The organism is Sphingomonas sp. PAMC 26605, from assembly GCF_000241485.1.
Taxonomy (GTDB): Bacteria; Pseudomonadota; Alphaproteobacteria; order Sphingomonadales; family Sphingomonadaceae; genus Sphingomonas.
In genome coordinates, this window is sequence record NZ_JH584241.1 from 2,093,502 (window position 1) to 2,151,172 (window position 57,671).

Annotated in this window: 48 protein-coding genes, 1 tRNA gene and 1 riboswitch (1 of these 50 only partly in view); of the genes, 28 read left to right on the plus strand and 21 right to left on the minus strand. The window is 67.0% G+C overall.

Going from position 1 to position 57,671, the window contains the following annotated elements:
• Nucleotides 1-5 precede the first annotated feature (5 nt).
• Nucleotides 6-1,625, minus strand: coding sequence for an alkaline phosphatase family protein (locus RH90_RS09770; RefSeq protein ID WP_010185406.1), 1,620 nt, complete (start codon nt 1,623-1,625; stop codon nt 6-8).
• Nucleotides 1,626-1,727: 102 nt separating this feature from the next.
• Between RH90_RS09770 and RH90_RS09775 the strand changes: the two genes are divergently transcribed.
• The 5 genes from RH90_RS09775 (at nt 1,728) to RH90_RS09795 (ending at nt 7,979) form a co-directional block, all read left to right on the plus strand.
• Nucleotides 1,728-3,758, plus strand: a complete 2,031-nt coding sequence (locus tag RH90_RS09775) for a protein-disulfide reductase DsbD family protein (protein ID WP_010185407.1) — start codon at nt 1,728-1,730, stop codon at nt 3,756-3,758.
• Complete coding sequence (gene bla, locus RH90_RS09780) at nt 3,755-4,606, plus strand: subclass B3 metallo-beta-lactamase (RefSeq protein ID WP_010185408.1); 852 nt, start codon at nt 3,755-3,757, stop codon at nt 4,604-4,606. Before RH90_RS09775 ends, bla begins: the two co-directional genes overlap by 4 nt.
• A 90-nt stretch (nt 4,607-4,696) precedes the next feature.
• Nucleotides 4,697-6,190, plus strand: a complete 1,494-nt coding sequence (locus RH90_RS09785; RefSeq protein WP_029625204.1) for a circularly permuted type 2 ATP-grasp protein — start codon at nt 4,697-4,699, stop codon at nt 6,188-6,190.
• Between the two features lie 41 nt (nt 6,191-6,231).
• The gene (locus RH90_RS09790; RefSeq protein ID WP_010185410.1) at nt 6,232-7,167 is read left to right on the plus strand and encodes an alpha-E domain-containing protein; all 936 of its coding nucleotides are present in this window, start codon (nt 6,232-6,234) and stop codon (nt 7,165-7,167) included.
• Nucleotides 7,167-7,979 carry a transglutaminase family protein gene (locus RH90_RS09795; RefSeq protein ID WP_010185413.1) on the plus strand — a complete coding sequence of 271 codons (813 nt, stop codon included), beginning with the start codon at nt 7,167-7,169 and terminating at the stop codon, nt 7,977-7,979. The genes RH90_RS09790 and RH90_RS09795 overlap by 1 nt, the downstream gene beginning before the upstream one ends.
• 12 nt (nt 7,980-7,991) lie before the next feature.
• On the opposite strand, the gene RH90_RS09800 is transcribed toward RH90_RS09795, so the two are convergent.
• Nucleotides 7,992-8,795: an arginyltransferase gene (locus RH90_RS09800; RefSeq protein WP_029625205.1), complete on the minus strand. Its 804-nt coding sequence runs from the start codon at nt 8,793-8,795 to the stop codon at nt 7,992-7,994.
• Nucleotides 8,796-9,016: 221 nt separating this feature from the next.
• Nucleotides 9,017-10,255, minus strand: coding sequence for a threonine ammonia-lyase (locus tag RH90_RS09805; RefSeq protein ID WP_029625206.1), 1,239 nt, complete (start codon nt 10,253-10,255; stop codon nt 9,017-9,019).
• Nucleotides 10,256-10,309: 54 nt separating this feature from the next.
• Here RH90_RS09805 and RH90_RS09810 point away from each other — a divergent pair, with 54 nt between their 5' ends.
• Nucleotides 10,310-11,971 carry an amidohydrolase gene (locus RH90_RS09810; RefSeq protein ID WP_010185416.1) on the plus strand — a complete coding sequence of 554 codons (1,662 nt, stop codon included), beginning with the start codon at nt 10,310-10,312 and terminating at the stop codon, nt 11,969-11,971.
• Nucleotides 11,972-12,044: 73 nt separating this feature from the next.
• On the opposite strand, the gene ctrA is transcribed toward RH90_RS09810, so the two are convergent.
• The 3 genes from ctrA to RH90_RS09825 all read right to left on the minus strand — a co-directional run bounded on the left by ctrA (nt 12,045) and on the right by RH90_RS09825 (nt 14,827).
• Entirely contained in the window at nt 12,045-12,752 is a 708-nt protein-coding gene (ctrA, locus tag RH90_RS09815) for a response regulator transcription factor CtrA (protein ID WP_010185417.1), read from the minus strand.
• A 108-nt stretch (nt 12,753-12,860) separates the two neighbouring features.
• Nucleotides 12,861-13,925 carry an AI-2E family transporter gene (locus tag RH90_RS09820; protein WP_010185418.1) on the minus strand — a complete coding sequence of 355 codons (1,065 nt, stop codon included), beginning with the start codon at nt 13,923-13,925 and terminating at the stop codon, nt 12,861-12,863.
• Complete coding sequence (locus tag RH90_RS09825; RefSeq protein ID WP_010185419.1) at nt 13,922-14,827, minus strand: LysR family transcriptional regulator; 906 nt, start codon at nt 14,825-14,827, stop codon at nt 13,922-13,924. The genes RH90_RS09820 and RH90_RS09825 overlap by 4 nt, the downstream gene beginning before the upstream one ends.
• Nucleotides 14,828-14,950: 123 nt before the next feature.
• Between RH90_RS09825 and RH90_RS09830 the strand changes: the two genes are divergently transcribed.
• A complete protein-coding gene (locus tag RH90_RS09830) occupies nt 14,951-15,649 on the plus strand; it encodes a pirin family protein (protein ID WP_010185420.1) in 699 nt (232 codons plus the stop codon).
• A gap of 135 nt (nt 15,650-15,784) precedes the next feature.
• The gene (gene wrbA, locus RH90_RS09835) at nt 15,785-16,387 is read left to right on the plus strand and encodes an NAD(P)H:quinone oxidoreductase (RefSeq protein ID WP_010185422.1); all 603 of its coding nucleotides are present in this window, start codon (nt 15,785-15,787) and stop codon (nt 16,385-16,387) included.
• Here the strand turns inward: wrbA and RH90_RS09840 are convergent.
• Nucleotides 16,377-17,204, minus strand: a complete 828-nt coding sequence (locus tag RH90_RS09840) for a M15 family metallopeptidase (RefSeq protein ID WP_010185423.1) — start codon at nt 17,202-17,204, stop codon at nt 16,377-16,379. The genes wrbA and RH90_RS09840 overlap by 11 nt on opposite strands.
• Before the next feature lie 46 nt (nt 17,205-17,250).
• Between RH90_RS09840 and RH90_RS09845 the strand changes: the two genes are divergently transcribed.
• From RH90_RS09845 to RH90_RS09880, 9 genes are all read left to right on the plus strand, one after another.
• Nucleotides 17,251-17,943: an RluA family pseudouridine synthase gene (locus RH90_RS09845; RefSeq protein ID WP_010185424.1), complete on the plus strand. Its 693-nt coding sequence runs from the start codon at nt 17,251-17,253 to the stop codon at nt 17,941-17,943.
• A 32-nt stretch (nt 17,944-17,975) separates the two neighbouring features.
• Nucleotides 17,976-18,085, plus strand: a riboswitch (TPP riboswitch).
• Between the two features lie 34 nt (nt 18,086-18,119).
• Entirely contained in the window at nt 18,120-20,444 is a 2,325-nt protein-coding gene (locus tag RH90_RS09850; RefSeq protein ID WP_010185425.1) for a TonB-dependent receptor, read from the plus strand.
• A gap of 4 nt (nt 20,445-20,448) precedes the next feature.
• Entirely contained in the window at nt 20,449-21,591 is a 1,143-nt protein-coding gene (locus RH90_RS09855; RefSeq protein ID WP_010185426.1) for a phosphotransferase enzyme family protein, read from the plus strand.
• Nucleotides 21,591-22,148, plus strand: a complete 558-nt coding sequence (gene pnuC, locus RH90_RS09860; protein WP_010185427.1) for a nicotinamide riboside transporter PnuC — start codon at nt 21,591-21,593, stop codon at nt 22,146-22,148. The genes RH90_RS09855 and pnuC overlap by 1 nt, the downstream gene beginning before the upstream one ends.
• A 182-nt stretch (nt 22,149-22,330) precedes the next feature.
• Nucleotides 22,331-22,696 (plus strand): CsbD family protein, encoded by a 366-nt coding sequence (locus RH90_RS24245; protein WP_010185428.1) that lies wholly within the window; start codon nt 22,331-22,333, stop codon nt 22,694-22,696.
• A 4-nt stretch (nt 22,697-22,700) separates the two neighbouring features.
• A complete protein-coding gene (locus tag RH90_RS09870) occupies nt 22,701-24,215 on the plus strand; it encodes a PAS domain S-box protein (protein ID WP_010185429.1) in 1,515 nt (504 codons plus the stop codon).
• The gene (locus tag RH90_RS23405) at nt 24,212-24,385 is read left to right on the plus strand and encodes a CsbD family protein (protein WP_010185430.1); all 174 of its coding nucleotides are present in this window, start codon (nt 24,212-24,214) and stop codon (nt 24,383-24,385) included. Before RH90_RS09870 ends, RH90_RS23405 begins: the two co-directional genes overlap by 4 nt.
• Before the next feature lie 37 nt (nt 24,386-24,422).
• Nucleotides 24,423-25,301, plus strand: a complete 879-nt coding sequence (locus RH90_RS09875) for a hypothetical protein (protein ID WP_010185431.1) — start codon at nt 24,423-24,425, stop codon at nt 25,299-25,301.
• A gap of 161 nt (nt 25,302-25,462) precedes the next feature.
• Complete coding sequence (locus tag RH90_RS09880) at nt 25,463-27,724, plus strand: glycoside hydrolase family 3 C-terminal domain-containing protein (RefSeq protein ID WP_010185432.1); 2,262 nt, start codon at nt 25,463-25,465, stop codon at nt 27,722-27,724.
• A 100-nt stretch (nt 27,725-27,824) separates the two neighbouring features.
• On the opposite strand, the gene RH90_RS09885 is transcribed toward RH90_RS09880, so the two are convergent.
• On the minus strand, nt 27,825-28,604 hold the full coding sequence (locus RH90_RS09885; protein ID WP_010185433.1) for an IclR family transcriptional regulator: 780 nt from the start codon (nt 28,602-28,604) through the stop codon (nt 27,825-27,827).
• Between the two features lie 84 nt (nt 28,605-28,688).
• Nucleotides 28,689-31,031, minus strand: coding sequence for a glycoside hydrolase family 31 protein (locus RH90_RS09890; RefSeq protein WP_010185434.1), 2,343 nt, complete (start codon nt 31,029-31,031; stop codon nt 28,689-28,691).
• 500 nt (nt 31,032-31,531) lie between these two features.
• Here RH90_RS09890 and RH90_RS09895 point away from each other — a divergent pair, with 500 nt between their 5' ends.
• The 4 genes from RH90_RS09895 (at nt 31,532) to RH90_RS09910 (ending at nt 37,512) form a co-directional block, all read left to right on the plus strand.
• Nucleotides 31,532-34,363 carry a TonB-dependent receptor gene (locus RH90_RS09895; RefSeq protein WP_010185436.1) on the plus strand — a complete coding sequence of 944 codons (2,832 nt, stop codon included), beginning with the start codon at nt 31,532-31,534 and terminating at the stop codon, nt 34,361-34,363.
• Between the two features lie 71 nt (nt 34,364-34,434).
• Complete coding sequence (locus tag RH90_RS09900) at nt 34,435-34,881, plus strand: GFA family protein (RefSeq protein WP_010185438.1); 447 nt, start codon at nt 34,435-34,437, stop codon at nt 34,879-34,881.
• Entirely contained in the window at nt 34,862-35,623 is a 762-nt protein-coding gene (locus RH90_RS09905; protein ID WP_029625208.1) for an alpha/beta fold hydrolase, read from the plus strand. The genes RH90_RS09900 and RH90_RS09905 overlap by 20 nt, the downstream gene beginning before the upstream one ends.
• A 50-nt stretch (nt 35,624-35,673) precedes the next feature.
• Nucleotides 35,674-37,512 (plus strand): M2 family metallopeptidase, encoded by a 1,839-nt coding sequence (locus RH90_RS09910; RefSeq protein WP_010185440.1) that lies wholly within the window; start codon nt 35,674-35,676, stop codon nt 37,510-37,512.
• Nucleotides 37,513-37,707: 195 nt separating this feature from the next.
• Here the strand turns inward: RH90_RS09910 and RH90_RS09915 are convergent, their stop codons facing one another.
• From RH90_RS09915 to RH90_RS09930, 4 genes are all read right to left on the minus strand, one after another.
• Nucleotides 37,708-38,217, minus strand: coding sequence for a hypothetical protein (locus tag RH90_RS09915; protein WP_010185441.1), 510 nt, complete (start codon nt 38,215-38,217; stop codon nt 37,708-37,710).
• 70 nt (nt 38,218-38,287) lie between these two features.
• Nucleotides 38,288-39,742 carry an AMP nucleosidase gene (locus RH90_RS09920; protein WP_010185442.1) on the minus strand — a complete coding sequence of 485 codons (1,455 nt, stop codon included), beginning with the start codon at nt 39,740-39,742 and terminating at the stop codon, nt 38,288-38,290.
• 75 nt (nt 39,743-39,817) lie between these two features.
• Nucleotides 39,818-40,078, minus strand: coding sequence for a hypothetical protein (locus tag RH90_RS09925; RefSeq protein WP_010185443.1), 261 nt, complete (start codon nt 40,076-40,078; stop codon nt 39,818-39,820).
• 113 nt (nt 40,079-40,191) lie between these two features.
• Nucleotides 40,192-40,671: a peroxiredoxin gene (locus RH90_RS09930; protein ID WP_010185444.1), complete on the minus strand. Its 480-nt coding sequence runs from the start codon at nt 40,669-40,671 to the stop codon at nt 40,192-40,194.
• Nucleotides 40,672-40,788: 117 nt separating this feature from the next.
• Here RH90_RS09930 and RH90_RS09935 point away from each other — a divergent pair, with 117 nt between their 5' ends.
• From RH90_RS09935 to RH90_RS09945, 3 genes are all read left to right on the plus strand, one after another.
• Nucleotides 40,789-41,361: a YqgE/AlgH family protein gene (locus RH90_RS09935; RefSeq protein WP_010185445.1), complete on the plus strand. Its 573-nt coding sequence runs from the start codon at nt 40,789-40,791 to the stop codon at nt 41,359-41,361.
• A 95-nt stretch (nt 41,362-41,456) separates the two neighbouring features.
• Nucleotides 41,457-42,887 carry an adenosylhomocysteinase gene (ahcY, locus tag RH90_RS09940; protein WP_010185446.1) on the plus strand — a complete coding sequence of 477 codons (1,431 nt, stop codon included), beginning with the start codon at nt 41,457-41,459 and terminating at the stop codon, nt 42,885-42,887.
• Between the two features lie 200 nt (nt 42,888-43,087).
• Nucleotides 43,088-46,285 carry a TonB-dependent receptor domain-containing protein gene (locus tag RH90_RS09945; RefSeq protein ID WP_029625210.1) on the plus strand — a complete coding sequence of 1,066 codons (3,198 nt, stop codon included), beginning with the start codon at nt 43,088-43,090 and terminating at the stop codon, nt 46,283-46,285.
• A gap of 122 nt (nt 46,286-46,407) precedes the next feature.
• On the opposite strand, the gene RH90_RS09950 is transcribed toward RH90_RS09945, so the two are convergent.
• On the minus strand, nt 46,408-47,022 hold the full coding sequence (locus tag RH90_RS09950) for a CC0125/CC1285 family lipoprotein (RefSeq protein WP_010185449.1): 615 nt from the start codon (nt 47,020-47,022) through the stop codon (nt 46,408-46,410).
• A gap of 324 nt (nt 47,023-47,346) precedes the next feature.
• On the opposite strand from RH90_RS09950, the gene RH90_RS09955 reads away from it, so the two are divergent.
• From RH90_RS09955 to RH90_RS09965, 3 genes are all read left to right on the plus strand, one after another.
• The gene (locus tag RH90_RS09955; RefSeq protein WP_010185451.1) at nt 47,347-47,907 is read left to right on the plus strand and encodes a hypothetical protein; all 561 of its coding nucleotides are present in this window, start codon (nt 47,347-47,349) and stop codon (nt 47,905-47,907) included.
• A 32-nt stretch (nt 47,908-47,939) separates the two neighbouring features.
• Nucleotides 47,940-48,470 (plus strand): DUF2141 domain-containing protein, encoded by a 531-nt coding sequence (locus RH90_RS09960; RefSeq protein ID WP_029625212.1) that lies wholly within the window; start codon nt 47,940-47,942, stop codon nt 48,468-48,470.
• 62 nt (nt 48,471-48,532) lie between these two features.
• Nucleotides 48,533-48,607, plus strand: a tRNA-Asn gene (locus RH90_RS09965).
• 50 nt (nt 48,608-48,657) lie between these two features.
• Here RH90_RS09965 and RH90_RS09970 read toward each other — a convergent pair.
• A complete protein-coding gene (locus RH90_RS09970) occupies nt 48,658-49,452 on the minus strand; it encodes an NAD kinase (protein WP_010185453.1) in 795 nt (264 codons plus the stop codon).
• A gap of 193 nt (nt 49,453-49,645) precedes the next feature.
• Between RH90_RS09970 and RH90_RS09975 the strand changes: the two genes are divergently transcribed.
• Nucleotides 49,646-51,634 (plus strand): putative bifunctional diguanylate cyclase/phosphodiesterase, encoded by a 1,989-nt coding sequence (locus tag RH90_RS09975; RefSeq protein ID WP_010185454.1) that lies wholly within the window; start codon nt 49,646-49,648, stop codon nt 51,632-51,634.
• 54 nt (nt 51,635-51,688) lie between these two features.
• On the opposite strand, the gene RH90_RS23940 is transcribed toward RH90_RS09975, so the two are convergent.
• From RH90_RS23940 to RH90_RS10010, 6 genes are all read right to left on the minus strand, one after another.
• Complete coding sequence (locus RH90_RS23940) at nt 51,689-52,345, minus strand: hypothetical protein (RefSeq protein ID WP_010185455.1); 657 nt, start codon at nt 52,343-52,345, stop codon at nt 51,689-51,691.
• 78 nt (nt 52,346-52,423) lie between these two features.
• Nucleotides 52,424-53,422: a type II secretion system F family protein gene (locus RH90_RS09990; RefSeq protein WP_010185456.1), complete on the minus strand. Its 999-nt coding sequence runs from the start codon at nt 53,420-53,422 to the stop codon at nt 52,424-52,426.
• A gap of 4 nt (nt 53,423-53,426) precedes the next feature.
• Nucleotides 53,427-54,401, minus strand: coding sequence for a type II secretion system F family protein (locus tag RH90_RS09995; RefSeq protein ID WP_010185457.1), 975 nt, complete (start codon nt 54,399-54,401; stop codon nt 53,427-53,429).
• A 74-nt stretch (nt 54,402-54,475) separates the two neighbouring features.
• Nucleotides 54,476-55,762, minus strand: a complete 1,287-nt coding sequence (locus tag RH90_RS10000) for a pilus assembly protein CpaE (protein ID WP_010185458.1) — start codon at nt 55,760-55,762, stop codon at nt 54,476-54,478.
• Nucleotides 55,762-56,403 carry a CpaD family pilus assembly protein gene (locus tag RH90_RS10005; protein WP_010185459.1) on the minus strand — a complete coding sequence of 214 codons (642 nt, stop codon included), beginning with the start codon at nt 56,401-56,403 and terminating at the stop codon, nt 55,762-55,764. The genes RH90_RS10000 and RH90_RS10005 overlap by 1 nt, the downstream gene beginning before the upstream one ends.
• 20 nt (nt 56,404-56,423) lie before the next feature.
• Nucleotides 56,424-57,671 carry the 3' portion of a type II and III secretion system protein family protein gene (locus tag RH90_RS10010; RefSeq protein WP_010185460.1) on the minus strand. The gene runs 450 nt beyond the window's last position, so 1,248 of the gene's 1,698 nt are visible here — the last part of the coding sequence; the start codon falls outside the window, past its right edge; its stop codon occupies nt 56,424-56,426.

The window sequence follows — 57,671 nt, forward strand, 5'->3', positions numbered from 1 at the left end:
TTGTTTCAGCGGCAAGGCGCTCCGCTCGCATTCAGGTCCAGGCACCGCCCATCCATCTTTGGCGCAGTCAGCGGCAGCGCGATCTGGTGCGCGAGCGTGGGCGCGATATCGACCGTCTCGACGCTGCCGGTGTGTTCGAAGCCGGTCATCCCCTTGCGCCAGAACAGGATCGGCACGCGGCGGTCGTAATCGTACGGGCTGCCATGCGTCGCGACGAAGCCTTTGGTCGGATCGGGGATCGGCGTGACGCGCGGCTTGAGGAACACGATTAGCTCGCCCGAACGCCCGGTCTTGTACGACGCGCGCGCGCGCTCGATCAGGCTCCATTTTTCGGGCGGGCCCTTGGGGCTCGGCGTGGCGAGGATCTGTGCCTGGGTGAACACTTCGGCCACCTGTGGAGCGGCCTTGTAATAGGCGATCGCCGCGGCCTCGACCGCCTTGTGCTGCGCGGGCGTCAGATCCCTGGCGATATAGACGTCGCCATTCGGGATGTCGCCGAACAGCACGGGCTTGGCGATGCCGAGCTTGGCGGCGATGTCCTTGCCCGCGATCATCGGGGCGAGCATCACCTTCGCGCGCTGCGCGGCGGGCAGCCCCGCGTCGATCTCGCGCTCGGGGATGTCGTTGCCGCCATGATCGGCGGTCAGCACGACTTCGTAATCGACCCCGGTCGAATCGAGTACCTTGAAGAACGAGCCGAGCGTCGCGTCGAGCTGCTGGAGCTGGATGCACATCTCGGCGCCTTCGGTGCCATAGGTGTGGCCGATATAGTCTGTCGCCGAGGCGCCGACGTCGATGATGTCGGTGGTCGCGCCTTGGCCGAGCTTCATGTCCTGGACGAGCCCCGCGGCCAGCGCGACGATCGCACCGTCGAACGCGGGCGAGGCGCGGAAGCCCGAGGCGCTGCCCGCGGCGCGTTCGAAATGGCCGGCGCCGACGGTCTTGCCGGCACCGAGCGGCACCGCGCGGTCGTGCGCCTTGCACACCTCGGGTACATCGAGCGCGGCTTGCGGCGCGGCGACATTCGCGGCGGTCGCGGCATTGGCGCGGACGACGACCGCGGGTGTAACGCGGCCGGCATAGCTGACGAATGCCTTACCGTTCCACCACCAGAGTTCATCGACGGTATGGCCACCCATCATCACCGCGGCGCGATCCTTGCCCGCGACCGACACGACGCGGATCGCGGGATTGGCCGCCTTCATCCGCTCGCCGAGCGTGGGGACGAGCAGATGCTTGTCCGACACGGTATAATCGGCATCGTGGCGCGAGCCGGGGACGGTTTCGTCCTCGGCGCAATACACGACCTTGTCGTCGCGCGCGACGCTGAGGTCGGTCCAGCTGTTGGCGATGATGCCGGTATGTTCGGGACGGAAGCCGGTCAGGATCGTCGAATGGCCGGGGCAGGTCTCGGTCGCGGCATGGCTCTGATAGCCGCTCGGGAAGACGCCGCCCTGCTGCAGCCGGGCGAAGCCGCCGGTGAAGGTCTTGCGGTATTCGTCGAACAGATCAGCGGAGAATTGATCGACCGAGATGACGACGATCAGCTTCGGCGCGCTCGCGGGCGGGGTGAACGGCGCGGCCTGCTTGGCGAAGAGCGGTGCGCCGAGCAGCGCGAGCGCCATCGCGAAAAGGGAAGCCTGTCGTTTCATCTCGTGTCTCCGCCACTGCTACTTGACCGCTCGCGCGCTATGGCCTTGGTGCGCGGCAGCTACAAGGATGTGCGAATGCGCTGGTTTCGTTTCTGCGTGATGACGGTCTTGGCGGCGCTGGCGGGAAGCGCCGCGCATGCCGAAGCCGGACCGCTGGCCGGCGGGGCGCATCATCTGGCGATCACGCTGGTCGCGGAAAGCGCCCAGCCCAAGGCGGGATCGGACGTCACGCTCGCGCTTGCAACGGTGCCCGAGCCGGGCTGGCACGGCTATTGGGAGAATCCCGGCGATGCGGGCTTCCCGGCCAAGCTCGACTGGACGCTGCCCAAGGGCGTGACCGCGAGCGCGCCGGTCTATCCCGTGCCGGGGCGGCTCGTCGTCGCCGATCTGATGAACTATGTGTTCGAAAAGCCCTATGCGCCGCTGGTGACGCTCAAGGTTCCGGCCGGTCTCGCCGCCGGGACTGCGCTGCCGATCAAGCTGCACACCACCTATCTCGTCTGCTCGGCGACGGTGTGCGTCCCGGAAGCCGCCGATCTTTCGCTTTCGCTGAGCGTCGGCGATGGCGCGCTCGCACCCGACACGCAGGCGCGCTTCGATGCCTGGCGCCGCGCCGTGCCCAAGCCGCTCGATGCCAAAGGCATCTTCCAGACAAGCGACGGCCGCATCCGCATCGCAATTCCTTATCCGGCGGGTGCAGCGCCCAAGGACGCCTATTTCTATCCGGTCACGACCGGGCTGCTCGATTACAACGCGCCGCAGATGGTCTCGCAGGACGGCGAGCGGCTCGTGATCGAGACCAAGGCCGGGGCGGGTGCCGGGGCGGGGCCGCTCGTCGGCGTGCTGCAGATCGGCGCGCAGCAGGGGCTGCGCGTCACGTCCGATCGCGGAACGGTGCCCGCTGCCATATCGACCGGCGCCGCCGGGGGCGTCGCGATGGCGACGCTGATCGCGTTTGCCGGCGCGATGCTCGGCGGGTTGATCCTCAACATCATGCCGTGCGTCTTCCCGATCCTCAGCCTCAAGGCGCTGAGCTTGGCCCGCGGGCACCTCGACGAGGGCGCGGCGCGGCGTGAGGCGCTGGCTTATACCGGCGGCGTCGTGGCGGTGTGCGTCGCGCTCGGCGGCGCGATCCTCGCGCTGCGGGCAGGCGGCAGCGCGGTCGGCTGGGCGTTCCAGCTGCAGGATCCGCGCGCGATCGTCGTGCTGCTGCTGTTGACCGTCGCGCTGTCACTCAACCTCGGCGGGCTGTTCGAGATCCCGACGCCGCAATTCGTCAACCGCTCGGGCGGAGCGGGCGGCGCGTTCGCAACGGGCGCGCTCGCGGCGTTCATCGCAACGCCGTGCACCGGCCCGTTCATGGGCGCGGCACTGGGCGCGGCTTTGGTGTTGCCATGGCCCGCCGCGCTCGCCGTTTTCGCTGGGCTCGGGCTCGGCCTTGCCATTCCGTTCCTGCTGCTCGGCTTCGTTCCTACGTTGCGCAAACGCTTGCCCAAGCCCGGTGCGTGGATGGAAACCTTCCGCCACATCCTGTCGGTACCGATGTGGCTGACCGCGCTCGCGCTCGCCTGGGTGCTCGGGCGGCAGGCCGGGGTCAACGGGCTGACGCTCGGGCTCGGCGCGGCGCTGTTCGCCGGCTTCGCGCTGTGGATCGGCGGTCGCCGCCAGGCGCGCGGGCTGGCGTTCGGCTGGGGGGCGCTGATCGCGCTGCTGATCGTGACCGTCGGCGGCGCGGCGCTCGTGTCGCGCGCGCCGGCGCAGGCCGCGGTCGCCGAGGCGGGCAGCGAGCCGTTCACCGAGGCGCGGCTCGACGCGCTGCGCAAGGCGAACCGGCCGGTATTCGTCTATTTCACCGCCGATTGGTGCCTGACGTGCAAGGTCAACGAAAAGGCCGCGATCGAGACCGATGCGACGCGCAAAAGCTTTGCCGATCACAAGGTCGCGGTGCTGCTCGGCGACTGGACCAACGGCGATGCCGCGATGGGGCGCTTCATCGAGGCGCATAACCGCGCTGGCGTGCCGCTCTACCTCTATTACGCGCCCGGCGCGGCCGAGCCGCGGGTCTTGCCCCAGGTACTGACGCCGGGGATATTGGCGGCGCTATGATCGCCCGTATCCTTGCCTGCTTCGCCGTCCTGATCCTCGGGATCGGCCCGGCGAGCGCGCAATCCTCGCCCGCATGGTCGCGACCGACCGCGCCGTTCCATATCGCCGGGCCGATCTGGTATGTCGGGACCGAAGGTCTCGGTGTTTATGCAGTGGTGACGCGCGAGGGCACGATCCTCGTCAGCGGGCCGCTGGCGGAGAGCGCCGGGCTGGTCGAGCGCAATCTGGCGACGATCGGGGTACGGCCGCACCAGATCAAATGGATCCTCAATTCGCATGCGCATTTCGACCATGCGGCGGCGTTTGCCGAACTGCGCCGCTGGAGCGGCGCCGAGCTCGTCGCCTCGGCGGGCGATGCGCCGGCACTGCGCCGCGGTCGGCACGAGGCCGACAATGAGAACGGCCACACCCGCTTCGCCCCGGTCCCCGTCGACCGGATCGTGCGCGATGGCGAGCAGGTGCGCGTCGGCGACGTCGCGCTGACCGCGGTGCTGACCCCAGGGCATACGCCGGGCTGCACGACCTGGACGACGGCGATCGTCGATCACGGGCGGCGATTGAACGTGGTGTTCCCGTGCAGCGTGACGGTGGCGGGCAACCGCCTGATCGGCAACCGCGCCTATCCCGGCATCGTTGCCGACTATCGCCGCAGCTTCGATCGCCTGGCGACACTGCCCGCCGATATCGTGCTGCCGATGCACCCCGACTTGGTCGACCTGCTTGGGCGCGCAAAGCGCCGCGATGCGGGGGCGACCGATGCTTTCGTCGATCGAACCGTGTTGCCGCGCCTCGTCACCGATGCCCGGCGCGACTTTGCGAGCGCGCTGGCGCGCGAACCCGGGCGTTAGAGGTAGGAAATCTTTTTCACACCGCTTGTGCGGCGCAACAATCCATCGCAGCATGGAACCCGGCACGTATCTGGGGGCTTTACCATCTCGATGGGGACACGACCGGCGTTTGACGAAATCATGGGGCGGGCGGGGTCGACGACCCCGCGGGACGCGCTCGTCGCGCTCGGCGCCTGGATCGAGACGACCCCCGATGCCGAACTGCGCCGCCGCCAGCAATCGGCCGAGGCGACCTTCCGCCAATTGGGCATCACCTTCGCGGTTTACGGCGAAAGCGATGCGAGCGAGCGGATCATCCCGTTCGACATCGTTCCACGGATCTTCCTTGCTGATGAATGGGAACGGCTGTCGGTCGGCCTCGTCCAGCGCGTCGAGGCGATCAACGCCTTTCTGCACGACATCTATGGCGAGCGCCGAATCCTCGCCGAAGGCGTGCTGCCGCCCGACCTGATCTTCGGCAATCCGCAATTCCGCCCCGAGATCGCCGGCATTCGCCCGCCGCACGACATCTGGGCGCATATTTGCGGGATCGATCTGGTGCGCACCGGGCCCGACGATTTCTACGTGCTCGAAGACAATGCGCGCACGCCGTCGGGGGTGAGCTACATGCTCGAGAATCGCGAGGCGATGCTGCGGCTGTGCCCCGAGCTGTTCCGCGAATTCCGCGTCGCGGCGGTCGATTCCTATCCCGATCGATTGCTCGAGACGATGAAGTCGGTCGCGCCGCTCGGCGTCGCCGCTCCGGTGTGCGTCGTCCTGACACCGGGGCATTACAACTCGGCCTATTACGAGCACAGCTTTCTTGCCGATTCGATGGGGATCGAACTGGTCGAGGCCGCCGATCTCGTCGTCGACGACGATGTCGTGTGGATGCGCACGATCGCCGGCCGCGTGAAGGTCGACGTGATCTATCGCCGGATCGACGACGATTATCTCGACCCGCTCGTCTTCCGCCCGGACTCGATGCTCGGCGTGCCGGGGCTGATCGCCGCCTATGCCGCAGGCAATGTCGCGCTGCTCAACGCGCCGGGCAACGGCATCGCCGACGACAAGGCGATCTATTCGTACATGCCCGAGATCGTGAAATTCTATTCGGGCGGCGAAGCCAAGCTGCCCAATGTCGAGACGTGGCGGTGCCGCGAGCCGCAGGCGCTGAAATATGTGCTCGAGCGGCTGCCCGAACTTGTCGTGAAGCTGGTCGATGGATCGGGCGGATACGGCATGCTGGTCGGCCCGACCGCGACCAAGGCCGAGATCGAGACCTTCCGCGCCGCGCTGATCGCCGAGCCGCATCGGTACATCGCACAGCCGACGCTTGCGCTGTCGACCGTGCCGACGCTCGCCACGGCGGGGCTTGCCCCGCGTCATGTCGATTTCCGGCCGTTCGTGCTGACCGGATCGAAGGGCGTGCAGGTCGTGCCCGGCGGCCTGACGCGCGTCGCGCTGAAGGAGGGATCGCTCGTGGTCAATTCCTCGCAGGGTGGCGGCACCAAGGACAGTTTCGTGCTGATGGACAATGGCGCCAAGCCTGCGCCGACTACGCAGCTCCAGTCGCAATCGCAGACGCAGGAGCAGGTTTCGTGAGGGCGCCTGTTTCAATCCTCCCCGGCACGGGGAGGATATTCATGCTGAGCCGCACTGCATCTTCGCTCTACTGGCTCGGCCGCTATGTCGAGCGGACCGATTTCATCGCGCGGCTGGTCGAGGCGACAGTCCGGCTCGACGTGCTATCGCCGCGCCCGGCGGGGGAGGCGGCGTGGGCGTCGGCGCTTGCCGTCACCGAGACCGACGCCGCCTTCGCCAAGACCGGGCAGAGCATCTCGCAGAACCCGGTCGCGCGCTTCCTGACCGTCGATACCAGCCATCCCGGCTCGATCGTCCGCGCGCTCGACATGGCGCGCAACAATGCGCGCGCGGTGCGCACCGCGCTGACCAAGGAAGCCTGGACCGCGATCAACAGCGCCTGGCTGATCTTCGACAATCGCTCGAGCCCCGGCGGCGCGATGGCGACGCTCAACCTGGTCGAGGCGGTCAAGGCCGAGACGCGCGGGTTCGAGGGCGCGGTCCACCGCATGCTGCGCAACCAGACGACGTGGTTCATCCGCCTCGGCCAGGCGATCGAGCGCGCCGACAACACCGCGCGCTTGCTCGACGTCAAATATCACATCCTGCTGCCCAAGGGCGAAGCGGTCGGCGGCGTGGTCGATCGCGACCAGTGGACGACGATCCTGCAGACCGTGTCGGCGGTCACCGCCTATCGCTGGCTCTATTCGGAAGGGTTGAAGCCGGCGAACGTCATCGACCTGCTGATCGCACGCTCCGAATTGCCGCGAAGCCTCGCCGCGTCGGTCGAGGAAGCGGTCGAGATCCTCAACCTGCTCGCCAAGCGGACCGGCCTGCACGGCGAGGCCGACCGCATGGCGCGCAACCGCCATCAGCGCCTGTCGCGCACCAGATCGGGCGAGGTGATCGCGCGCGGGCTGCACCAATATCTGCAGGGCTTCATCGCCGAGAACGACAATCTCCACATGGCGGTCGGCCGCCAGTTCAAGTTCAGCTGATGCGGCTCGCGATCGATCACCGCACGACGTATCGCTTCACCAGCCCGCAGGCGCGGCTGACCCAACTCCTCCGATTGACCCCCGAAGACACGCACGACCAGTCGGTCGCGGGGTGGAACCTCCATGTCGATTGCGACGCGCGGCTGCGCTATGGCCGCGACGGCTTCGGCAACCGTACGACGATGCTGTATGTCGAGGGGCCGATCGACAGTATCGAGATCCACGTCTCGGGCGAGGTGCTGACCAACCGCTCGCACGGCATCGTGCACGGCGGGCACGAGCCGCTGCCGCCCGAACTGTTCCTGCGTGAGACCGCGTTGACCAAACCCGACGCGGCGATCGCCGGCTTCGCGGCTGGGATCGGCGAGACCGACCCCGTCGCGCGGCTGCACGCGCTCAACCTTGCGGTCCATCGTCGGTTCGCGCTGTGTCGCGGCCGACCGGTCGCCGGGCGGACCGCGATCGAGGCGTTTGCCGAGGGCTCGGTCAGCTCGCGCGACCTCGCGCAAATGTTCGTCAGCGCGGCGCGAACGCTCGGCGTGCCGGCGCGGTACGTGTCGGGCTACAGCCCGGCGTGCATCGATGTGGATGACGGGCGCCCGGCGCCGCATGGCTGGGCCGAGGCGCATGTAACCGGGCTGGGCTGGGTGGCGTTCGATCCCTGCACCGGCATGTGCGCCGACGAAGCCTATGCGCGCGTCGCGGTGGCGCTCGATTCAGCAGGTGCCGCACCCGTCGCAGGCTCGCGGCTGGGCGAGGGCGACGAAGTGCTCGACGTCGATCTCCATGTCGATCGCGCGTCGGGACAGTAAGCGCCGAGGCGATCAGCCGGTGGTCACCAATCGCTCGGCCATGATCGCGTATTTTTCCGCCGGGGGCGAATAGACCGCGTCTTCGTCGACCAATACGCTCCATCCGTGGGGCCCCAGCACCTCGATCGGGCGATAGCGGATCTTGTACGCCATCCGCGGCGAGCCCTTCACCCAATAGCCGAGATAGACATAGGGCAGTCCGGCCGCGCGCGCGCACAGGATATGGTCCATGATGATAAAATTGCCGAGCCCGGGACGCTCGACGCTGTCGGCGTCGAAGAAGCTGTAGATCATCGACAGGCCATCGGCATGCTGGTCGGTCAGGCATGCGCCGATCAGCCGACCGCGCTCGCCGTGCTGCGAGGGTTCGCGATATTCGATGATGAGGCTGTTGACCGGCGAATGTTCGACCATGTCGGCATAATCGCCTTCGTCCATCTCGGCCATTCCGCCGCCGGGATGGCGCGAGGCGAGATAGCGGCGGAGCAGCTGGAATTGCTCGTCGGTCGCCCACGGGCGGCAAGCGGCGACCTCGATCTCGGCATTGCGGCGAAGCTGCTTGCGTTGCGTCGCATTGGCCTCGAAGTCGGACGCGACGACGCGAACCGAGACGCAGGCGGTGCAACCCGAGCAGCTCGGCCGATACGCGACCGACTGGCTGCGGCGGAAGCCGATCCGGCCAAGCGCATCGTTAAGATCGCTCGCCTGTTCGCCGCGCAATTCGGTGAACACTTTGCGCTCCTGGCGCCCCGGCAGATACGGGCAGGGCGACGCGCTGGTGACGAAGAATCGTGGAAAGCGGAATGGCGCTGTCACCGCATGGTGTCCCTTGAACTGGCGCGTCTCGCTGCCCCCCGCGGCCAGCTCGCGCCACCGTTATGAATCGTCGCGAACGTGATGAAAAGCGGCTTTACCAACAATGGTGGTTAACGCCGCATTTGCTGAATCGATTCAGCGGCCTGGCAATAAAATGCACCTTTCCCGCGCCCCGCGATAGAGTCGCGGGACTCGGTTGGCCGCACGCCAGATTCGTTTCGTCACGCGAGTTCGACGGTACTCACTTCATAGCCCCCGGCGCGCAATGCGGCGATGAGCCGGTCGAGATGCGCGCGGTCGCGCGTCTCGCATTCGACATCGGTGATCAGCCCCTTGGCGGGGAGCGTCGTGAAGACGCGCTGATGATAGATCTCGATGATGTTGACGCGTTCGGCGTCGAAGATCCGCGCGACGTTGAACAGCGCGCCGGGCTGATCCTGCAGCCGAATCCGCAATCGCGCGAGCCGCCCCGAGCGCGCGAGATCGCGCAGCAGGACGTTGGCGAGCAATCGCGTGTCGATATTGCCGCCGCACAAAACGACGCCGACGGTCTTGCCGGCGAAGCGCTCGGGATGCTGGAGCAGCGCCGCGAGGCCTGCCGCGCCGGCGCCCTCGACCACCGTCTTCTCGATCTGCAGCAACAGGCTGACCGCGCGCTCGAGATTGCGCTCGCTGACCAGCACGATGTCGTCGACCAGCGCCGCGACCATGCCCGAGGTGATCCCGCCGGGTTCCTTGACCGCGATGCCCTCGGCGAGCGTATCGCCCGCGCACGGCATTTCGGTGCCGTTGATGCGGTTGAACATCGACGGGAACAGCTCGGCCTCGACCCCGACGACTTCGATCGGATGGTCCGCCGCCGCGGCGACCACCGCCATGCCCGAAATCAGACCGCCACCGCCGATCGGGGTGAGGAAGGTGTCGATGCTCGGCACATCCTGCAGCATCTCGATCGCGCAGGTGCCCTGGCCGGCGATCACGCGGACATCGTCGAACGGATGGACGAAGGTCAGTCCGCGCTCGGCTTCGAGCTCGCGCGCATGGGCATAGGCCGCGTCGAACGTGTCGCCGAACAGCACGACGGTCGCGCCGTGGCCCTCGGTCTGCGTGACCTTCACCGTCGGCGTGTTGGTCGGCATCACGATCGTCGCCGGGATGCCGAGCCGGTTGGCGTGATAGGCGAGACCCTGCGCATGGTTGCCCGCCGACGCCGCGATCACGCCGCTCGTCCCCGCCGGCAGCTGGAGCAGCGTGTTGAGCGCGCCGCGCTCCTTGTATGCCGCGGTGAACTGCAGGTTCTCGAACTTGAGATAGACCGTCGCGCCGGTCAGCTCGGACAGCGTCTTGCTGATGAAGGTCGGCGTCCGCACGATCTGGTCGGCGATCCGGGCATGCGCCATCTGGACATCGGCGAGGGTGACGGGGAGGGTTTCGGGCGCGGGGCGGGGATGAGTAGCCATGCCGCCGCCTAGACCATCTGGCGCGACGAAGGAACATTGCTTATCGCACTGGGGATGCAGACCAAGTCCTTCGCCCGTCGCGCCGCTTTCGCCCTTGCGGCGCTTTCGCTCCCGACCGCTGCCTTTGCCGATGGGTTGATCGACAACGTCACCGGCATCACGCTCGACAAAGACGGCAAGGTGCTGCGCTTCACCGGCCTGCTCGTCTCGCCCGAGGGCAAGGTCGTCAAACTGCTCGCCGATAATGAGAAGCGCCCGGCGAAGCTCGACTGGCGCGCCGACGAGCATGGCAAGGTGCTGCTCCCGGGCTTCATCGACGCGCATGGCCATGTGATGGAACTGGGCTTCCGCGCGCTCGAGCTCGATCTGTCGGACACAAAGTCGCTCGACGAGGCCAAGGCGCGCATTGCCGCTTATGCCGCCGCCAACCCCGAAAAGAAGTGGATCATCGGCGGCGGCTGGAACCAGGAGGTGTGGGCGCTCGGCCGCTTCCCGACCGTGGCCGATCTCGACACGGTGGTGAGCGACCGCCCGGTCTGGCTCGCGCGTGCGGATGGACATGCCAGCTGGGGCAACAGCGCGGCGCTCAAGGCGGCGGGCGTCACCGCCAAGTCGGTTGCCCCCGCCGGTGGCCGGATCGAGAAGACCGGCACGCAGCCGAACGGCGTGTTCGTCGATGCCGCGCAGGCGCTGGTCGAAAAGGTCGTGCCGCAGCCGCAGCCCAAGGAGCGCGACGTCGCCTTCCTCAAGGCGCAGGAGATCCTGATGTCCTACGGCATCACTGCGACCGCCGACATGGGCACCAGCATGGACGACTGGCTCGCGTATCGCCGAACCGGCGACGCGGGCAATCTGCGCGTGCGGATCATGAGCTACGGCATGGGGGTCGATACCGCGGTGCGGATCGGCGGCGCCGGGCCGACGCCGTGGCTGTACGGCGACCGGCTGCGGATGGGCGGGGTCAAGCTCTATGCCGATGGCGCGCTCGGCTCGCGCGGCGCGTGGCTCAAGAAGCCGTATAGCGATGCGCCCGGCCAGACCGGGGCGGGGTTCATGTCCGACGACGTGATCCGCAACTATATGAGCCGCGCCGCGCTCGACCATTATCAGGTCGCGGTCCATGCGATCGGCGACCGCGCCAATGCCGAGGTCCTTTCCGCGATCGAGGACATGGCCGATACCTACAAGGGCGATCGCCGCTGGCGGATCGAACATGCGCAGATCGTCGACCCGGTCGATTTGCCGCGCTTCGGCAAGAACGGCATCATCGCCTCGATGCAGCCGACGCACCAGACGAGCGACCGCGTTATGGCCGAGGCGCGACTGGGCCCGGATCGGCTGGTCGGCGCCTATGCGTGGAATTCGATGCTGAAGACCGGCGCGACGCTCGCCTTCGGGTCGGACTATCCGGTCGAGAAGCCCGATCCGTTCGCCGGCTGGGCGGCGGCATTCACGCGGCAGGACGCCGAAGGGCAGCCGTTCGGCGGCTGGCGTCCGGAAGAGCGTATCACGCGCGAGCAGGCGTGGTGGGCGTTCACCGGGGGCGCGGCCTATGCCGGCTTTGCCGAAGACAAGTTCGGGCGTCTGGGAGTCGGGCAGCGCGCCGACTTCATCATCGTCGACCGCGACCCGCTGCTCGCCTCGCCGACCGAATTGCGCGCGACCAAGGTCGAGCAAACCTGGATCGGCGGCGCCAAGGCATGGAGCCGCAAGTAACAAAAAGGCCGCGACGTCCCCCGATGTCGCGGCCTGTCTCCCGCCGCAGCGGGAGCGGTAAACCTTTTGACCCTTACGCCACCGCGGCGGCCGGGCTCATCATCTCGTCGGCCTCGCGCAGCACATAGCCGCGGCCCCACACGGTCTCGATGTAGTTCTCGCCCTCGCAGGCGAGCGACAGCTTCTTGCGCAGCTTGCAGATGAAGACGTCGATGATCTTCAACTCGGGCTCGTCCATCCCGCCATAGAGGTGGTTGAGGAACATTTCCTTGGTCAGCGTCGTGCCCTTGCGCAGGCTCAGCAGCTCGAGCATCGCATATTCCTTGCCGGTCAGATGGACTCGGCTGCCATCGACTTCGACCGTCTTGGCATCGAGATTGACCGCCAGCTTGCCGGTGCGGATGACCGACTGGCTGTGCCCCTTCGAGCGGCGCACGACGGCGTGGATGCGCGCGGTGAGCTCTTCGCGGTGGAACGGCTTGGTGACGTAATCGTCGGCGCCGAAGCCGAAGCTGCGCACCTTGCTGTCCATCTCGTTGATCCCCGAGAGGATCAGCACCGGCGTCTGGACGCGCGCGACGCGGAGCTTCTTGAGCACGTCATAGCCGTGCATGTCGGGCAGATTGAGGTCGAGCAGGATGATGTCGTAATCGTACAGCTTGCCGAGATCCAAGCCTTCCTCGCCGAGGTCGGTCTTGTAGACGTTGAAGCCTTCGGCGGTCAGCATGAGCTCGATCGCCTTCGCGGTCGTCGGCTCGTCCTCGATCAACAATACGCGCATCTGGGCGGTCCCCGTTTCTCTTCAGACGTTCGGAGCTCCCTGCGGCCCGATCTGCCTGACACAAACCATTAACCTGATCAGTGATGAAGGCAAAAGGTTAATTTCGCATTAATCGGCCTGAATCCGCGAGTCGCGGGGCGATTCGGTATCGCCGATGAGATCCTCGCCGAGCACTTCGCGGAGATAGAGGCTGCGCACGAGCGAGAAACTGACGACCAGCAAGCCTGCCGAAAAGAACAGTCCGAACAGCCCGAATACGAAGCCGATCGCGATGATCGCGAACACCGTGATGGCGGGCGGGATGTCGATCACGCGGCTTTGCACATAGGGCGTGACGAAATTGGTCTGGATCACGCGGACGATCGCATAGGTGATCAGCGTGCCCATCAACGGCGTGGTGCCTGCGGTCGCGGCGAGACCGAGTGCGGGCAGCATCGCCGCGGTCGGCCCGACATAGGGGATGAATTCGCTGAGACCCGCGAGCAGGCCGAGCGCCCAGGCCGAGGGCACGCCCGCGATCCACAGCCCGGTGCCGACGAGCAGCCCCATCGAGGTCATCCCGATCAGCTCGGCGCGCAGCCACAGCCGCAGCGTCGTCCCGACATCGGTCAGCGCGTCTTCGAAAGCCGGGCGCACCGAGGGCGGCACGAGCAGCAGCGCGCCGCGCTGGTAGACGTCGGGATCGGCCGAGAAGAACAGCGCCCCGACGAGCAACAGGATGCAGTTGAGCAGCAGTTCGCCGCTGCCGCTGAGCAGCCCGCCGATATCGCGTGCGACGCGCGAACCGGCGAACGCCGCCTTGACCGCCTCGACGATCTTCGCCCCGACCGGCGATTGCGACAGCCAATGCGAAAGCTGGTCGAGCAAATGCGGCAGCTGCGATACGAGCTGGTTGATCTGCTGCGCGAATTCGACGCCGAACAGCCAGCCGAGAAAGCCGATCACGGCCAGCACCGTCGTCACCGCGAGCGGCATGGTCGCGCGCTTCGGTACCCATTTGCCGTACAGCTCGGCGATCGCGCGGATCGCGACCGCGCCAAGCATCGAGCCGAAGGCGAGGATTAGCAGATTGCCCGCGCGCCACACCGCCGCGGTCAACGCCACGATTAGAACGACGATCAGGACGCGGCGGATGAACCGGGCGTCGTCGGCATCGGGGGCTAAGCGCTTCACGCTTCGGTAACGCAGGGGTTGCGAACTTTTTCCGTCAAAAAGGCCATCAGCGCCTCGACCCGCGCGGGGCGCAGCGCGCTCGGCGGGGTCATCAGATGCAGCGCGATCGGTGGGCCGTGCCAGTCGGCGAGCACCACTTCGAGATTCCCCGCGGCGATGTCGGGGCCGACGATGAAATCGGGCAACAGACCGATGCCGAGGCCTGCCCGCAATGCCGGGAGCAGCGCGTCGCCGTTGTTCGAGGAGAGCGGGCCGCTCGGGCGCACCGCGGCTTCCGCCCCATCGGCACCGAAGAAGCGCCATGGGCCGGTGACGTTGGTATAGCCGAAACAGGCATGCTCGCCGAGCTGGGCGGGGTGCGTCGGCCGGCCATGCTGCGCGAAATAGGCGGGCGAGCCGACGACATGCACCGCGATCGGCCCGAGCCGACGCGCGCGCAGCGAGCTGTCGGGCAGGTCGGCGATGCGCAGCGCGATGTCGAAGCCCTCGGCGACGATGTCGACCTTGGCGTCGGACAGGATCAGTTCGATCTCGATGCCGGGATTGAGCTGGAGAAATTCGGCGACGAGCGGCGCGACCACCGCCAGGCCGAGCGTCATCGGCGCGCTCAGCCGGACGAGCCCGGTCGGCGTGGTCGCGGCGTCGTGCGCGGCTTCCTCGGCCGCGATCGCTTCGGCTAGGATGCGTGCGGCGTGCTCGGCGAGGCCCTTGCCCGTCTCGGTCAGGGTGAGGCGGCGCGAGGTGCGGTGGAAGAGCGATTGGCCGAGATGCGCCTCGAGCCGCGTCACCGCCTTGGAGACGGTTGCCTTCGAAACACCGATCGAATCGGCAGCGCCGCTAAACGAGCGGTGTTCGACGACGCTGGCGAAGATCGCCCAGGCTTCGAGATCGGGAAGGCGCATTCGGGACAGCTCCAGGCAATGCTTTCTCCTACATGTCGAAACGATCGGTTTCTAGTGTTTCCATTTACCGCGTAATCCAAATGCCTATCTTGGTGCCAACGCAATTCCTTCGGGAGATCCACGATGATCGAGAAACGTTCGTTCGAAAGCCTCGGCCATGCCGAGCATGGCTGGCTCAATGCGCGCCACCATTTTTCCTTCGCCAATTATTACGAGCCCGCGCGGATGGGCTGGGGCGCGATCCGCGTGTGGAACGACGACGAGATCGCCGCCAACAGCGGCTTCCCGCCGCATCCCCACCGCGACATGGAAATCGTCACCTATGTCCGCAAAGGCGCGATCACGCACAAGGATTCAATGGGCAATGAAGGCCGAACCGGGGCGGGCGACGTCCAGGTGATGAGCGCCGGGACCGGCGTGCGCCACGCCGAATACAATCTCGAGCCCGAGCAGACGACGATCTTCCAGATCTGGATCGAGCCGAGCCGCAAGGGCGGATCGCCGAGCTGGGGCGCCAAGCCCTTCCCGAAGGACGATCGTTCGGGCCAGTTCGTGACGCTGGCGAGCGGCTTTGCCGAGGATACCGACGCGCTGCCGATCCGCGCCGAGGCGCGCGTGCTGGCCGCGCTGGTGCGTGCCGGCGAGACGATCACGCATGAGGTCGGGCCGGGGCGGCATGCCTATCTGGTGCCCGCGACGGGATCGGTCGAGATCGACGGCCAGACCTTCAGGGCGCGCGATGGCGCCGCGATGGATGGCGGGCAGACGGTGACGATCACCGCGCTCGAAGACGCCGAACTGGTGCTCGTCGACAGCCAGTGACCGCGTATCCCCCTCCCGCTTGCGGGAGGGGTTAGGGGTGGGGCGTGCAGCAAGCGCAAACCTCTCCCTTTCAGACTTCCCACCCCCGGCCCCTCCCGCAAGCGGGAGGGGAGCTAGAAGAAGAAGGATTATCCGATGACCAAAGTTCTCGTGCTCTATTACTCGTCTTACGGCCATATCGAACAGATGGCCGACGCCGTCGCCGAAGGCGCGCGCGCCGGCGGCGCCGAGGTCGACATCCGCCGCGTCGCCGAAACCGCGCCGCAAGCGGTGATCGAGGCCGCGCACTTCAAGACCGACACCGCGCACGAGCTGATCGAAAGCCCCGATGCGCTCGCCGATTACGACGCGATCATCGTCGGTGCGCCCACGCGCTTCGGCCGCATGCCGAGCCAGATGGCGAGCTTCTGGGACACCACCGGCGGCCTGTGGTTCGGCGGCAAGCTCATCGGCAAGGTCGGCGGCGCGTTCACCTCGACCGCGAGCCAGCATGGCGGTCAGGAGACGACGCTGTTCTCGATCATCACCAACCTGCTGCATCACGGCATGACGATCGTCGGCTTGGATTACGGCTTCCAGGACCAGATGGGCGTCGACAAGATCCGCGGCGGCTCGCCTTATGGCGCGACGACGATCGCGGGTGGTGACGGCAGCCGCCAGCCCGAGGCCGAGGAACTCGCCGCGGCGCGCTATCAGGGCAAGCGGATCGCAGAGACCGCGGCGAAGCTCAAGGCCTGAACCACTTGCGCCCCCGCCGGTCGATCGGCGCGATGATCGGCGGGGGAAGCAATTGCGGCAGGACGACCGGCGGCGGGGCGCTCGGCGGCTTGAGCCAGATGTCCGAGACGTCGCTCACCCGCGGGCTCCCCGGATACGTCGCGCGCGCGCGGACGAAGGTCATCCGCGCGCGCGCCGCGCCCGTCACATTGACGTTCGCGCCGACCCAGCGCCAGTGCCATGGCTCCCAGGTGACGCCCTGCGCATTGCCCATCGGGAAGGACAGTTCGAAGCCGAATTCGGGCGCATGGCTGATCAGCCAGCGTCCCGCGGGCGAGGTCGCCATGCACGGATCGACATCGGCGCAGCCCGGCGACGGGCGGATCCCGAAATCGATCGCATAGCCCGTGGCGTGCTCGCTATAGCTGGGCGGGCCGACCGAGCGCGCGCGCATCGCCGGATCGCCGCATTTGCCGGGCCTGCCATGGTGGCAGAACACCGCGCGCTGATGTGCAATCGAGCGGAAGCAGGAGATGCCACGCAACGTTGCGCCGACGCCGGGGGTCAGCGTGGCCGCGGTGAGCATCCGGGCGAGATCGGGCGCCGCGTCGCGGTGGACCATGCACGCTTGCCCGACCCCGAAACCGGCGGGCGCCGCGACGAGGTCGGTGTGCGCGACTTCGGGATAGGGGAGATGGCCGAGCATCCGACCGTCGGCCATCGCGGCGGGAAGGTCGCCGGGGTAGACGCCCGGCGGGGTGCTGGTCTGGGCAAGGCAGGGGGACGCCGCCCACAGCCCCGCCGCGATCCAGATCGCCCAAGTTCCGCTGCGTCGCACGGCCTCGGCTCTGGCATGTCGGCGCTTGCGGTGGCAAGGGGGTCGCATGCTGGCCAATCATGTTCTTTTCCTCGACGGCGAGGCGCTCGTCATCGACAAGCCCGCGGGGCTCCCGGTGGATCGTCCGCGCGACGGATCGCTCTCGCTCGAAAACCATCTCGATGGGCTGACTTTCGCCTTCAAGCGCTGGCCGGTGCCGGTGCATCGGCTCGATCGCGACACGTCGGGCTGCTTGCTGCTGTCGCGCAATCCCAAGGCGCACGCCCGGCTGCAACAGGCGTTCGAGCAGGGGCTGGTGCGCAAGCGCTATCTCGCGGTGCTCGAGGGCGTGGTCGAGGGCGAAAGCGGGCTGATCGACCTCGCGCTCGCCAAGGTCAGCACCGAAGAGACCGGCTGGCGGATGGTCGGCGATCCGCTCGGTGCCAAGGGCAGCAAGGCGTCGCGCACCGCGTGGCGCGTGCTGTCGATCAAGGACGGGCGCAGTTTCGTCGAATTCATCCCCGAGACCGGCCGCACGCACCAGATCCGCGTCCATGCCGCCGAGGCGCTCGGCGCCGCGGTGGTCGGCGATCCGATCTACGGCAACGGCACCAAGGCGAACGGTGCCGCGACGCTGCTCCACGCTGCCGAGCTGACCGTCCCGCGCGTCGGCAAGGAGCCGATCATCGCCAAAGCGCGGCTGCCCGAGCGCTTCGTCGCGGCGGGTTTCACCGAGGCCGACGCCGCGCCGCAGGAATAGCGCTTTCCTCGAACGACCCGACCGACTAGACCGCCCGCTCCCCGGGGGGCCGCTGATGCGCGGCTGAGAGGTGGGCTGCAGCCCACGACCCGCTGAACCTGATCCGGTTGATACCGGCGTAGGGAGGGCTGGCGGCTGAATTCCGTTGTCCTCCCGTGTAGGAGTGACGACGGACGATGACGCCCAAGCTTTCAACGATCGACCGTGCCGGTGTCGCGCGCGGTGCGCTTGGCGCCGCGCTGCTGTCGGCGGCGGTGTTCGCGACCCCGGCGCTCGCCGCGCCCGACCCGGCGCCCGCCAAGGACCAGTCCGGCGATATCGTCGTCACCGGCCATCCCGACCCCGAGGGGCTGCTCCCCGACCAGCACGCGGCGAAAGCGCAAAGCGCGATCTCGGCCGATTTCATCACCAAGCAGGCGCCGACGCTCAACGCTTTCCAATTGGTCGGCCTGCTGCCCGGCGCCAACGTCTCGTCGAGCGACCCGTACGGCCTGTCGACCAGTTCGAGCCTGACGCTGCGCGGGCTCGGGCAGGACGAGATCGGCGTGCTGATGGAGGGCGCGCCGCAGAACGACATCGGCTATTATTACGCCTATCCCGCGCAATTCGCCGACGCCGAGAACCTCAAGCAGATCACGCTCGCACAAGGTGCGGTCGATTTGGATTCGCCGACCGTTGGCGGGGCGGGGGGGCTGCTGTCGCTGTCGCTCGACGATCCCAAGGCGAGCCCGCAGGGCCTCGTCAATGTCTCGCTCGGTTCGTACGCCGCGCGGCGCGCCTTCGTGCGGGTCGATAGCGGCACGATCGGCCAGACCGGGCTCAGGGCGTTCCTGTCCTATTCGAACATCCGCGCCGATAATTGGCGCGGGGCGGGATACGACACGCGCCAGCATGTCGATGCCAAGCTGCTCAACGAATGGGGCAACGGCAATCGTGCGAGCGTGTCGGTGTCGTTCAACGACGCCAATTCCTCGACCTACCCGAGCCCGACGCTGGCCGACTGGAAGGCCGATGGCCGCGGGTTCAACTACGACCGAAGCTACAGCGCCGGGGACACCAATTACTGGCGGCTGTACCGCGCCCCGTTCCGTAACGTCTATGTCGCGGCGCCGCTGCATCTGGCGCTGAGCGATCGACTGACGCTCGACACGACGAGCTATCTCCAGTTCGGCTACGGCAACTCGCCCTACGGCACGCAGCTTTCGACAACCGGCAATTTCCTCGGCACCGAGGCGCTGGCGCCGGTCACCCTCCCCGGCGCGGTCGATGGCACGGCGACGGTGCTCGGCAATTTCACCGGCGACCAGTTCCGCGGCGGTAGCGTCGGCAAGCTGACGCTGACCGCGGGTGCGCACCGCATCAGCGCCGGGCTGTGGTTCGATTACGGCACCGACCGCGTGCTGCAGAGCTATGGCGCGGTGCGCGCCGACGGGCATCCGGTCGATCCCTGGGGCTATCAGGAGCAGGCGATCCGCACCGCCGACGGTCGCCTGCTGGCGTACGAGAATGAGCGCACCGTAACGGTGACCAAGGGCTTCTTCGTCGCCGACAGCGTCACGCTGACGCCGCGGCTCAGCGTCGATCTCGGTTTCAAGGGCGTCGATGTCCTGCATAACGGGCGGAATTACCTGCCCGGGCCGCAATCCGCGGTGCGCCTCGACAGCTTCGCCGCGCTCCCCCGTGCGGCGGTGCAGTATCAGCTCGACGATCGCCAGCAACTGTTCGCCAACATCACCACCAACTTCCGCGCGCCCGATGAATATACGCTCTACAACGGCTATGACGGCGGCGCGTTGACCAAGACCGGCACGACCGCGCTCAAGAACGAATATTCGGTCTCGCAGGAAATCGGCTATCGCTATATCGGCCCGAGCCTGTCGGCGTCGGTCACCGCCTTTCATTACCATTTCCGCAATCGCCAGCTCGGGACGCTGATCGATCTCGGCGGCGCGCAGATCAATTCGACGCTCAACGCCGGTAGCCAGACCTCGTACGGCGTCGATGGCGAGATCGACTATCGCCCCGCCGCCGGGGTGAGCCTCTATCTGTCGGGCGAATATCTCCATGCGCGGCTCGACGACGATCTGCAGGTTGGCGGCGATCTTCTACCGACGCGCGGCAAGCGCGCGGTGTCGAGCCCGGACTTTCAGGTGGGCCTCGGCGGGACGTATGACGACGGGCATCTGTTCGGCAGCGGCGCGCTGAAATACGTCGCGCGGCAATATGCCACTTTCGTCAATGACGAGAGCATTCCCGGCTATGCGACGCTCGATCTGTCGATCGGCGTGCATCTCGCCGACTGGCTCGACGGCAAGCGCACCGACCTCCGGCTCAACGCCATCAACGTGACCGATCCGCATGTCCTGTCGGGGGTCGCCGCAGTCACCACCAACGCGCAGGACACGCTCGGGCGCGGCGGCAGCGTGATCGCCGGGGCGGCCCCGAGCTATTATGTCGGCAGCGGCAGGGCCGTCATCGCCACGCTCTCGCGCGTGTTCTGAGCGGATGGCCGCGACCGCCCCGCATCTCGTCCACGGCATGGGCACCACGCTCGAGCCGCCGACCTGGCCAGCGATCACGCACGCCGAGGCCGCGGCGGCGCTCGTGCGCTTCCCCGCGGTGGGGCGGCTCGAAGCGCTCGAATGGCATTCGCCGCGGCCGTTTTCGGCTGCGGCGCGCGTGCGAACGTCGCGCGGCGTGTTCGTTCTCAAGCGCCATCATCCAGACCTGCGCACGCCTGCCGGGCTCGCGGAGGAGCACGCCTTCCTCGCGCATCTCGCCGCGGCTGGCGCACCGGTGCCCGAGGTGATGCTGACCGACGCGGGGATGGGTGCGGTCGCTGTCGGCGGCTGGACCTACGAACTGCACCGCCACGGCGCAGGGCGCGATCTGTATCGCGATCGGCTGTCGTGGACGCCGTTCTTTTCCGTGGGGCACGCTCGCGCGGCAGGCGCGGCGCTTGCCCGGCTGCATGCGGCGTCGCGCGGCTTCGCGGCGCCCGCGCGTGCGGTGCAGCCGTTGGTCGCGAGCTTCACCATTCTCCCGAGCGAGGATCCGCTCGCGGCGACCGAGGCCTATGTCGCCGCGCGGCCCGCGCTCGCCGCGTTTCTCGAAGATCGCGACTGGCGCCCGGCGCTGGCCCGGCTGTTCACTGTGCTCGGGCAGGGACTTCCCGCACGCCTTGCCGGGCGCCCGGCGCTGTGGACGCACAACGACTGGCATCCGTCGAACCTGCTGTGGAGCGCGGAGGGCGCGGTCGAAACGGTGTTCGACTTCGGCCTCGCTGATCGTACGTCCGCGGTCCACGATCTCGCGACGGCGATCGAGCGGACCGCGATCGACTGGCTCGATCTCGGGCAGGGAGCGGATGCGACGATCGGCCATCCCGAAACGGCGCGCGCGCTGCTGAACGGGTACGCATCGGTCACGCCGCTCGATGGCGCCGATGTGGCGGCCGTGGTGGCTCTGCTCCCCCTGGTCCATCTCGAATTCGCGCTCTCGGAAATCGACTATTTCGCGGGCGTCGTCGGTGATGCCGATCAGGCGGCGGTGGCGTGGGAGCAGTATCTGCTCGGCCATGCCGATTGGTTCATCGCGCCCGCCGGGCAGGCCTTCCTAAAGCGTATCGACCTCGAGCCGCTCCGCTGATGTCGGCGCTCGAGATCGCCGCCGTCATCGTCAGTTTTCTGGGGATCTGGCTCACCGCCGCGCGGCGGATGCTGTGCTGGCCGATCAATCTGCTGGCCTGCGCGCTCTACTTCAAGCTGTTCCTCGACGTCCGGCTCTATGCCGACATGGTGCTGCAGGCGCTGTTCGGCATCGGCATCGTCTATGGCTGGATCGTCTGGGCGCGCGGCAAGGAGGATCGCGGCGAAGTCGTGGTCGAGCCGCTCGCGGCGTTGCCCGCGCTGGTCGCGCTGGCGTTGGGCGCGATCGGTGCGGTGGCGATCGGCTGGGGGACGAGCCGGTATACCGACGCCGCGCTGCCGTGGATCGATTCGGCGCTCAGCAGCTTCAGCCTCGTCGCGCAATATTGGACCGCGCGGCGCCACCGCGCGAGCTGGTTGCTGTGGATCGCGGTGGACGTGATCTATGTCGGGATGTTCGTCTTCAAGGGGCTGATGCTCACCGCCGGTCTCTACGCCGCGATGATCGTCCTTGCGGTCCTCGGCTATCGCCGCTGGCGGACCGCGCGCCAACGCTAGCCCCGGCTCGCGCCGCGCTTGGTACTTCTTGGTCAAGGCGTAGCGCAAAGATACCAGGAACCCGGCACCGACTTCGCCGTTCTATGGGTCCGATCCGAACCCAATTCGGGATGCGCGGCGTGGGCTCGTTTGCCTCGCTGCGTCCCGATCGGGGGATCCCCTTTCGCACGAGGAGTCAGACGATGAACAAGGACGAATTCCAGGGCGGCGCACGCTATGTCGGCGGCAAGATCGAAAAGGCCGTCGGCGACACCGTCAGCAGCCGCGATTGGCAGGTCGACGGCGTGGTCGATCAGGTCGCAGGAGGCGCGCAGAACCTTTATGGCCGCGCCAAGTCTGCGATCGGCGACGTGGTCGACGGCGCGCCCGAGCTCGCCGAGAAGATCGGCAGCGATGCCCGCGCAGCCGGTGATCGCGCGCTCGATGCAGCCAAGCGCGGCGCGCGGACCGCGCAGGAATCGGCCAAGCAGGCGCCCGTGTTGTGGGCGCTCGGTGCGGCAGCGCTCGGCTACGGCCTCGCCTGGCTGCTCCACGGGCAGCGCGACTAAGCCCGTGACCGTGGTCCCGGCCCTCAAGTCGCTGCGCGACTCCGCCGATCTGCGCCATCTGCGCCAGATCATCGCGGGGCTCGACGAAGGCGTCATCCTGGTCGATCCCGACCAATCGATCCTGTGGGCCAATGAAGCGGCGCTCGGGATGCACGGGGTCGATTCGGTAGAGGCACTCGGGGCCACGGTCGACGACTATCGCGACCGCTTCCAGCTGCGCTACCGCAACAACCACCGCCTGAAGGGCGCCGACTATCCGATCGAGCGCGTCGTCGCGGGCGAGGCCTTTTCGGAGGTCGTGGTCGAAGTTGCGGTGGCGGGCGAAGAGGACCCGCGCTGGGTCCACCAGGTGCGCAGCCTGGTGCTGACCAATGCGGAGGGCGAGCCCGAATGCCTCGTGCTGGTGATCCAGGACGTGTCGGCGCGGTTCGAAGCGGAGGATCGTTTCGAACAGTCGTTCAACGCCAATCCAGCGCCGGCGATCATATGCCGGCTGAGCGACCTGCGCTACGTCAAGGTCAACCAAGGTTTCGTCGACATGACCGGGCACGACCGCGCCGCGATCCTCGCCCGGACGGTCTATGACATCGACGTGCTCGAACGTGGCGAGCAGCGCGAGCTCGCCAAGGAACGGCTCGCCGAGGGGCGCACCATTCCGCAGATGGAGGCCGAACTCAGCCTGCCGAACGGCGAGACCAAGCTCGTCATCGTCGCCGGCCAGCCGATCGACATGGGCGATCAGCCCTGCATGCTGTTCACCTTCGCCGATCTCGAACCGCGGCGGAAGGCGGAAATGGCACTGCGCCAGAGCGAGGAGCGCTTCACGCGAACCTTTTCACTTGCGCCGGTGGCGCTGGCGATCGGTGCGCTCGAGGGTCACCGGCTGTGCGACGTCAACGAAGCCTTCACCGCGCTGACCGGCTATGACGCGGAGGAGATCATCGGGCGCCCGCTCGGCGAGGTCGGGCTGTGGGAGACGCCTGCGCTGCAGGATGCGCTCGAGACCGAGATCGAGGCGGGTCACGCGCTGCGCGACCGCGAGCTCCGCATCCGGCTCAAAGACGGTGCGATCATCGACGCGATCGTCTCGACCGAGCCGATCCTGCTGCGCGACGAGGCGTGCGTGCTGTGGGCGATGCGCGACATCACTACGCGCAAGGCTTCCGAGCGCGAGCTAGTCGGCGCGATCGAGGCGGTGATGAAGGATACGAGCTGGCTCAGCCGCTCGATCATGGAGAAGCTCGCGCGGATCCGCGCGCCGCAGGCCGAACCCAGCGGCGTCGGGCTCGACCAGCTGACGCACCGCGAGCGCGAGGTGCTGGCGCTGATCTGCCGCGGGCTCGACGACAAATCGATCGCGCGGACGCTCGATCTGTCGGGCAACACCGTGCGTAACCATGTCGCGCGGATCTACGCCAAGATCGGCGTCAACCGCCGCAACGCGGCGGCGGTATGGGCGCGCGCGCGCGGGTTCGACGGCGATTCGATGCCCGCGCCCGAACGGGAGATAGCAGCATGACGCAGCACACCGACAAAGGCCGCGCCCGTCAGGCGAAGGGCTCGGTCAAGGAAGCGATCGGCAAGATCATCGGCGACGTCGATGTCGAACGGCAAGGGCGGCGCGAGAGCAAGGCCGGCGCCGAGCAGGCCCGGGGCGAGAGCCCCGCAACCAAGGACCGCGGCAACTGACGCCGCTTCCGGCACATTTCTACCAACAGGAGTGACTATGGCTACCAATCTCAACCCCGGCTTCGTGCCGGTTGACGACGCGCGTCTGGTAAAGACGCCCGCGCGCATTTCTTGGGGCGCGATCTTCGCCGGCGTCGTACTGGCGATCGCGATCCAGCTCGTGCTCGGCATCCTTGGAACGGGGATCGGCATGAGTCTGGTCAACCCGGTCGAGGGCACGACACCCGGCGCGACCGGGTTCGGGATCGGCGCGGGGCTTTACTGGATCGTGACGACGGTGATCGCGCTCGGTGCGGGTGGCTATGCCGCGGCGCGCGTCGCTGGGGTACATGACCGCTTCGACGGGCTGGTCCACGGTCTCGTCGTATGGGGCGTGACGCTGATCCTGACGCTGTATCTTCTTATGTCGGCGGTCGGCGGGATCATCGGCGGCGCGTTCCGCACCGTCGGTGCGGTCGCGGGTGCCGCCGGGAGCGGGATCGGCGCGGCTGCGCCCAAGGTTGCCGATGTGGCGGGGATCGACACCAGCGACGTGCGCAACGAAGCCGCCGCCTATCTCGCGACGACGCCGTCCGATCCGGCGCAGATGACGCCCGAACAGGCGCAGAAGGAAATCGCGATGCAGCTTCCCGCGCTCGCCCGCGGTGGGCAGCAGGGCGCCGAGGCCGAAAGCCGCATCGTCGATGTGGTCGCCGCGCAGCGCAAGGTCAGCCGTCCCGAGGCGCAGGCCGAAGTGACGCGCGCCAAGGCGCAGTTCGTCAAGACCAAGAACGACACGATCGCCACCGCCAAGTCGGCAACCGACACCGCCGCGGGCGTCGCCGCCGGGACTTCGTTCCTGCTGGTGATCGCGCTGCTGATCGGCGCGGGTGCTGCGAGCTTCGGTGCGACTGCAGCGACGCGCCGTCGCTACTGAAGTCCCCTGTAGTGCCATCCCGTGGTGGGTGGCACTACAGACCCCATGGCCGCGTGTACGACCCTAAGGCCGTTTACCTGTCAAAAACGGCAGCATATACGACCGCGGGTCGGCACCGTGTCTCGAGCATCGCGCGACGCCCATCAAGAGAGGATTTCTTCATGACGCTTCGGGTCGTCGCCATGCCCTTGCTGTTCGTCGCCGTTGCGGCGTCCGCGCAGGTTGCAGCACCGCCGCCGCCCGCGAAGGTCGCGCCGGTCGCGGGGACTCCGGTCCTCGCGGCCTGGACCAGACCGGCGATCCGCGGCGCCTGGAACGACGCGACGCTCGACCCCGATGCGCGCGCCGCGGCGCTGGTGTCGGCGATGACGCGCGATGAAAAGCTGACCATGGTGTTCGGCTATTTCGGCACCGATTTCCCCGTATCGCTCTACCACGCGCCCGCTGAGGCGCACGCCGGATCGGCCGGCTATGTCCCGGCGATCGCGCGGCTCGGTATCCCGGCGCAGCATCAGACCGACGCCGGCGTCGGGGTTGCGACGCAGGGCGGCGCTTTGGTCAAGCGCGAGCGGACAGCACTCCCGTCGAACCTCGCGATCGCGGCGAGCTGGGATGTGGCGGTCGCGCATGCCGGTGGCGCAATGATCGGCGACGAGGCGCGGCGCTCGGGATTCAACGTCATGCTCGCGGGCGGAGTCGATCTGCTGCGCGAGCCGCGCAACGGCCGCAACTTCGAATATGGCGGCGAAGACCCCTTGCTCGCCGGAACGATCGTCGCCGAGCAGGTGCGCGGAATCCAATCGAACCATGTCGTCTCGACGATCAAGCATTACGCCTTCAACGACCAGGAAACCGATCGCAACACCGGCAATTCGGTGATCGAGCACAGCGCGGCGCGCGTGTCCGATCTGCTCGCCTTCCAGCTGGCGATCGAGCGCGCCGATCCGGGCGCGATCATGTGCTCGTACAACCGCGTCGACGGCACGCATGCCTGTGAGAACAGCTGGCTGCTGACCGACGTGTTGCGCGGCGACTGGGGCTTCAAGGGCTATGTGATGAGCGACTGGGGCGCGACGCACAGCACCGCGCCCGCCGCCAATGCCGGGCTCGACCAGGATTCGGGCTTCCCGTTCGACACGCAGCCCTTCTTCGGCGCGCCGCTGCGCGCGGCGCTCGACAGCGGCACGGTGACGCCGGCGCGGCTCGACCTGATGACGCACCGCATCGCGCGCGCGATGTTCGCGCAAGGGGTGTTCGAGCATCCGGTCAGCGAGCAGCCGATCGATTATGCCGCGCATGCCGCGGTGACACGCGCCGCGGCGGAGGCAGGCGCGGTGCTGCTGAAGAACGAGCGCGACCTGTTGCCGCTCGCGGGGCGCGCGAAGCGGATCGTCGTGATCGGCGGCCATGCCGACAAGGGCGTGCTTGCGGGCGGCGGTTCGTCGCTGGTCTATCCGATCGGCGGCAACGCCGTGCCGGATTTGCTGCCCAAGACCTGGCCCGGCCCGATCATGTATTATCCCTCGTCGCCGCTCGACGAGATCAAGCGCCGCGCGCCGGGCGCGGACGTCGCCTTCGCCGATGGCACCGACGCCGCCGCCGCCGCGGCGCTCGCGAAGGGGGCCGATGTCGTGATCGTCTTCGCGACGCAGTGGCAGGGCGAATCGTTCGATGTGCCGATGGCGCTCGACGGCGCGCAGGATGCGCTGATCGACGCGGTCGGCGCGGCCAATCCCAAGACCGTCGTCGTGCTCGAGACCGGCAGCCAGGTCGCAATGCCGTGGCTCGGCCGCGTCGGCGCGGTGCTCGAGGCGTGGTATCCCGGCACGGCGGGTGGTGCTGCGATCGCCAACCTGCTGTTCGGCACGGCCAATCCGTCGGGTCGCTTGCCGATGACCTTCGCCAAGAGTGTCGATCAGCTGCCCGACCCGGCGGCGCCGCATCCGGGCGACGTCGTCTACAGGGAGGGCGCGACGGTCGGCTACAAATGGTTCGACGCCAAGGCGATCACGCCGCTTTTCGCCTTCGGCCACGGCCTGTCCTACACGCGCTTCGCCACCGACGGCCTGACCGCGACCGCCGCGAACGGCGCGCTGACGGCGAGCTTCACGGTGCGCAACACCGGCGCGCGGGCCGGCGCGACGGTGCCGCAAATCTATGTCGCGCCGGTCGCGGGCGGGTGGGAAGCGCCCAAGCGGCTGGGCGGTTTCACCAAGGTCGCGCTCGCGTCGGGCGCGCGGCAGACGGTGTCGGTGTCGGTCGATCCGCGCTTGCTCGCGACGTGGGACGAGGCTGGCCACCAGTGGCGGATCGCGGGCGGGCGCTACAAGGTGATGCTCGCGGATTCGGCGACCGACATTCGCCAGACGGTCACGGTCAGCGTGCCGGCGCGAACGATGCCCGCGACTTGGCGAGCGCGGTAGGGTTTCATGGAACCGTCACCCCGGCACAAGCCCGGGGTGACGGCTGAGGGCTGGGCGGATCACCGCGAGGGTGATCCGCGTGCCCGTCAGCGCAACCGCCTCACAACCGCTCGTCGCTCTGCACCAATTGCTCGGCGATGCTGTTCGCCGCGGTGACCACCATCGCAGCCACTTCGTCGGCGCTGTGCACGGTTTCGCGCCGTTCGAGATAGGGCACGGTGAGCGCCGCCGCTGCCGCGCCGCCGCGCATGATCGGCGCGGAAATGTCGGTCACGCTGGCGACCAGCGGGCTCTGCGTCAGCTCGACCTGGCGCGTACGGACGGCATCGGCGCGTTCCCGGAATGCGCGCAGCGCCTCCTTGCCGAGCGCCGGAACGAACAGTGCTTCCCAGCGCCGCCGGACTTCGTCGGGCTGGAAGGCGTATAATACGACGCCCGAGGCAGTGCCCGCGATCGGCCGCCGATAGCCGACGCGCACCGAGAAACCGAGCTGCTCGCCCGATTCGACGCGCGCCACGACGACCATCTCGCCGCGGCTATGGAAGGCGAGGTGGCACGATTCGCGCGAATCCTGCACCAATTGCCGCATCACCGGCAGCGCCAGCTCGACGAGGTTGCGCGTCCGCGGCTGGCGCATGCCGAGCGCGAACAGCCGGTCGGTGAGGCGATAGCCCTCCGATCCTGCGTCTTGGTCGATATAGCCGCGGAACTGCAGCACCTGCACCATCCGGTGAAGCTCGCCGCGCGACCGGTCGAGCCTGTCAGAAATCGCCGCCAGCGACAGCGCGTCGCTCGCGTCGGCGAGCAGTTCGAGGATATCGAGCCCCTTCTCGAGCGCGGGCGCCCGATAGCGGCGGTCGTCCTCTTCCTGATCGTCCATCATATCCCCCCTGTTGCCGTGTGCGTCTCTCGCGCGTTGCGGCCAAGTCATAGAGTGCGACGTCGAACCCGCACAAGCGCTGCCTTAGCGGCCGATCACCTTGACCAAAGCTGCGGCATCCTGACCGCCGGGCAGCTTGCCCGACGCGGTCAGCCGGCCGCTGGCGTCGTCCCAGCGCAGCACAGTGCCGGCACCGCCCTTGCGATAGGCGTTGCTCACGCCGTCATCGTCGTACAGCGTGAAGCTCGTCGAGCGGCCGGGATAGACGCGGATGCTCTCGAGGGACTGCCGCGTCGCGGTGCTCGGGACCTGTACGCCCATCGGCACGATTGATCCGGCGCGGACGAACAGCGGGATCTTGTCGATCGGCGCGGCGGCGCTGACCGTCTGGCCGCCGGCATGGCGCTCGTTGGTCCAGTAATCGTACCAGTCGGCGCCGGCCGGCAGATAGACCGAGCGGCTGGTCGCGCCCTGCGCGGTCACCGGCGCGACGAGGAAGGCGGGGCCGAACATATATTCGTCGCCCATGTCGGCGACCTTGGGGTCGTTCGGGAAATCCATGAACAGCCCGCGCATGAACGGCGCACCGGTCGTGTAGGTCTGGTGGCCCATCGCATAGAGATACGGGATCAGCGCGTAGCGCAGCTTGAGATACTGCGCGAGCACCGGCTCGGCCGCCTTGCCATAGTCCCAGATCGCGGTGGCGGGGCGCTGGCCGTGGATGCGCAGCGTCGGGGTGAAGGTGTTGTACTGGAACCAGCGGACGAACAGCTCGGGATAATCGCTATAGCTCGGCGCCATCGCGGTCGCGCCGGCGGGATCGAGCAGCACGGGATGCTCGGCCTTGGGACCCGCCGGATATTGCCAGCCACCGGTGTCGCTGCTCCAATAGGCCATCCCCGAGGCGGTGAAGTTGAGCCCGGTCGGCACCTGGCGCTTGAGCGCCTCCCAGGTTGCCTGGACATCGGACGACCAGAACAGGCAGCCGTTGCGCTGCGCGCCGAGATACGCCGCGCGGCACAGGATCAGGTTGCGGAAATCGGGGCGGTCCTTGGCCGAGCCATCGGCGACGCTGGCGGTGTGCACCAGCGGGAAGAGGTTGTGATAGCGGTCGCCCGAACCGATCGCATATTGGTGGCCGTCGGGCACCAGATCGGGCTCGGTCTCGTCGAGCCACATCCAGTCGAACCCTTGCGAGACGATGTTGTCGCGGATGCGATCCCAGAACCAGCCGCGCGCATCGGGGTTGGTGCTGTCGAGCAAGGCTCCAGCGCGGTCGGCGCGGATCGGCAGGCCGTCGACGACGGTGCCGTCCTTGTCATGCAGCAGCCAGCCCTTGGCGGCGAGCATGTCGAAATAGCGCGATTCCTTCTCGAAGCGCGGCCATACGCTGATGATGCTGTGCATCCCCAGACCCTTGAGCTTGGCGTTCATGCCGGCCGGATCGGGGAAATAGGTGCGGTCGATGTCGAGCTGCCCCATCCGCGTCCAGTAAAACCAGTCGAGCACCATCACGTCGAGCGGATAGCCGCGGCTGCGATACCCCTCCGCCACGCCGAGCAGTTCGGCCTGCGTCTCGTAGCGCGCCTTGCTCTGGATCAGGCCGAACGCCGCCTTGGGCGGGAGCGGGGTCTTGCCGGTCAGCTTGGCATAGCCGGCATAGAGGTCGTCGGTGGTGGCACCGGTGATGACGAAGAACGAGACGCGCTCGCCGACGTCGGATTGCCAGTGCGTGCTGTTGTGCAGCCCCGGCGACACCGTCGTCGCCGAAGGATTGTCCCACACGATGCCATAGCCCTTGTTGGTCACCATGAACGGCACGCAGACCGTCTCGCCCGCCGGCGCATCGTAATTGTGGCGGCAGTCGATCGTGCGGCCGCGCAGGTCGAGTCTGCCCTCCTGGTTCTGGCCGAGCCCGTAATAATGCTCGTCGAGCGGTGCGGCGAAGCTCGCGCCGACCTTGAAGGTCTTTTCGTCCGCGACGGTGTGCGGCGCCATCTCCCAGCCGTTCATCTGCGTGATGAGATGGCCGTCGGCGCCCTTCACGCTGACTGACACTGGCGGCAGCGACGGCGCGAAGTACCGCTCCATCTGGCTCGGTGCCTTGGGCCAGGGCTGCGCATTGACCGTCAGCGACAGCGCCGACGACGTGAACACGTCGCCGCTCGCGTCGGCGCTATGAGTCCAGCCGGCAGCATCGGGCTTGGCGTTTGGTCCAGGGCCGGGGGGCGCATCGGCGAGATCGCGGTCGACCGCGATCGTCACGCGGACGATGTTGGGGGCATAGGGTTCGATCGAGACATGGCTGCCATTGCGGTCGAGCGAGCCGAGCGGCGCGGCCTGCGCCGCGACTGTGGGGACGAGCGCGAAAGCCGCTGCGCCAGCCCATTTTGCGAGCGCGCGTCCGCGTGCCGATACCATTGCCATGTCGCTGATCCTCACCTTCGATGCCGGCGGTTGACGCATGCGCGCTGCCGAGCGGTGCGTTCACCTATGAGTATTCGTTTCACTGGCGCAAGCGAGAAAAGTGACTGGAGCGCGCCATGCAGCGCGGCTTGGCGCAGGCCGACGGCGAAGACAATCGCTCCAAAGGTCGCAGAAGCGCAAGCGAGCGCCGATCAAGCCCGACAAGGGATTGATACGTCCGGATTTCGCTCCGCGTGCGGTCACGGCGATTATAGCGCGGTGATAGCGCTACCCGAAATGTCCGACTGTTCACCTATGAATACATAAATCACCCATCCACATTTTAATTGACCCGCCCACCCGACGCGCGTAGCTCGCCGCGATCGAAAGACCTCCCCAAAACTTCGGTTGAAGCGAGGGAGGCTTGCAGGGAGAGGCAAGGCGCCGATGGCGTCCGCACCCTTCCCGGATGTTTCATGACCCCCGCGTCAGCGAGGTGGTGCGCTTTGGAAGGAATATGAATGTCCGCTGTTGATGCCGTCCGCCGCCTGGCCCTGACCAAGGCGCTGCTGCTCGGCGCGTCGGCCCTGCCGTTCGTCGCGATCGCTGCCCCGGCGGCTGCCCAGGCGACGCCGCAGACCACCCCGCCGGCCACGACCTTGCCGGGCGCCACCGCGCCGTCCGGAGACCAATCGACCCCCGCGGCGGCCGCGCCCGACGCGGCGGCGCCCGCTGCGGCTGCGCCTGCCGACGAAATCGTCGTCACCGGCGTGCGCGCGAGCCTCCAGTCGGCGCAGAACATCAAGCGCAACGCGGACCAGGTGGTCGATTCGATCGTCGCCGAGGACATCGGCAAACTGCCCGACCGCAACATCGCCGAAGCGCTGCAGCGCATCTCGGGCATCCAGATCCAGCGCAATTTCGGCGAAGGCAGCTCGGTCGCGATCCGCGGCCTGACGCAGGTCCGCACCGAACTCAACGGCCGCGACATCTTCACCGCGAACGGCCAGACCAATGCCCTGAGCCTCGAGGACGTCCCCTCCGAGCTGCTCGCCGGGGTCGACGTCTACAAGAACCCGTCGTCGGACCTGATCGAGGATCAGCTCAGCGGCACGATCAATTTCCGCACGCGCAAGCCGTTCGACTTCAAGGGCTTCAAGATTTCGGGGTCGGCGACCAACACCTATTTCGACCTCGTCCGCAAGAGCGAGCCGGCCGCCTCGCTGCTGATCAGCGATCGCTGGAACACCGGCATCGGCGAGATCGGCGTGCTCGCCAGCGCGTCGTACCAGAAGACCGCGTTCCGCCAGGACACGATCTCGACCGAGCCGTTCTACACGCTCGACCAGAGCCTCAAGGCCGACGGCACGCCCAATAGCCCGAGCGACGCCGCGACCGCCGCGCAGCTCGGCCGCACCGGCAAGACGACGACGCTGCCGCACGGCACCGGCATCGGCGAGGTCATCGGCGACCGCCGCCGCTTCGGCATCGACGTGTCGGTGCAATGGCGCCCGAGCAGCACTCTCGAATTCACCGGCGAATATTTCCGCAACGATTATAAGATCCGCGACTATGGCTACAGCTATTTCGCCTATACCAGCGGTGCCGCGATCACGCCGCAGGCCGGAGCGCCCTTCACCTACGCCCCGAACGGCGATTTCCAGAGCGGCACGTTCACCAACGTCCCGATCGGCGACAACACCTCGATCGGCTCGCGCCATTCGACGACGAGCGATTATTCGCTCAACGGCAAGTGGAAGCCGTCGGCCAATCTGACGATCACCGGCGATTTCCAATATGTCGATTCGAAGACCGACAATCTCAACTCGATCGTCGGGCTGAGCGGCACCGCGACGACGCTGACGCAGAACATCTCGGGCGCCACCCCGTCGTTCCAGATCGCCTCGGCGGCCGGGCTGGCGAACCCTGGAACCTACAGCAACGCCTATTATCTGGACGACCTCAACAATTCCAAAGGTACCGACACTGTCGGCCGGCTCGACGGCGAATATCGCTTCGACGGCGGTATCCTCAGCTCGATCAAGGCCGGTATCCGCTATGCCGATCGCAAGAACACGACCAACGACACCGGCTATCGCTACACCAGCGAGTCCGGGCCGGCGAGCGATCTGACCTATGTCGACCTGAGCGACTTCTACCGTGGACAGGCCAATCTGTTCGGCAACATCCAGGCGTTCTCGCTCCCGACCGTGCTCAACTATGACGCAACGCGCGCCGCGCTCGGTGTCGCCACCACGCCGCCGTATCTGCCGAGCGGCATCAACACCGAATCGCAGAAGAGCTATGCCGGCTATGCCGCGGCATTCTTCAAGGCGAGCAATCTGCCGGTGCCGATCGACGGCAATATTGGCGTGCGCGTTGTCCGCACGCAGTCCGCCGTCTCCGGCTATTATCAGCGCGTCGATCTTATCCCGGGGCCGAATGGCCCGGTGTCGGGTCCTCCGACCTTTACCAAGCTCGGTGAAACGAACAGCTACACGTCGGTCCTGCCGAGCTTGAATCTGCGGGCTCACCTGACCGAAAAGCTGCAACTGCGCTTTGCCGCGTCGAAGAACATCTCGCGTCCGCAGTTCGATCAGGTCAACCCGACCGTCACGTTCACCGAGCCGGGCGATGCCCAGGCCAATCAGCAACACACGACCTCGACCGGCAATCCCTATCTCAAACCGATGAAGTCGACCAATTTCGACGTTTCGGCCGAATGGTACTTTGCGCGAACCGGGTCGTTGACGGTGGCGGGGTTCTACAAGGATATCTCGAACTACATCCAAACGGTCATCAACCAACCCTCCGTAACCTTCGCGGACGGCAAATCTGCTACGTTTGACGTGACGACCTACGACAACGCCGCCAAGGCCAAGGTCAAGGGCGTGGAAGTCGCCTATCAGCAATTCTTCGACTTCCTGCCCGGCCCACTCAGCGGCCTCGGCGCGCAGGCGAACTTCACGTATGTCGATTCGCAGGCGCCGAGCCCGGCGAGCCAGGGACCGGTGACGCAATTGCCGCTCGAAGGCCTGTCGAAGTATAACTTCAACCTGGTCGGCATCTACGAGCACGGCATCATCTCGGCGCGTGCAGCGTATAACTGGCGCGACAAGTTCCTGATGACGACCTCGGCCAACGGCACGGGCAATCTGCCGATCTTCGAGAAGGCGTCGGGGCAGCTCGATGCGTCGATCACCGCGAACGTCACGCCGCATTTCTCGCTGACGCTCAACGGGACCAACCTCACCAATACGGTGCGCTCGACCTATTACGGCATCCTCACGCGTCCGCGCGATTCGATCATGAGCGATCGCCAGATCACGGGCGTGGCGCGTATCACCTTCTAAACGCGACCATCGCACCGGATCGCATCCTCGCGCGTTGACGGTTTCGATTTGCAGCACAAGGGAGCGACACCATGATCGAAACCGTCACCGGCGGCTGCCAATGTGGCCGCATCCGCTACAGCGTCGAGATCGAGAATGACGACGCGTATCTCTGTCACTGCCGGATGTGCCAGCGCGCCACCGGTGGGGTTTCGATCGCGTTCAAGAGCGTCGGGATTGCCGACGTGACTTGGGCGCGCGAGCCCGATCGCTACCAAAGTTCGCCGATCGCGCAGCGTGGCTTCTGCGCGGCATGCGGGACGCCGCTGACCTTCGAATTCGTCGAGCCGAGCGGCAAGATGGATCTCACCGTCGGCAGCTTCGACGATCCGTATCGGTTTCGTCCCAAGCATCATTTCTCGCCCGAGACTTGGCACGCGGCATGGCTCGACACTAAGGACCTCCCGACGACGCGCGTGGCGGACAACCCCTCCACGGCCGATCGATGGATGAAAGCGCTTGGCACACTCCCCGACTGAACCGCAGTTCTTCGAAAGCTTTGACGGCACGCGCTTGGCGTGGCGCGAGATGGGCGAAGGGCGGCCGGTGGTGCTGATCCACGGCTATTTCTCGAACGCGACGATCAACTGGATCAAATACGGCCATGCCGCGAAGATCGCCGCTGCCGGCTTCCGCGTGATCATGCCCGACTTGCGCGCCCACGGCGACAGCGCCAAGCCACATGATGCCGCGAGCTATCCGCCCGACGTGCTGATGCGTGACGGCTTCGCGTTGATCGAGCATCTCGGGCTTACCGATTACGATCTTGCCGGCTATTCGCTCGGTGGGCGCACGACGATGCGAATGCTCGCCAGTGGCGCGACACCACGGCGAGCGGTGTTGTCGGGGATGGGGCTTGAGGGGATCCTCCATACCGCGGGGCGCGGGCACTATTTCCACAATGTGCTGACCAATCTCGGCAGCTTCGCGCGCGGCAGCAGCGAGTGGCTGACCGAGGCGTTCCTCAAGACCACCGGCGGCGATCCGATCGCCTTGCTGCGGATCCTCGACACCTTCGTCGATACGCCGGCCGAAGCGATCGCGGCGGTCGAGACGCCGACGCTGGTGCTCACCGGAGTAGAGGACGACGACAATGGCTCGGGCGAAGCGCTCGCCGCAGCGATGCCGCACGCGACCTTCCAGTCGATCCCGGGCAATCACATGAGCGCGGTGCTCGAGCCCGAGCTCGGCGCGGCAATCGCAGACTTTCTCGCGGCTTGACCCGGCGCGTGGTGCGGCACAGATTGCCGCATCACGCATTGGGGGCCTCCATGATCCGTACCGGTATTTCTTCGCTCGCGCTCGTTCTCGGGCTGGCGACCACCCCGGCGCTCGCCGCCACCGCGCCGGTACCTTCCGCCGCTACCGCGACGCCGACCACCGCCGAGGCAGACGCATTCGTCGCGCGCGCCGAGAAGGAGCTCGCCGATTTCTCGACCCCCGCGCAGCAGGCGGCGTGGATCAACGCGACTTACATCACCGACGATACCGACGCGATCGCCGCCAAGTTCGGCGCAGAGGGGACCGAAATGCAGGTCCGCCTCGCGCTCGAGGCGGCGAAATACGCGAGCGTGCCGGACCTGTCGTTCGACACCAAGCGCAAGATCGACCTGCTCCGCAACGGGCTGACGCTGCCCGCGCCGACCACGCCCGGTGCCGCATCCGAGCTGTCGACGATCGTCACCAAGCTCGGCTCCGATTACGGCAAGGGCAAGGGCACGCTCGACGGCAAGCCGATCAACGGCAGCGATATCGAGGCGGCAATGGGCACGGTGCGCGATCCGGCCAAGTCGAAGGAGATGTGGGTCAGCTGGCACGACCAGGTCGGCGCGCCGATGCGCAAGGATTTCGCGCGCGAGGTCGTCATCGCCAACCAGGGTGCGAAGGGGCTCGGCTATGCCGATGTCGGCGCATTGTGGCGCTCGGGCTACGACATGACGCCCGCGCAGTTCGAGGCGACCACCGACACGCTGTGGAAGCAGGTCGAGCCGCTCTATCAGGCGCTCCACACCTATGTCCGTTGGAAGCTCAACGCCAAATATGGCGACGCGGTGCAGCCCAAGACCGGCCCGATCCGCGCCGATCTGCTCGGGAACATGTGGGCGCAGGAATGGGGCAACATCTATGACGTCGTCGCGCCTGCGGGGGCGGGCGATGTCGGGTACGACGTCGGCGATCTGCTCCGCGCCAAGCGCTACGATCCGATCAAGATGTTCAAGACCGGCGAGGGCTTCTACTCCTCGCTCGGCTTCAAGCCGCTGCCCGAGACCTTCTGGGCGCGCTCGCAGATCGTCAAGCCCGCCGACCGCGAGGTCGTGTGCCACGCCTCGGCGTGGGACGTCGACAGCGTCGCCGACGTGCGCATCAAGATGTGCACCAAGGTCAATGGCGACGACTTCGTCACGATCCATCACGAGATGGGGCACAACTATTACCAGCGCGCCTACAACACACAGCCCTTTCTCTACCGCAACGGCGCGAACGACGGCTTCCATGAGGCGATCGGCGATTTCGTCGCGCTGTCGATCACGCCCGATTATCTGGTCAAGATCGGCCTGCTCGATCCCGCCAAGGTGCCGAGCCCCGACAAGGATATCGGCCTGCTGCTCAAGCAGGCGATGGACAAGGTCGCGTTCCTGCCGTTCGGCCTTTTGATCGACAAATGGCGCTGGGGCGTCTTTTCGGGCGCGACGCCCGCGAGCCAGTATGAGAAGAGCTGGAACGACCTGCGGCTGAAGTATCAGGGCATCATCCCGCCGGTCGCGCGCGACGAGACGCGCTTCGATCCGGGCGCGAAATACCATGTCGCAGCGAGCGTGCCCTATGCGCGCTACTTCCTCGCGCGGCTCTACCAGTTCCAGTTCTACCAGGCGGCGTGCAAGCAATCGGGCTGGACCGGGCCGCTGCATCGCTGCTCGTTCTACGGCAACAAGGAGGTCGGCGCGAAGCTCGACGCGATGTTGGCAATGGGTCAGTCGAAGCCGTGGCCCGAGGCGCTTCAGGCGTTCACCGGCAGCCGCGAACTGTCGGGGCAGGCGATGGTCGACTATTTCGCCCCGCTGAAGGCATGGTTGGACAAGCAGAACCAGGGGAAGCCGCAGGGCTGGTAGGTTCGACCAACGGCTCACGCCTCTGGTCTCATTGCGTAACCGCATCGTTCACGGCGATCTCGCGGCTGACGCCTCTTCGGCCGAAGTGAGCGTTGTTTTGAAAGCGATCGAAGCGGCGCTGTTGGAAGCGTAGCGGCCCCGTTCGCTTGCAAATGGGCCAGCCGTCCCCGGCGCGAAGCCGGGGGCTATGGCCGCTCACTCGGGGATCGTACCCTCGTCGGCGATCCCCGCTTCGAACGACGCGCTCGAATCGCTGCCGTCGGCCTGATGCGCATGTTCGCCGGGGTTGAGCTTGGCGTCGCGGGCCGTGCTGCTGCGTAGCGCGAAGAGCGCAGCGGTGGCGGCGGCGCCGATCGCCGCGATCCCGCCGACGACGCCCGCCTTGCCCCAGCGGCTCCCCGATTTGGCGGGCGTCGGCGCGGCGGCGGCCTTCTTGGCCGGCGCCTTGCGCGCGGTCTTGGGCGTGGTTGCCGTAGCGCGGGTGGTGGTGGTCGGACGCGGCTTAGCGGGCTTGCGCGGCGCCGGGGTTTTGGCGGCGGGCGCCTTTACCGGGGCGTCAGCGGGCGCCTTGCCGCTCGCCGAAGCCTTGCGCGGGGTCGCGGCCTTCGGCTTGGACGGCGTCGCATCCTTGGACGGCGTTGCGGACGTGTCCGCCGCAGGGCGCTTGGACTCGGTATCGGTCGGTTTTTTCGGCGGCGTTGCCATGGAGCGCTCCCTATTCGTTGAGCTTGCGTAACGCACGAAACCGCAACGGTTTCCGCCAGGCCTCGCAGCCTCAGCGGAACGGCGGTTCGTTGAACGCGCGCAGCTTGCGGCTGTGGAGCTTCTTGCCCTCGCGGCGCAACTCCTCGCACGCTTCGATGCCGATCCGCATATGCTCGCTGATCGCGCGCTCGTAGAAGCGGTTGGCCTGGCCCGGCAGCTTGAGTTCCCCGTGCAGCGGCTTGTCGGACACGCACAGCAGCGTCCCGTAGGGCACGCGGAAGCGATAGCCCTGCGCCGCGATCGTCGCGGATTCCATGTCGATCCCGACCGCGCGACTGAGCGAGAAGCGGAGCGCGCTGCGCGAATATTGCAGCTCCCAGTTGCGATCGTCGGTGGTGACGATCGTCCCGGTGCGCAGCCGCCGCTTGAGTTCCTCGCCGCTCTGCCCCGAGATCGTCTCGGCGGCGCGCGCGAGCGCGAGCTGCACCTCGGCGATCGCCGGCACGGGGATCGCAGGCGGCAGCACGTCGTCGAGCACGTGATCGTCGCGCAGATAGGCGTGCGCCAGGACATAGTCGCCGATCCGCTGGCTCGGCCGCAGCCCGCCACAATGGCCGATCATCAGCCACGCCTCGGGCCGCAGCACCGCGAGATGGTCGCAGATCGTCTTGGCGTTAGACGGGCCGACGCCGATGTTGACGAGCGTGATGCCGGTGCCGTCCTCCGCGATCAGGTGATAGGCCGGCATCTGGTGCCGCCGCCATGCGCTGGTGTCGGCGAGCGCGGCCTCGACATCGTCGCCGGCGCGCAGCAACACCCCGCCCGCGCCGGAGACGCCGGTGTAGCGCGACGGCTTACCCGCGGCATCGGGCGCGAGCTGGCCGAACGCCCAACGGACGAATTCGTCGACATAGCGGTGATAGTTGGTGAACAGCACATAGCGTTGGACATGCTCGGGCGGCGTCCCGGTGTAATGCCGCAACCGCGCGAGCGAGAAATCGGTCCGCAGACCGTCGAACAGCGCGAGCGGGCGGGCGCCGTCGCTCACTTCATAGAGTCCGTCGGCGATCTCGTCACCGATATGCGCGAGTTCGGTCGCCGGGAAATGCCGCGCCAGCTCGACCGCCGAGATCTGGTCGAGGCTCAACGCGTGACCAGGGTCGATGACATAAGGGAAGGGAATTTCCTGGCGCCCGGGCACGGCTTCGACCGTGACGTCGTAATCCTCGATCAACAGCGTCAATTGCTCGATGAGGTAATCGGCGAAGATCGCGGGCTTGGTCACGCTGATCGCATAATCGCCCTCGGTCACCAGCCGCCCGAACGAGCGCATCGGCGTGGGCCGGTCGCTGCCGCCGCGATAGTGCAGATGAATTTCGGGATAGGCGAAACTGCCGTCGTGGCGCGTTTCGGGGGCGGGGCGCTCGCCGGTGGCGATATAAGCGGTGAGCGCGCTCTGCAACCGCGCCACCGACGCGCGATAGAGGCGATCGAGCTCGGCGACGATGTCGGATGCGTGCGTCATCGCAGTGGGCTAATGCGCGAAGGTTACGCTGGCAAGTCGGCGCCACCCCGGCCCGAGCCGGGATGGCGCGCGATATTATGCTTTCTCGGCGCTGTCGGTCTCGCCATCCTTGGCGAGCAGCTTGCTCGCCCCGAACGCCGCGCCGGCAATCGCCGCCGCCGCACCCGCCGCGATCCCGGCGGCCGCGAGCGGGTTGGCCTTGGCGGCATCGACCGTTGCCGTAAAGGCCTCGGACACGGCCTCCTTGGCCTGCTCGAACAGACCTTCGGCCTGTTCGATGATCGTTTCGCTCGTGGTGGCGGAGGACTTGGTCGAATCGGTCTGCTTGTCGCTCATCGTACTGCCCCTGGTTCGAATGGACTCAACAGCTAGCAACTCATTGACACCGGCCGAGTTCCCGGGTGCGAAACGACGCAGCGTCGCAATCGCTCGCTTCGCCGCCCGCGGGCTTAGATCTCGCTCAGCAGATGCTCGGCCGACGACACTTCGAACGCGCCGGGCGCTTCGACGTTGAGCTGCTCGACGACACCATCGTTGACAAGCATCGAGTAACGCTGGCTGCGCTCGCCCATGCCGAACTTCGAGCCGTCGAAGGTCAGCCCAACCGCTTTGGCGAAATCGGCATTGCCGTCTGCCAGCATGACGATGGCGCTCGCGTCGCTGGCCTTGCCCCAGGCGTTCATCACGAAAGCGTCGTTGACCGAGGTGAAGGCGATCTCGTCGACGCCCTTCGCCTTGAGCTCGTCGGCCTTGTCGACGAAGCCGGGCAGATGGCGCGCCGAGCAGGTCGGGGTGAAGGCGCCGGGCACTGCGACCAGTGCGACCTTGCGGCCCTTGAAGAACTCGTCCGAGCTGATCTGATCGGGGCCATCGGCCGTGGCCTTGGTGAGGGTGACGCTCGGGATGCGGTCGCCGACGCTGATCGTCATGGGAATCTCTCCTATTGTCGCCCGGCAAGGAGTGCGCGGGCGGCGGGCCGTACGTCGTACAGGCTTTCGCCAATTTCAAGCGTAGCAGGTCGCGCACCGTCAGCCTATGTTGGCACGATGGAGCAAGCGACCTTTCTCACCGGGCAATTCCTGCTGGCGATGCCGGGAATCGGCGACTCGCGGTTCGACCATGCGGTGATTGCGATGTGCGCCCATGACGAGGAGGGCGCGCTGGGCATCGGCGTGGGGACGACGATCGACGGGCTCGGCCTGCACGCGGTGCTCGAACAGCTCGAGATCGATCCCGGCGTCGCCCCCGACGCGGCGGTGCATCTCGGCGGGCCGGTCGAACCGCGGCGCGGCTTCGTGCTGCATACGCTCGACTGGGCCGGGCAGGATACGATCGAGGTGATCGGCGGGGCGCGCGCGCTGTGGGGCCTGTCGGGGACGATCGACGTGCTCAAGGCGATCGCCGAGGGGCGAGGCCCGTCGCGCTGGCTCGTGGCACTCGGCTATGCCGGGTGGGGCGAGGGGCAGCTCGACGGGGAGATGACGCGCCACGGCTGGTTCAACGTCGCCGCGACGCCCGACCTGCTCTACGACGTCGCCGCCGACGCGCGCTGGCAGGCCGGGTTCGCGACGGCGGGGATCGATCCGCGGCTGCTCGTCAGCGAGACCGGACGCGCCTGAGCGTCTCCCGATCAACACATAAAGATATCTTTATATTTGATCCGCAGCGCGGTTCGCGCTACGGGGCGCGGCATCACATAACCGGAGATAGCCCCGTGGCCACCGTTCTCGACCGCCCGACCGACAAAGCCGGCGACTATGTCGTCGCCGACATCACGCTTGCCGATTTTGGTCGCAAGGAAATCAACATCGCCGAGACCGAGATGCCCGGCCTGATGGCGCTGCGCGAGGAATTCGCCGCGTCGCAGCCTTTGAAGGGCGCGCGTATCACCGGTTCGCTTCACATGACGATCCAGACCGCGGTGCTGATCGAGACTCTGACCGCGCTCGGCGCCGACGTCCGCTGGGCGACGTGCAACATCTTCTCGACGCAGGATCATGCCGCCGCCGCGATCGCCGCGACGGGTGTCCCCGTGTTCGCGATCAAGGGCGAGAGCCTCGCCGATTACTGGAACTATGTCGGCGACATCTTCAACTGGGGTGCCGATACGGACGGCCAGACCGCCAACATCATCCTCGACGATGGCGGCGACGCGACGATGTTCGCACTGTGGGGCGCCAAGCTCGAAGCCGGCCACACGATGGGCGAGCCCGAGAATGACGAGGAAGTCGAATTCCAGCGCGCGCTGAAGGCGTTCGTCGCGAAGTATCCCGGTTACCTGACCGAGACCGTCAAGAACCTGAAGGGCGTTTCGGAAGAGACTACGACGGGCGTCCACCGCCTGTACGAGATCGCCAAGAAGGGCGAGCTGCCGTTCCCGGCGATCAACGTCAACGACTCGGTGACGAAGTCGAAGTTCGACAACCTCTACGGCTGCAAGGAATCGCTGGTCGATGCGATCCGCCGCGCGACCGACGTGATGCTCGCCGGCAAGATCGCCTGCGTCGCCGGCTTCGGTGACGTCGGCAAGGGGTCGGCGCAGTCGCTCCGCAACGGCGGCGCGCGCGTGATGGTGACCGAAGTCGATCCGATCTGCGCGCTGCAGGCGGCGATGGAAGGCTTCGAAGTCGTGACGATGGAAGAGGCCGTGACGCGCGCCGACATCTTCGTGACGGCGACGGGCAATGCCGACGTCATCACCGCCGATCACATGCGGGCGATGAAGCCGATGTCGATCGTCTGCAACATCGGCCATTTCGACTCGGAGATCCAGATCGCCGCGCTGTCAAACTATGAGTGGGACGAAGTGAAGCCGGGCACCGACCTGGTGAAGTTCCCCGACGGCAAGCAGATCCTGATCCTTGCCAAGGGCCGCCTGGTCAACCTCGGCTGCGCGACGGGCCATCCTTCGTTCGTCATGTCGGCGTCGTTCACCAACCAGACGCTCGCGCAGATCGAGCTGTGGACCAAGGGCGAGACCTACAAGAACGAAGTCTACGTTCTGCCGAAGCACCTCGACGAGAAGGTCGCCGCGCTGCATCTCGAAAAGCTCGGCGTCAAGCTGTCGCAGCTCACCCCGAAGCAGGCTGGTTACATCGGCGTCCCGGTGGAAGGCCCGTTCAAGCCCGACCACTACCGATACTAAGACGCAACGCGTCGTCGGAGACGATGCGATCGCGTAACAAACGGCCGCATCGGACCTTAGGTCCGATGCGGCTTTTTTGTGACACCCGTGTCACACTGTTACGGTAATATGTACTCTATGTGAACGACTTGTTGCCAAAGCGCTGCGCGCTGGTGATCCTGCCTCAAGATCTAAAAATAGATCAATAGAAGGGGTCCCCAATGGCTATCGTTCCATCTCGTCGCCGCGCTGCATTGATCGTGTCTTCGTCTTTGCTCGCGCTCTCCGTCGTCGGCGCCTCGCCCGCCTTGGCGCAATCGGAAAAGCCGGTTGCCGGACAGGCGCCCGACCCAGCGGCGATCACACCTTCGAACACCGTTGACGCCGAGGGCCGGTCCGCGGGGAGCGAGATCGTCGTTACCGGGTCGCGCATTCCGCGCCGCAATTTGACCTCGCTCGAGCCGACCGTGACCGTGACGCGCGATTACGTCGAAAATCGCGGTCTCACCAACGTTGCCGATGCGCTCAACGAGCAGCCTGGCTTCCGCGGCAGCGTCACCCCCAATGGCCCGCAGGGCAGCTATGGCCAGGGCGTCAATTTCGTCAACGGCTTCGGGATCGGGTCGAACCGCACGCTGACGCTCGTCAACGGGCGGCGGTTCGTCAGCTCGAACTCGCCGAGCCTGTTCGGCGACGCGGCCGCCGGCACACAGGTCGATCTCAACGTGATCCCGACGATCCTGATCGACCATATCGATACCGTCTCGGTCGGTGGCGCTCCGGTCTATGGCTCGGATGCGATCGCGGGCACCGTGAACGTCATCCTGAAGAACCGCTACAAGGGGCTGCTGGTCCAGGCGAATTCGGGCATCACGGGCGAGAGCGACAACTTCCGCTATAACGCCGCGATCCTCGGCGGCGCCGACTTCGACGGCGGGCGCGGCAACATCACGCTGTCCTATTCGCGCGACGACGTGCGGGGGGTGGCGTATAACGACCGCGCCTTCCTGCGCGACAATCTCGGCAACGCCACCAACCCGACGTCGGCTGCCGCCGCAACGCTGCGCGGTCCTGGCTTCCCGGCCGCAAATGACGGCCGCATCGACCCCTCGATCGGCTATAACAACAGCACGACCGACGGCTTCCCTGGCACGGTCGTGGTGCGCGACATCAGCATCTTCCAGCTCAGCCGTGGCGGCCTGATCGACTATGCCGAGAATGGCGCCGGCACCCAGGTGCTCAGCACGACCGCGGGCGGCCTGAAGTTCGGTCCCGACGGCAATCTCAGCCCGTTCAACACCGGCATCCGCTTCCCCTCGATCTATGCGAGCGGCGGGGACGGCTTCCGCTTCAACGATTATTCGCAGATCACCGGCAATGTGACGCGCGACACGTTCAACGGCTTCCTCAATTATGATTTCTCGCCGGCGCTCAAATTCTTCGCCGAGGGGGAATATTATCATTCGCGGACCAACCAGCTGGTCACCCAGCCGACCTTCAACGCCGGCCTGTTCGGCGGAACGAGCGGCGCGTTGCTCTATGATATCTCCAACCCCTTCCTGACCCCGCAGGCCCGCGCGACGCTGACCGCCGCGGGCGTGACGACCTTCGAAGTCTCGCGCGCCTCGGCCGATCTGGCGGACACGGCCGGCTACAACAGCACCAATTTGTATCGCGGCGTGGCGGGCTTCCGCGGCGCGTTCAACGTCGGTTCGCGGTCGTTCACCTATGAAGTGAGCGGCAATTACGGTCGTTCGGAGATCACCGACGTCCATCAGGACATCGACGCGCAGCGCTTCATCAACGCGGTCAATTATACGACCAACGGTGCAGGGCAGGTGGTCTGCACGACCAACCCGACCAACGTCTATGGCTTCAGCGATCAATCGGGCATCACGCCCATCGCCGATGCCGCGTGCGTTCCGCTCAACCTGCTGGGCGAAGGCCGTGCGAGCCAGGCGGCGAAGGACTATGTCATCGCCACCAACCGCTCGCGCACCAATCTGACGCAATGGGTGATTAACGCCAACGTCGGCGGCAGCCCGTTCTCGCTGTTCGGCAACGATGTCGGCTTTAACGTCGGCTATGAACATCGCGACGAGCGCGGCGATTTCATCCCGAGCCAGTTCGAGCAGCAAGGGCTTGGGCGCAGTTCGCCGGTATCGCCGGTCTCGGGCGGATATCACACCAACGAGGTCTTCGGCGAAGTCAACGTCCCGCTGGTCACTCCCGAGAACGGCCTGTCGTTCCTCAACCGGGCGGAAGTGTTCGCACGCGGGCGCTATGTCGATAATTCGACCAACGGCGGTTTCTTCTCCTGGGCGGTGGGCGGGACGATCTCGCCGGTGCGCGACATCCAGTTCCGCGGGAACTTCACTAAGTCGTTCCGCGCGCCCGCGATCACCGAACTGTTCCTCCCGATTTCGTCCGCATTCAGCTCGGTCCCCGACCTCTGCACGGCGGCGGCGCAGCTGCAGGGTGCGGCTCCGGCGACACGGACCGCGAACTGCAAGGCCTTCCTCGCCGTCTACCCGAACGCGACGCCGCTGCAGGCAGAAGGCGCCACGGTTCCGTCGCTGTCGGGCGGCAACCCCAATCTGCGCAACGAAGTCGCCAACAGCTTCACGGTCGGCGCGGTGTTCCAGCCGCACTGGATCCGCGGTCTTTCGATCAGCGCCGATTACGTCCGGATCAACATCAAGGATCCGATCGTCCAGCTCTCGGTCGACGATATCGCCTCGGCCTGTTTCGACAATTCGACCTTCAACGCCGCTGATCCCGCCAACGGCAATTCCTATTGCTCGTTCATCAAGCGCTATCCGGTCGGTACGCGTGACGCGCGCGGCAATGATATCGCGGGTCAGGTCGTCAACGATCCTGCAAATCCCGGCGTTTCGGCAGGATATGTCAACGGCGCGCGCAACCTGTTCGAAGGAATCCAGGGAACGATCGGCTATTCGACCGCTTTGACCGGGCTGCATCTGCCGGGCCGGTTCGAGATCGACGGAAACATGCTCTACACCGCCAAGCGCGTGGTCGATAACACCGGCGTCGCACCCGTGCGGACCGACGGCACCCTGACCGGCGGCAACCTGTCCGATCCGACCTTCGCGGGTCAGTTGAACGTCGGCTATCGTGGCGACAAGTTCGGGACGAACTGGTCGTTCAACTATACCGGGGAAATCCTGTTCACCCGGGCAGCGCGCGGCCCCGACCTGCGCGAGTTCGACAAGCTCGATTCGTCGATCACGATCAATCCGTCCTTCTACTTCCTCGTCGACAAGACCTATCGGTTCACCTTCTCGGTGACGAACCTGCTCGATCGCCGTGGCCAGAAGTTCGGCGATTACATCATTCCGGCGAGCTACAGCGATCTGCTCGGTCGGCGGTTCGTCGCGAGCGTGCAGCTCCGCTTCTAGGCGGTTCGAAGGGTCCGCGTCCCCGGCGCGGGCCAAAAAAAGCCGCATCCGCTTCGCGCGGCTGCGGCTTTTTCGTGTCCACCAGCGCCGCCCGGTCGCGCTCGCGCGACCGGGCGTGGCGATTACTTGGGCGTGACGATCGTCGGCCCGAGGTGCGCGATCACCTCATGCGCGTCGAACGCACGGATGTTGTTGGCGGGCTTGGGACCCTTGCCGATCACGATCTCGGCATTGGCTTCGTATTTGTCGATCGTCGTGACATCGATCCCGCGATCGAAGAAGGGGTCGCCGAAATACGGGTCCCAGCTGCGCCAGCCGAAGCCGCGGCCGCGATAGCGCCAGCTCGGGCCCCAATAGCCCCCGCCGAACCCGCCGCCATAGCCGAAGCCACCATAGCCGCCATAGCCGCCGATCCCGGGCGTGGTGTAGGTCCGGGTCTGCTTGTCGACGCCCCGATCGGCGAAGACGAAATAATCGGCGCCGTTCTGCACGGTCAGCTCGGCAGCGCGGTACAGCAGATATTTCTCGACCGTGTCGCGTGCGGTATAGCTGTTGCCCGAGAAGCTGACCATGAAGCGGTTCGCCTCGATCTGGCGGTCGCTATAGCCCGAGCGTTCGAAGCCGTGGCCGACCGCGGGCTGATAGGTCGATTCGGTGGCACAGGCCGAGGTCAACAGGGTGACGGCGCCAAGCGCGGCCGCCAGGGATTTTCTGAGCGTTGGGGAAGCTGTCGGCATTTCGATCTCCAGAGGCGGTCCAGTGCGGCGAACCGAGCCGTGCGGGCCATGAAGCGCAGAACGATCGAGGGGACGCAAGGCTCCGGCGAATCTTCTGGTCGCACGTCCGATAGTCCAATGGACATGAATGGAATCTGACAGCGGCGTGAAGCGTGCGCCTTCGTTTCGTCGATGCGACGAACCGTTTTGTCGCAGGCGTGGAAGGTCCGGGGCGGTTCTTTCGCAACGGCATCGTCCTGTCTTCGAGGACGATTGCACGGCGGGGGCGCCGTGCGCTCGCTCGGGGGACATGCCATGCGAAATGGGTACGCAGTATCGTTGGCCATGATGAGCGCAGCGCTGCCGATCGCGGCGAGCGCCGCGCCGGCGGATCCGCTCGCGGCGTCGCCGCCGGCGCTGACCGAACGGCTGCTCCCGGTCGAGGCGAAACTCGCGCCCGATTTCCGCGTCCGCACCGATCTGCTGACCACGTCGGCCAGCCTCAACCCGCTCGGCGATCCGACCGGGCCGATGCAGCATCGCTTCGCGAGTTCGATGATCGATTATTACCCGCTCGGTGGCAGCGGGCTAAGGCTCTCCGCCGGGATGCGCTTCTTTCAAGTCGCCAATTTCCTCAAGGATGCCGAAAAGGCCACGGCGGGGCTGCTCTACAATCCCCGGCTCCCGGGGAGCGGCGGTGCGGTGCGCACCGGCTTCAACCGGCATACCCCGGCAGCGACGGTCGGTTATACCAGCAGCGTCAAGAATGCGCTGTTCGGGGTCGAGGTCGGCAGCCTGATCGGCAACGCCAATGCCAATCTGCCGCGCGCGATGGACCGGCTGAGCAACCGCGCGCGGGGTGGGATGAATCCGATCGCCAACCTCGTGTTCGGCCTGCGTTTCTGAAGGCGGCCGTGCGCCGCGGTATGGGACTGACGATGCACAAGACGATCCTGAACGTCCTCGCGGCCGCCTCTGGCGCAACGCTGGCGCTGCCGAGCGCGGCACAGGCGGGCGGGGTGATGGGCACCGATGCGGCGCATTGCACGTCGGGCAGGGGGCCTGCGATCCAGGTCAACGTGCTCGACCTGAAGGATCGCCGCGGGCAGCTCAAGCTCGAGCTCTATCCCGCGACCGAAACCGATTTCATGCGCTCCGACACCGAGCTGCTCGCGGAGGGCAAGGTGTTCCGCCGCGTGACGATCGACGCGCCCGTCGCCGGGCAGGTCGCGATGTGCATCCGCGTCCCGCACCCCGGGCGCTATGCGCTGCTGTTGCTCCATTCGCGCCGCGCGCAGGACAAGTTCGATGTCTGGCAGGACGGGGTTGGTCTGCGCAGCAACACCCGGATCGGCCGCGCCCGGCCTTCTGTCGCGAATGCCGCGGTCGAGGTCGGCGCCGGCGTCGCGGTGCTCGATATCGAGACCCAGTATCTGCGCGGGCTCGGCGGATTTTCCCCGCTTCGATAAAAGCTGCGAGCGGGCCTTGCGCGTGAGCGAATCCCGCTGCTATAGGCACGCCACTGCAGTGTTCCCCGATAGCTCAGCGGTAGAGTAGGTGACTGTTAATCACTTGGTCGTTGGTTCGAATCCAACTCGGGGAGCCATTTTCCGCAGTGTCGAGGCTTAGCGCTGCATCAGCGCCGGCCCGCAGCCATCAGGCGGCAAACTGTTCCATCGTGATCCGGTCGTCGAGCGCGTGCTCGGGATCGAACAGCAGCGTCAGCTCGCGCGTGCGATCGATACCGATCTCGACACAGGCGACGTCGCGTATCTCGCGCTGATCGGCAACCGCGCTGACCGGGCGCTTGGCCGGTTCGAGCACGCGCAGCGTGATGCGCGCCTTGTCGGGCAGGATCGCCCCGCGCCAACGCCGCGGGCGGAACGGGCTGATCGGCGTCAGCGCCAGCATGTTCGAGCCGAGCGGCAGGATCGGCCCCTGCGCCGACAGATTATAGGCGGTCGACCCCGCCGGCGTTGCGACGAGGATGCCGTCGCACGCGAGCTCGGGCAGCACGACGCGGTCGTTGACGGTGACTTCGAGCTTGGCGGTCTGGCGCGTCTCGCGCAGCAAGGAGACTTCGTTGATCGCGGGGAGCGCGAAGCTTTCGCCGCCCATCGTCGTCGCGGTCATCGCGAGCGGCACGACCTTGAACGGCTTGACCCGTTCGAGCCGCGCGTCGAGCCCGTGTTGGCGCCACTCGTTCATCAGGAAGCCGACGGTGCCGAGGTTCATCCCGAACACCGGCACGACCGGCTTGCGCCGTTCGAGCATCGCGTGGAGCGTCTGCAGCATGAAGCCGTCGCCGCCGAGCGCGACGATCAGCTCGGCGTCCTCGACCGGGACCCAATCATGCGCATCGGCGAGCAATGCGCCGGCTTCCTGCGCCACCTGCGTCGGCGAGGCGACCAGCGCGCGGCGCAGCCCGGCCATATTGGCGGCTGGCGTCATATCGCGATCTCACCCCCGGCGCGCCTCCGCGTGGCGGGCATGTGCGGCGCATGCCCCTTGCGGTCGGAACGGTGGGCAAGGGCGGATGCGTGCGTCATCTCGGATTGAGCTAAGCCTTTGGGTCGGGCCTCACAAGGGATTGCGGCGCCAACACCCTCTTCTTTAACGCGGGGGGCCGCATTAGGGTCGTTGCATGACCGTTTCACACAACGCCCCTCTGTTCATTCTGTCGTTCCGACAGCGCGACGAACTGGCGTCGCTCGCGGCGGGCGCGGGGTGGCAAGTGGTGGCCGCGCGCCGCGCGGGTGGGGCCGAGCGGCGCTTCCTGTCGAGCGGCGCCGCGGTCGCGGTGATCGATGCGCGCGGCGCGCCGGGCGACGGCATCGCCGCGGCGCGGACGATGAGCGGCGCGGTCGAAGCGAACGGCGGGGCGTTGCTCGCGCTCGTGTCGCGCGGCGAAACCGCGACGATCTCCACGCTGTACGACGCCGGGGCGACGCATTTCCTCGCGAGCCCGTTCAGCGAGGCCGAGTTCCTCCACGCGGTGCGCTTCGCCGCGCGCCATGCCGAGCGGATGGCGCGCGAATGGGCTGCCGGGCCGGTCTTCGCGCCGCTCGGCTGGCGCTACGATCTGATCAGCCGGACGCTGGTGCTGACCCCGGGGCTGGCGGCCTTGCTCGCGACCGAGGACGAACCGAGCGTCCGCACGATGCTGCGCCGGCTCGACCGCGCCGATCGCTCGGCGGCGGTGGCCGCGCTCCGTCGGATTTCCCCCGCGCGGCCGGCGACCGCCTTCGCGCATGATTCGGATCTGACAGCGGTCGGGCGCGTAGTGCAACATCTCCAGCTCGACGGCGAGGGTGCGCGGATCGATGCGGTGGTCGAGCCGCTCGGCAGCGCGCCCGAGCCTGCCGCCGAGCTGCGCGAATCGCTCGCCGGCGCGCGCGACGCCGGCAGCGCACGGCGCTGGCTGACGCGGCGACTGGCGGACGAAGCGGGCGCGCCGCTGCATGCGATGCTGATCGCGCTCAACCGTTTCGACATGGTCAACACCGCTTATGGCCGCGCGGCTGGCGACGCCTTGCTCGGTAGCGCGCAGAAGCGGATCGACGATGTCGTGCGCGACATGCTCGGGCGCGATGCGCTGATCGCCCGGCTGAGCGGATCGACCTTCCTCGTCGCCGCGCGCAGCATCCGGCCGCGGATCGATCTGGCGGTCGAACGGATCGCCAGCGAAATGGCGCGTCCGTTCGTCACGGGGGATTCGATCGCGGTGCTCGGTTGCCGGATCGGGCTCGCCGAGGCTTTGCCCGAGGATAGCGCGGCAAGCCTGCTGCGCCGGGTGAGCGAGGCGCTCGCCGAGGCGCGCGAGTCCGATACCGCGACGATGCGCGTCGCCGATGCCGACGGCGCCGAGGCGCCGATCGACCGGCTCGCGGTCGAGCTCAACCACGCGCTCGAACGTGGCGAGATCGGCGTGTTGTATCAGCCGCAGGTCTCGGTCTCGACCGGTGCGATCGTCGGGGTCGAAGCGCTCGCGCGCTGGGAGCATGGTGTGCTCGGGACGCTCGGCGCCGAAACGCTGTTCGCCGCCGCCGCGCGTGCCGATCTCGAGATCGGCCTGTCGGATCATATCCAGCGGCTCGTGCTCGCCCAGACCGCGCGCTGGCCGGAGGCGCTGTCGCGGCTGCGCGTCTCGCTCAATCTGACCGCGGCGGATATCGCGCGGCCGGGCTTTGCCGACCTGTTTCTCGACCGCGTCGACGCGAGCGGCTTTCCGCGCGCGCGGCTTACGCTCGAGATCACCGAGAGCGGGCTGATCGAGGATCTCGGGATCGCGTCGAACTTGCTGTCGCTGCTGCGCGGGGCGGGGTGCCGGATCGCGATCGACGATTTCGGGACGGGCTATTCGAGCCTGGCCTATCTGAAGGCGCTCCCGCTCGATTATCTCAAGATCGACAAGAAGCTCGCGCAGGACATCACCGGCAGCGCGCGCGATCGGATCGTGGTGCGCGGCGTGATCGACATGGCGCGCTCGCTCGGGCTGACGGTGATCGCCGAAGGGGTCGAAACCGAAGCGCAACTCGGCGCGCTCGCGGCCGAGGGGTGCCAGATCTATCAGGGGTTCCTCTGCGCCGAACCGCTTTCGCTCGAGGCGTTGGTTGCGCTGGTCGAACGCTAGACGGGAGATAAGCGCGTCGGCGCGCGACGGACGATCGCCGTTACGGTACCGACCCTAGTCGTCCGCCAATCCGGTTCCGAACCGCGCGCTATGCGCATCCTCGGCGCCCGCCCGCAGCAAGGCTGCCTGCGCGCGCCACTGGTCGCGCGCGATCGTGCCGACAGGCAGCGCGAGCCGCTGTTCGAGCGCCATCTCGTCTTCGTCGGAGAGCCGCTCGATATCCGCGAAGCGCATCACGCCGAGGCTGAACAGACGCGTCGCGAGCAACCCGTCGATCCCGCGCAGCCGCGTGAGATCGTCGCGCGCGGTCCCCGCGGGCCAGGCGCGCGGGCTGGTCGGGAGCGGAGCGGGCGGGGCGACGGGAGGGGCGATTGGCGCGTCGATGGGCTCTGCCGCCGCCGGCACTGCCGGTCCGTCCGCTTCCGCGCCGACGCGCGGGGCGGTGGTGGCGCGCAGCCGCGCGATCGTCCGCTCGGCATCGGCGTGATCGGCGCGCAGCGTCGCCAACTCGTCCTTCAGGTCAGCGCCGCGCTGCTGTGCCGCGCGCAGCTTGTCTTCGGCGTCGCGGCGGTAGGCGGCGAAACTGTCGGTCTGCGCGCGGGCGCGGCGTTTGGCCCTGCTCGCGTTCGGCGCGCTCGCAAAGCCGATCAGCCAGCCGGCGAGCAGCACCACCGCCAGCACGACGAATTGTTCCGATGTCGTGAACAGCATGGCCTTATCCCTCGACAAAACGTCGAAGAATAAAATGCCGTCAACCGCGCCCCGCGGCAAGGGCGCGCGAATCGCCGCTCAATGCTTGAACGCGTCGGAGATCGAACAGGCCGCCGGGCCGAGAATGACGACAAACAGCGTCGGCAGGATGAACAGGATCAGCGGGATCGTCATGATCGCGGGGAGCCGCGCGGCCTTTTCCTCGGCGCGCATCATGCGTTCGTTGCGGAATTCGCCCGACAGTACGCGCAAAGCGCTCGCGAGCGGTGTGCCGTATTTCTCGGTCTGAATCATCGTCGTGACGACGCCCTTGACCGCGTCGAGCTTGACCCGCTGCGCGAGGTTCTCGAACGCCTGGCGGCGCTCCGACAGGAAGCCGAGCTCGATCGCGGTGAGCGTGAACTCGTCGCCCAGCTCGGGATAGGCGCGGCCGAGCTCGCGTGCCACGCGGCCGAACGCCGCATCGACAGTCAGTCCCGCTTCGGCACAGATGACGAGCAGATCGAGCGCGTCGGGCAGCCCCTTCTGGATCGCGAGCGAACGCTTCGCGATGATGTTGTTGAGATAGAGGTCGGGCGCCTTGTACGACAGCACGAAGTTCGCCGCGACCAGGCCGTACGCCTTCCACGGCGTCCAGTCGGCGAACATCGTCGTGCCGTAGACGACATAGACGCCGAACACGCCCCAGGTCAGCGGCAGCATCAGTCGCCCGAAGATGACCGCGACGGCATATTCCTTCGAGCGGATCCCGGCTTGCATCAGCTTGACCTGCGCCGCCTTGACCTGGCTGTCCTGCAGCACCTTGAGGTTCGACAGCAGCGCCTTGATCCGGTCGGTCGTCTCGTTCTTGGTGACGAGCTTGGCGCGACGCTTGGTCGAGGCGGTGATGCCCGCCTTCAATTGCTCGCGCCGATCGTTGAGCGCCTTGACGCGCTTGGTCATCGGGTCGCGCGCGGTGGTCGCGGCATAGATCGCGAGCAGCACCATGAAGGCGGCGACCCCGGCGAGCAGCGTCGCGACGGTGTAGACGTTGACGCCAAGGATGACGGGGCCGGCGGGGTGATCGATCGGGGTCATCGCATCAGATCTCGAAATTGACCATGCGGCTCATGATGAACGCGCCGATCCCCATCCAGATCAGCCCGCCGCCGCCCGCGACCATCAGCCGCTGATCGATGAAGAAGTTCTGCATGTAGCTGCCGTTGATCATCCAGATCATCCCGAACACGATGAACGGCAGCGACCCGACGATATACGCCGAGGCCTTGGATTCGGACGACATCGCCTTGATCTTGAGCTTCATCTGGCCGCGCATGCGCAGCACGTTGGCGAGGTTGGCGAGCGTTTCGGCAAGGTTGCCGCCGGTCTCGCGCTGGATCGCGATGGTGATGACGAAGAACTGGAATTCGGGCGTGCCGAGCCGGTCGGCGGTTTCCTGAAGGGCTGCGTCCATCGTCCGGCCGATCTTCATCTTGTCGGTGATGTTCTTGAACTCGACGCCGACCGGGCCGTCGACCTCGGCGCCGACGACGGCGATCGTCTCGGTGATCGGGAGCCCTGAGCGCAGGCCGCGCACGAGCAGTTCGATCGCGTCGGGAAACTTGGCGGTGAACTTGGCGATGCGGCGCTTGATGAAGAAGCCGACCGCCATGTGCGGGATGCCCGCCCCGACGACCACGCCGAGCAACAGGCCGAGCAGTACCGGTAAGCCGAGGAACGACAGCACGAGCGTCACGCCGAGCGCGATGCCGAGCGTCGCGAGCCCGTATTGCCCGACCGTCCAGCTCTTGCCGGTCATCGCCAGCCGCTTCTTGAGCAGCGCCGGGTTCGGCAGAAAGCGCGCCGCGGCGACATCCATCCGGGTGTTCTGCATCGTCGCGATGCGCCTCAGCTGGGCATCGGACAGCGTGTTCGCCGACTCGCTGTGGCGCGCGCGCAAGGCGGCCACGCGGCGCGTGCGGGCGCGTTCGGGCGAGGGGCCGGCAAGGGCGAACGCGACCAGCAGCAGCATGATCAGCGCGCCGCCCCCCAGCGACAGAATGGGCATCAGGTCCATGAGCCTATCAAGCGCTCCGCTTCGTTACGACGGCGTTTACGGCGCCGAAAAAACCGTTTGTTCGCGCAGGACCGTCAGCCCTTCTTCTTGCGCGAAACCATCGCCTTGAAATCGAATTTGCCGACCAGCGACGGTCCTTTCGCGCCGGCCTTCTTCTTGCCCACGCTGTCGATCGGCTCGGCCGAATCACCGACTGCCATCAAATTGGTGGCGAGATCGATGATCGGCAGGATCGTCTTCGAGCTCTTGCCGGCTTCGGCGAAAGGCTTGCCGAGCTTGGCCGATTGCGCCGCGAGCTTCTGGTCGAACACGACGCTGAAATCGATCTTGCGCTCGATCGAGCCCTCGAAGTCCTTGCGGCTGATCTCGAGCTGCGCGGCGGGCTGGACGCGGTTGGCGACGACCGCGACCTGCGTCTGCGGCGCGTTCGACTTCATCCACGAGAGCAATCGAATCGTGTCGCGTGCGGCGGCGAGCGTCAGCTCGGTGACGATCACCGCCACCTGGATGTCCGCGATCAGGTGCGGATGCTGGACCAGCATGCCGCGCGGCAGATCGACCACGGTGCATTCGAACGCCGCGCGCATCTCTTCCTGAAGCTGGTAGAAGGCCGATCCGTCGGTCATCAGCGGCGAATTGATCGGCGCCTCGGCCGACAGCACCGACAGCCGCTCGCTCGATTTGACCATCGCGCGCTCGATGAACAGCCCGTCGATCCGGCTCGGGTTCTCGATCGCGTCGGTCAGGCCACGCCCCGGCTCGAGATCGAGCGACAGCGCGCCCGTGCCGAAATGCACGTCGAGATCGAGCAGGGCGGTGGTACGCGCGCCCTTTTCGCTCAGCACCCAGGCGACCGAGGTGGCGAGGCTCGACGCGCCGACCCCACCGCGTGCGCCGATGAAGGCGGTCGAGATGTGCGGCCGCTCGGTCGATGCCTCGACCGCCTTGGGCGCGTTGAGGATCGCCTGCGCGTTGGTGAAGGCCTCGCGCAGCATGTCGGGGTTGAGCGGCTTGAGCAGGTAATCCTGGATGCCGCTGACCACGAGGTCGCGGTACAGCCGGACGTCGTTGACCTGGCCCGCCGCGATCACGACCGTGCCCGGCTCGCACACTTCGGCGAGCGCGTTGATGTCGTTGAGCGGATCGCCGCTTTCCGACAGATCGACGAACAGGATCTGCGGCGAGGCCGAGACCGACAGCGACTGGACGGCGTTGCGCAGGCCCCCCTTGTTCACCTTTTCGGGCGCCCAGCCCATTTCGAGCGCGATCGGGCGCAGCGTCTCCGCCGTGGTCTCGTCGCAGACATAGGCCGAAAAGGGTTCGCGAAGGCCGGTTCGGCCTGGAGAAAACGGTGCGTTCATTATTTGCCCCCGGCGCTTTCGGTCTTGATGGCGGACCCGCCCGATCCGCTCGGCGCGGCCCGGCGGAAGCTGTCGATCGCCTTGGCCGAGGCAAGCTGATCGACGACGCCCGACCCGGCCTGACCAAGCACGAGGTCCGCCGGATTGGCGATCATCGCAGCGAGCGTCGCGTTGCTCGAGCAGCCATAGTTGGACGAGGTGTTGGACTCGAAATCGGTCGAGCTGTTGCGGCTGTAATCGGGGCATCCGGGGACGCGCGCCTTCATGCGGGTGACGACGACCCGGATCGTGCCCGCAGCGATCGGCGCGTTGGTCACCGGCGCGTCGTCGGAGACGAGCAGCCCGTAATGCGCAACCTGGCGCGCGACGGCATCATGGACCCCGGCGCCATACGGATTGGGATCATCGATCGCGACACGATCGCCATAGCCGAGCCGCAGCGACGTCATCCAGCCGGCAAGGCGTTGTTCCTCGCCCGGCGCGAGGTCGCCGCCGCTGGTCGCGACGTCGAGCGCGTAATCGGTCCGACTGACGACCGGTTGGTGGACCGATTCGAGCCCGCGATTCTGCGTTCCCGCGCACGCCGGGGCGAGCAGGACGGGGGCGAGGGCGGTTGCGATGCGGAGCGTGCGCTTGAACATGATGGATGTTCCTCTGGCGTTTAATTGCTGAAGCCGGGGGCCGCGGTGGCGCCCTTCTTGGGCGCGCGGGCGGGCGGAAGCGGCGCGGGGATCGGATCGTTGCGCGTCCGGTCGCCCGGCGTCGGCGGCGCGCGACCGGGTGCGACCGGCAGGCCGCTATCGAACCCCTGCGGCAGCGCCTCGACCGGCGCCATCGTCGGCTTGGGGCGTTCGCCGCCAGTGGTGCCGCCGCCGAGCTGGCCCATGATGACGCGACCGAGATCGGTCGGCGCCTTGTAGCCATCGGTCGGCAGGACGATGTCGGCCGCGTTGACCGGCTTGACCAGATACGGCGTGATGACGATCACGAGTTCGGTTTCGTTGCGCTGAAAGGCGTTCGAGCGGAACAGCGCGCCGACGACCGGCACGTCGCCGAGCGCCGGCGCCTTGTCGATCGAGTTGTTGTGGTTGTTCGACAACAGCCCTGCGATCATCATGCTCTGGCCCGAGCCGAGCTCGACCGTCGTCTCGGCGCGCCGCGTGGTCAGCGCCGGAATGCTGATGCCCTGCAGCGTCACCGAGCCTTGCGACGACAGCTGCGATACTTCTGGGCGGACGTGGAGCGAGATGCGCCCGTCGGCGAGCACCGTCGGCGTATAGGACAGGCTCACGCCATATTGCTTATATTCGACCGAAACCGCGCCCAGCCCTTGCGAGATCGGGATCGGGAATTCGCCGCCGGCGAGGAACGAGCCGGTCTCACCCGAAATGACGGTGATGTTGGGGTTGGCGAGGGTCGAGACCTGGCCGTCGCGCTCGCCCAGATCGAGCGACGCCAGCAGGTCCATGCCGAATGCGTGGCCGGCAAGGCCGAGCGCGGTGCCCATGCCCGTCGTTCCGGGGAAGCCGTATTGTGTCGCGCCGGGCGCGAGCCCGCTGGAATTGATGCTCCCGGGAAGCTGGCCCGGCGTGACGGGCACCGTGGTGATCGTCCCCGTGCGCCCCTGAGCGATGTTGAACAGCGCGCCGCTGCCGATCTGTCGGTTGGCAAGGTTGACGCCGATGTTCTTGACAAAGCTGCGGCTGACCTCGGCGACGCGAACCTGGAGGTTGACTTGCAGCGGTGTCGCGGCGCGCAGCCGGTTGATGACGCCGATCTTGAGCAGGGCGTCGGGGCCCGGCGCCACGCCGGGGTTGAGCAGGGCAGTGACGAGCCGCTGCGCCGCGGCGCTGTCTTCGGGGGAGACGACGGTGCCGGTCAACACCGCGATCTGCCCGACCGTGGTGAC

What these genes read in the sequence shown, in the direction of transcription:
- RH90_RS09885 (WP_010185433.1), bottom strand. Translation starts at nt 28,604, where the DNA reads ATGGACGATCAGGAAGAGGACGACCGCCGCTATCGGGCGCCCGCGCTC.
- RH90_RS09920 (WP_010185442.1), bottom strand. Translation starts at nt 39,742, where the DNA reads ATGACGCACGCATCCGACATCGTCGCCGAGCTCGATCGCCTCTATCGC.
- RH90_RS09925 (WP_010185443.1), bottom strand. Translation starts at nt 40,078, where the DNA reads ATGAGCGACAAGCAGACCGATTCGACCAAGTCCTCCGCCACCACGAGC.
- RH90_RS10000 (WP_010185458.1), bottom strand. Translation starts at nt 55,762, where the DNA reads ATGAACGCACCGTTTTCTCCAGGCCGAACCGGCCTTCGCGAACCCTTT.
- RH90_RS09850 (WP_010185425.1), top strand. Translation starts at nt 18,120, where the DNA reads ATGACGCCCAAGCTTTCAACGATCGACCGTGCCGGTGTCGCGCGCGGT.
- RH90_RS09890 (WP_010185434.1), bottom strand. Translation starts at nt 31,031, where the DNA reads ATGGCAATGGTATCGGCACGCGGACGCGCGCTCGCAAAATGGGCTGGC.
- bla (WP_010185408.1), top strand. Translation starts at nt 3,755, where the DNA reads ATGATCGCCCGTATCCTTGCCTGCTTCGCCGTCCTGATCCTCGGGATC.
- RH90_RS09830 (WP_010185420.1), top strand. Translation starts at nt 14,951, where the DNA reads ATGATCGAGAAACGTTCGTTCGAAAGCCTCGGCCATGCCGAGCATGGC.
- ctrA (WP_010185417.1), bottom strand. Translation starts at nt 12,752, where the DNA reads ATGCGCGTATTGTTGATCGAGGACGAGCCGACGACCGCGAAGGCGATC.
- RH90_RS23940 (WP_010185455.1), bottom strand. Translation starts at nt 52,345, where the DNA reads ATGCTGTTCACGACATCGGAACAATTCGTCGTGCTGGCGGTGGTGCTG.
- RH90_RS09880 (WP_010185432.1), top strand. Translation starts at nt 25,463, where the DNA reads ATGACGCTTCGGGTCGTCGCCATGCCCTTGCTGTTCGTCGCCGTTGCG.
- RH90_RS09785 (WP_029625204.1), top strand. Translation starts at nt 4,697, where the DNA reads ATGGGGACACGACCGGCGTTTGACGAAATCATGGGGCGGGCGGGGTCG.
- RH90_RS09970 (WP_010185453.1), bottom strand. Translation starts at nt 49,452, where the DNA reads ATGACGCCAGCCGCCAATATGGCCGGGCTGCGCCGCGCGCTGGTCGCC.
- RH90_RS09825 (WP_010185419.1), bottom strand. Translation starts at nt 14,827, where the DNA reads ATGCGCCTTCCCGATCTCGAAGCCTGGGCGATCTTCGCCAGCGTCGTC.
- RH90_RS09995 (WP_010185457.1), bottom strand. Translation starts at nt 54,401, where the DNA reads ATGGACCTGATGCCCATTCTGTCGCTGGGGGGCGGCGCGCTGATCATG.
- RH90_RS09960 (WP_029625212.1), top strand. Translation starts at nt 47,940, where the DNA reads ATGCACAAGACGATCCTGAACGTCCTCGCGGCCGCCTCTGGCGCAACG.
- RH90_RS09875 (WP_010185431.1), top strand. Translation starts at nt 24,423, where the DNA reads ATGGCTACCAATCTCAACCCCGGCTTCGTGCCGGTTGACGACGCGCGT.
- RH90_RS24245 (WP_010185428.1), top strand. Translation starts at nt 22,331, where the DNA reads ATGAACAAGGACGAATTCCAGGGCGGCGCACGCTATGTCGGCGGCAAG.
- pnuC (WP_010185427.1), top strand. Translation starts at nt 21,591, where the DNA reads ATGTCGGCGCTCGAGATCGCCGCCGTCATCGTCAGTTTTCTGGGGATC.
- RH90_RS09770 (WP_010185406.1), bottom strand. Translation starts at nt 1,625, where the DNA reads ATGGCGCTCGCGCTGCTCGGCGCACCGCTCTTCGCCAAGCAGGCCGCG.
- RH90_RS09810 (WP_010185416.1), top strand. Translation starts at nt 10,310, where the DNA reads ATGCAGACCAAGTCCTTCGCCCGTCGCGCCGCTTTCGCCCTTGCGGCG.
- RH90_RS09775 (WP_010185407.1), top strand. Translation starts at nt 1,728, where the DNA reads ATGCGCTGGTTTCGTTTCTGCGTGATGACGGTCTTGGCGGCGCTGGCG.
- RH90_RS09910 (WP_010185440.1), top strand. Translation starts at nt 35,674, where the DNA reads ATGATCCGTACCGGTATTTCTTCGCTCGCGCTCGTTCTCGGGCTGGCG.
- wrbA (WP_010185422.1), top strand. Translation starts at nt 15,785, where the DNA reads ATGACCAAAGTTCTCGTGCTCTATTACTCGTCTTACGGCCATATCGAA.
- RH90_RS09805 (WP_029625206.1), bottom strand. Translation starts at nt 10,255, where the DNA reads ATGGCTACTCATCCCCGCCCCGCGCCCGAAACCCTCCCCGTCACCCTC.
- RH90_RS09915 (WP_010185441.1), bottom strand. Translation starts at nt 38,217, where the DNA reads ATGGCAACGCCGCCGAAAAAACCGACCGATACCGAGTCCAAGCGCCCT.
- RH90_RS10005 (WP_010185459.1), bottom strand. Translation starts at nt 56,403, where the DNA reads ATGTTCAAGCGCACGCTCCGCATCGCAACCGCCCTCGCCCCCGTCCTG.
- RH90_RS09955 (WP_010185451.1), top strand. Translation starts at nt 47,347, where the DNA reads ATGATGAGCGCAGCGCTGCCGATCGCGGCGAGCGCCGCGCCGGCGGAT.
- RH90_RS09790 (WP_010185410.1), top strand. Translation starts at nt 6,232, where the DNA reads ATGCTGAGCCGCACTGCATCTTCGCTCTACTGGCTCGGCCGCTATGTC.
- RH90_RS09945 (WP_029625210.1), top strand. Translation starts at nt 43,088, where the DNA reads ATGGCTATCGTTCCATCTCGTCGCCGCGCTGCATTGATCGTGTCTTCG.
- RH90_RS09895 (WP_010185436.1), top strand. Translation starts at nt 31,532, where the DNA reads ATGTCCGCTGTTGATGCCGTCCGCCGCCTGGCCCTGACCAAGGCGCTG.
- RH90_RS09950 (WP_010185449.1), bottom strand. Translation starts at nt 47,022, where the DNA reads ATGCCGACAGCTTCCCCAACGCTCAGAAAATCCCTGGCGGCCGCGCTT.
- RH90_RS23405 (WP_010185430.1), top strand. Translation starts at nt 24,212, where the DNA reads ATGACGCAGCACACCGACAAAGGCCGCGCCCGTCAGGCGAAGGGCTCG.
- RH90_RS09845 (WP_010185424.1), top strand. Translation starts at nt 17,251, where the DNA reads ATGCTGGCCAATCATGTTCTTTTCCTCGACGGCGAGGCGCTCGTCATC.
- RH90_RS09855 (WP_010185426.1), top strand. Translation starts at nt 20,449, where the DNA reads ATGGCCGCGACCGCCCCGCATCTCGTCCACGGCATGGGCACCACGCTC.
- RH90_RS09975 (WP_010185454.1), top strand. Translation starts at nt 49,646, where the DNA reads ATGACCGTTTCACACAACGCCCCTCTGTTCATTCTGTCGTTCCGACAG.
- RH90_RS09935 (WP_010185445.1), top strand. Translation starts at nt 40,789, where the DNA reads ATGGAGCAAGCGACCTTTCTCACCGGGCAATTCCTGCTGGCGATGCCG.
- RH90_RS09990 (WP_010185456.1), bottom strand. Translation starts at nt 53,422, where the DNA reads ATGACCCCGATCGATCACCCCGCCGGCCCCGTCATCCTTGGCGTCAAC.
- RH90_RS09795 (WP_010185413.1), top strand. Translation starts at nt 7,167, where the DNA reads ATGCGGCTCGCGATCGATCACCGCACGACGTATCGCTTCACCAGCCCG.
- RH90_RS09930 (WP_010185444.1), bottom strand. Translation starts at nt 40,671, where the DNA reads ATGACGATCAGCGTCGGCGACCGCATCCCGAGCGTCACCCTCACCAAG.
- RH90_RS09900 (WP_010185438.1), top strand. Translation starts at nt 34,435, where the DNA reads ATGATCGAAACCGTCACCGGCGGCTGCCAATGTGGCCGCATCCGCTAC.